Genomic DNA, 53665 nt, shown 5'->3' with positions numbered 1-53665 from the left:
TCGAGGAATTCGGCGTCGAATGCTTCGACAACATGGAGGAGGGTCTGCGCGACGTCGACGTCGTGATGATGCTCCGACTGCAGAAGGAGCGCATGGACGGCGGATTCATCCCCTCCGAGCGGGAGTATTTCCACCGCTACGGGCTCGACGCGGCCAAGCTCGCCCATGCCAGGCCCGACGCCATCGTCATGCACCCCGGCCCGATGAACCGCGGGGTGGAGATCGACGGCACCCTGGCCGACGACATCAACCGCTCGGTGATCCAGGAACAGGTCGAGATGGGCGTCGCCGTGCGCATGGCCGTGATGGACCTGCTGGCCCGCAACCTGCGCGGCACCCGCGCCCCGCGCGAGGTCATGGCATGACGACAATGGACGTCCCCGAGACCGAGCGCGGCCACGCCCGGATCTTTGCCGTGGAGCTCGCGGGCGAAGAGGCCGCCGCCTTCGACGACCCCGAGATCATCGCCCGCGCCCTCGGCATCGAAGATTTGCCCCACGGGCAATACGAATACTTCCCGGTCAGCAATCTCGACGGGCTTGGCCTTGCCGGCTACCTCACGGAGGGGCTTGGCATTGCCACCGAGAGCGTTCGCGCCGACAGGGCCCGGCTCAATGCGGTCAGGGGCCACGTCCTGATCGTGCTGTCCGCCGGGGTGCGCGGGCGGACCCTGCGCCCGGTCTCGCCGCTACGCTGGATCGGCACCTATGCAGAGCCGGTCACCATCGCACCGATGGAAAAGCTCCGCTCCGAAAGCGCCGAGGGCCTGATCGGCGACCCAAAGCCAAGGCCGTCGGATGCCGCCATGTCGGGCAGGATCGCGATGCTTGCACTGCTCGTGCTGTTGCTGCTGGTGATCCTCATGGTGGTGATCGCGTGAGCGAGTATGCCCTCACCCCCGAAACCTCGCTGGAGACCGGAGAGACGGTCAGCGAGAGCTTTCACCCCGACCGCCAGACCTATTACCGCGACCATGCCTGGATCGCGGCGCTGGCGATGGCCGGGGGCATGGCGATTCTCTGGCTCATGGGCTCTCCCTTCGTGTGGACCGGCGCCGTCGGCGGGTTGGCGGCCATCGCGGTCCGCGCTTTCTACCTCGCCTCCGACGAGCTGGCCGTGCGCTGGGACCTGACCGACCGGCGCCTGCTGGGACCGGGGCCGCGTCAGGTCAGGCTGGAGCGGATCGACAAGCTGCGCACCATCGCCAGCGCGGTGCAGATCGTGACCATCGGGGGCGAAAAGCACCTCATGCGGTACCAGGCCGACCCCGCCGCCACCCGCCGCCGGATCGAGGCACAGCGCGGCGCCCAACGACAGACCGGAGACGCCAGCCGATGACCGCCACCACGACGCCTCCCGGCTGGGAGGACATTCTCGACGAGGGCGAGACGATCCTGTGGCAGGGCCAACCGCGCCCCGGCATTGTCACCCGGGGCTGGAGCTTCGCGGACACGGCCATGGGCATCTTCTTCATGGTGTTCTCGACCGTCTGGATCGGGATGGCCCTGAACATCACCTCCGGCTTTCGCAACCCGCCGTTCTTCATCGGCATCTTCCCCCTCTTCGGCGGCATCTTCTTCTGCATCGGGTTCTGGAACGCCATCGGCCACCGGTTCTGGAAAAGTTACATGCTGACACGCACCTACTACACGGTGACCAGCAAACGCGCCTTCATCGCGACCAACCCTCCGTTCGGCGGGCGGTCGCTGAAGGACTACCCCATCGGCAAGGACTCCGAGCTGGAGCTGATCGACGGCGACCCGGGCTCGGTGCAATTCGCGCTGCAGACCCGCACCGCCAGTTTCCGCCGCTCCAAAGCCTCCTTCGGGGGCGCGCGCCGGACCTACACCAGCAAGGTCCCGGTGCTGTTTCACCGGATCGACGATGCCCGCAAGGTCTACCGCCACCTGCGCGACGTCCAGCAGGACGCGCGGCGCCGATGACGGGCTGGCCGCTGGAAGACGGCGAGACATTGCTCTGGGAGGGTCGGCCGGAGACGGGCCTCTCCTTGCGACCGATCCGCCACATCACCGACCAGATCGCCATTGTCTGGGGCGTGATCGGCGTTGCCGCGACCATCGGCATGGCCGCGCTGGGAAGTCCGGGGGCGGGCGTGATGCTGCCGGGGACGCTGGCGATCATCGCCGTTCAGCTTGGTCTCATAGCGTGGGTCGACGCGTCGCGGCGGCGGCGCACGACCTATGCCGTCACGGACCGCCGGGCGCTGATCCGCCAGGGCAGGCGAGACATCTGCATCTGGCCGCTCGACGCGACCGCCGTCCGGCTGGAGCCCGGCCCGCCCGATTGCGTTGTCCTCGGCCGCGCCCCCCTGCGCTTTCGTCTGCCCCACGGCGGCTGGCAGACCACCTGGCGCGAGCATCGCCTCGACCTGATCGAGGACGGCGCGGCCGTGGCGGACCTCGTCCGTGCCGCCGCCCGGGCCAATGCTGACAAGCGCCCCGAAGGCTGGGACTGGAGCACCGTCGCCGAGCCTGCTGACAACCCCCGATCCGACGGCTAGACAGCGGCAGCCCGCAAAACGTACCGGAGAGACCATGACAATCCTCGCCAATGCCCGGTTGATCGACCCCGAAAGCCACGAGGTCCGCGCGGGCGGCCTGCGCCTCGAGGGCGGCCTGATCGCCGAGGTTCTGGAGGGCGCATCGGTGCCGGCCGGCGCAACCGACCTGGACGGCGCCTGCCTGGCGCCCGGGATCGTAGATCTGGGCGTCAAGGTCTCCGAACCGGGCGAGCGCCACAAGGAGAGCTTCCGCTCGGCCGGGCGGGCGGCCGCGGCGGGCGGCATCACAACCATGGTCACGCGTCCCGACACCCTGCCCACCATCGACACCCCCGAGGTTCTGGAATTCGTCGCCCGCCGCGCGGCGGAGGACGCGCCCGTGCGGGTGCTGTCCATGGCCGCGCTGACCAAGGGCCGCGAGGGGCGCGAGATGACCGAGATCGGGTTCCTGCTCGACGCGGGGGCTGTGGCCTTCACCGATTGCGACCGGGTGGTCACCGACACCAGGGTCTATGGTCGCGCCCTGACCTATGCCCGCAGCCTGGGGGCGCTGGTCGTCGTCCATGTCCAGGAACCGGGCCTGTCGGCGGGGGCGGCGGCGACCTCGGGCAAGTTCGCCTCGCTGCGCGGGCTGCCCGCCGTCTCGCCGATGGCCGAGCGCATGGGGCTGGACCGGGAAATCGGCATGGCCGAGATGACCGGCGCCCGGATGCACGTGGACCAGATCACCACAGCCCGCGCCCTGCCCCCGCTGGAACGCGCCAAGCGCAACGGGCTGGACATCACCGCGGGCGTCGGCATCCACCATCTGACGCTGAACGAATTCGACGTGGCCGACTACCGCACCTTCTTCAAGCTCAAGCCCCCCCTGCGCAGCGAGGACGACCGCAAGGCCGTGGTCGAGGCCGTCGCCTCGGGGCTGATCGACGTGATCTCGTCGATGCACACCCCGCAGGACGAGGAAAGCAAGCGCCTGCCCTTCGAGGAGGCCGCGAGCGGCGCCGTCGCGCTCGAGACCTTCCTGCCCGCGCTGATGCGGCTTTATCATGGCGGCGATCTGGACCTGTGCCAGATCTTCCGCGCCGTCTCGCTGAACCCTTCGCGCCGGCTGGGGCGCGACACCGGCCGGCTCGCCCTGGGGGCGCCTGCCGACCTGATGGTGTTCGACCCGGACGCGCCGCTGATCCTCGACCGGTTCGCGCTGCGCTCGAAATCGAAGAACACGCCGTTCGACGGCGCAAGGATGCAGGGCCGTGTGCTGTCCACCTGGGTCGCGGGCCAAAAGATCTGGAGCCGCGGAGATGCCTGAGATCGTCTCGAGCCTGCCCGTCATCGCCCTCTGGGCCGGGCTTGGATACCTCGCGGGATCGGTCCCCTTCGGGATCGTCATCGCCCGCGCCTTCGGGCTGGGCGACCTGCGCAAGATCGGATCGGGCAATATCGGCGCCACCAACGTCCTGCGCACCGGCAACAAGCTGGCCGCGCTGCTGACGCTGGTGATGGACAGCGGCAAGGGCGGGTTCATGACGCTGGCCGCGCTGTGGCTGGCCGCGCCCGATGCGGCCCAGGTAGCGGCCTTTGCGGCGTTCCTGGGGCACTGCTTTCCGATCTGGCTGCGGTTCGCGGGGGGCAAGGGGGTCGCGACCTTCCTCGGCATCCTGCTGGCGCTCGGCTGGCCGGTGGGGCTTGCGGCCTGCGGCACATGGCTCGTCGCGGCCCTTGCCACACGCTATTCCTCGGTCGGCGCATTGGTGGCCGCGGCGGCGGCCCCACTCTGGGCGCTGACGCTGGGACGCGGAGATCTGCTCATCCTGCTGGTTGCTCTTGCGGCGCTGGTCTTCTGGCGGCATTCGGCGAACATCGCCCGCCTCCGCGCGGGCACCGAAACCCGAATTGGACAGAAGTGATGAGACGTGCCGCCCTGCCCCTGCTGATGATGCTTGCCCAGCCCGCGCTCGCGGACGGGGGCCGCGTTGACGAGATCCTGGCCGAGGCCGAGGCGGAATGCGCCCGGATCGACGCCGGCGGGATCCAGATTCAGGATGGCGCCGTGACGTCGGCCGACCTGGATGGCGACGGCCTGTCCGACGATGCGGTCGTCGATTTCTCGAATATCTTCTGCGATTACAACATGTCGCACTGGCACGGCAGCGGCGGGGCACCGCTGCATTTCGTGATCGACGACGCCCGGTCGCAAAGCTGGTGGGGCTTCAACTGGATCGCCGTCGATTTCGAGGACATGCGGGTTATCCTGCTGGCCCGGCATGGCAGCGTCTGCGACAATTACGGCGCCAGCCCCTGTGTGCAGGCGCTGGTGCCCACGGTCGACGGCTTCCAGGTCGTCCGGATGCCCGAATCGGAGGAAGAGGCCGGCTGAGCCGGCCCCTCAGATCACCCGGCGCACCATGGTGGTCGCTGTCTGAAACCCGAACAAAGGGCGCAGCAGGCGGTTTGACTGCTCAGCGATCGGGGTAAAGCCGCGCCGCTCATAGAGCGCACGGGCCCGAGGGTTGCTGTTGATCACGTCCAGCCGGACACGGGCGCAGCTGCGAGCCACCGCCTCGCGGGCAAGCGCCTCCAGCAGGGTGGTCCCGACTCCGCGGCCACGGTGGGTCTCGGCGACGAAGATCCCGTCGACCAGCAATTCGTCCTCGGCCAGGGGCCGTTCCAGCAGGCCCAGCGCAAGCCCGCGCCAGATCCCGCCGAAGGTGCCGTAGACATTGGCCAGCTCGGAGATTCCGCCGCCGACCAGCGCCCCCTGCCTGCTGTGAAAGCCCGCCACCCCGATCAGCCGCCCGCCATCATGGATGCACAGCGCATGATCCGGCGAGGCGACCTGCGCGATGAAGGTGCGGGCGCGGTCCTCGGGGCCCAGTACCCGGCCCAGCTTGTCGCCGAACGCCGCCCAGTAAAGCCGGGCGAGCGCCGGCCGGTCGGCGGGAGCGAACCCGTGGCGCACGATCATCCGGCCGCCCGGTTCAGCGCCGCCTCATGCCCGATCCCCATGATCCAGCCCTCGGCCAAGGCGGCCTCGGGCACCGCCAGCATCTCGGCCACCCGCTCTGGCGGCTGGGCTGCAAGCGCACCCGCCAACAGCCGCACCTGCGCGGCATCGCGGATCTCGGCGGGATCGGACGCGCGGCGGACGGCATCGGCAATAAGCGACGGCCAGACCTCGACCAGCGCGACCTCTGCCGCGTCCAGAGGCTCGAACGGCCAGACCGCGACCCGACCCGCGAACGACCGCCGCAGCCGGGCGAGCACCGGCAGGCCCATCAGCACCTGACTGCCCACGGCGCCCGCATAGGCCAGTTGCCAGACCTCGAACGCCCCCGGCGCCTGTCGCTCGGCCAGGCGCCGGGGCTCAGGCCAGAGAAACGTCCGTGCCCGACCGCCGCGCGGCAGGTCCGGGATATCGCGGCCCAGCGCATTGCCCCAGAACGGGCCGACGCCGGGGAAGAGGCGGTTCATCCCCGCCGCGACATCAAAGCGGTTGTTGCTCTTCGGCGCGTCCTCGATCCGCGCTTCCAGCCAATCCCAGATCGCCAGCGGATCGGGCGACCCGGTGACCGCGCGGGAAAACCCGGCCGGATAGCCAAATGCGAAGTCGAGGCAGATCGTCAGACGCCGCCCCTCGGTCAGCGCCGCCTCGATCCGGGCGGACAGGTGCTCTTCGGCAATGGTGCGGTTGCGGATGTAGAGCGGCGCCTCTGCCGCGCCGTCTCGGATCGACGCGAGCCAGATCGCATCCTTCTTGGGACGCGGCCCCCGGTCATTGCCGCCGGACCAATCCACGACGAGGATCTCGTCGACCCTCACAGCATCGCCTCCGCGAGGGCCAGATCCTCGGGCGTGTTGATGTTCAGGAACGCCTCGTCCTGGGGAAAATGCGCGAGGGCATAGCCCTGAGCCCCGGCCCAGTCGCGGAGCTTGCGTGCGCCCCCGGACAGGTCCCGCGCGAGGGCCGTGCGCAGAGTCACTGACCAAAGCCCGCAGGTCGGATGCAGTCCGCTCGCGGTCTCGGCCAGGGCAATGGGGGTGCCTGCGGTCTCGGCGGCCCAGAGGAGCTGCGGCACGAGGTCGGGGGGCAGGAACGGCGTGTCGGCAGGCGCGGTCACGATCCAGGCGGCGTCCTGGCCCGCCGCCCAGTCAAGCCCGGCGAGAACGCCCGCCAGCGGCCCGCCATCGGCCAGGCTGTCGCTCAGAACCGGCAGGCCAAGGTCCGCGAACCGGGCCGGGTCGCCATTGGCGTTCAGCGCGGTATCGGCAACCTGCGGAGACACCCTCTCGATCACCCGCGCGATCAGGGTTTGCCCGCCGAGAAGCAGCCGCCCCTTGTCGCCACCGCCCATCCGCCGCGCCGCGCCCCCCCCGAGAATCACCCCCAGCGGGGCTGCCACTGCTGCGTCGATTGCCATTCCCTCCGTCCGGGTCTATCCGGCCCCGACACAGAATAATCGACCGGCATGAGCATCTCCACAGCCATTTCCCTGTTTCTGCGCGGTGCGCGCGACTCCCTGCCCTTTGTCATCGTCATCGGGCCGTTCGGGATGCTGTTCGGCGTCGTGGCGACAGAGGCCGGCCTGCCGATCACCCAGACCATGGTGATGACGCTGCTGGTGGTCGCGGGCGCGTCGCAATTCACCGCGCTGCAGCTGATGACGGACGGCGCCGGCGTCTGGCTGGCCATGGGCGGTGCGCTGGCCGTGAACCTGCGCATGGCGATGTATTCGGCGGCCCTGGTGCCGCATCTGGGCAAGGCCCCGCTGTGGAAGCGGGCGATGGTCAGCTACCTGATTTTCGACCAATCCTATACGCTGTCCGTGGTGGAATACGAACGCGACCCGGCGATGTCGATGGATCGCCGGATCATCTATTTCATGGGCACGGCCCTGCCCGTCGCGATCGTCTGGACGGCGTTGACGCTCGTCGGCGCCTTGCTGGGCAATACCATCCCCGATGCGCTGGCACTGGATTTCGCGCTGCCGATCACGTTCATCTCTCTCGTGGCCCCGATGCTCCGGACCGTCGCCCACCTGGCCGCCGCCGCGACGTCGGTGATTGTGGCCCTGGCGCTGTCCGGTTTGCCTTCGGGCACCGGCCTGTTGATCGCGGGGGCGATCGCCATGGCCGTCGGCGCCCTCGTCGAAGCCCGCATGGAAGGGGAGGCGTCCCGATGACAAATGCTCAGGTCTGGCTGCTCATCGCGCTTCTGGGCGTGGGGACCTATCTGATCCGGTTTTCGTTCCTGGGTCTGATCGGCGACCGGCCCCTGCCCGCCTGGGTCCTGCGGATGCTGCGATATACGCCGGTCGCCATCATCCCGGGCATGGTGGCGCCGCTGGTCCTGTGGCCCGAGGCCACCGGAGGCGAGATGGACCCGGCGCGGCTTGCCGCCGCCGGAGCCGCCTTGCTGGTCGGCCTCCGGAGCCGCAACGTCCTGCTGGCAATCGGGGTCGGCGGGGCTGTGCTTTACGGGGCTCTGTGGCTTTCCGGCGGGTGACCGCCGCGATCAGCGCGTCAGCCCCGCCGCGGCAAGTTCTGCACCGAAGGCGTCGGCGGCCTCGCTCTTGTCGTCGCTGTCGTTCTCGCGATATTCGCGCGAGGTGACGCCAGGGTATCTGGCGAGCTGATCCACCAGCCGGTCGGGAAAGAGTACGGTCTTGATCCCCGAGAAGCCGGGCACGCCCGCCAGGATGCGCGAGGTGGCGATCGTGCACTGAGCCTTGGGAACCGCGCCGTAGGACATCACGCCCCGGAGGGCGGCCTCCGCCTGCTCGGCCGTGACCGGGACGTCCTGACGCAGCACGTAATAGGTCAGCCGGGCGTGGTAGCGGATGTAGAAATCCTCGATCTCGGGGGTGATCCCGAAGTGGACATCGTTGTTTTCGGGAACCAGATAGCCCCAGGGTTTGTCCGCGACATCGCCGCCAAAGGTGCCGGCCGGATCGAAGATGACCCGCTGGCTGGCATTCACCATCAACCCGGTGTGGGCACCGTTGCCGTTGGCGGTCGACTTCATCGTGAAGAGCGTGAGCCTGGGCTCGCCCGGATGCCGGTAAGCGGATGCCGAGAGGACCGCGACGGGCATCGACACCGGCTCGGCGGCGCCACATGCCGTAAGGGCAAGCGCCGGGGCGCCGATCAGGAAGGTCCTGCGCCGCATTGGCTCTCTCAGCCGTTGATCAGGGACAGAAGGATCAGCGCGACGACGATGACGATGGCCGTGCGGGATACCATCCGGATGAAGCCGTTGAAGGTCTTTTCCTGAACCGTGATGTCCATTTCGCCATGCTTGTGCTCTGCCATGATATGCGTCCCTGTCTGTGTCTTGGGGCCGCGCCGGATCCCGCGGGCCACCCTGTCGCAAAACGCCATAAACGATCGGGAGGGGCCTGTCACGCCCACGAAGCGGTGACCTTGTCGCAGGTCGTAAGGCCGCGCGACGGGGCCTGGTGCGCTGGCCGTGTCCCAGGCGCACCTGGGCACGGGCCGCCGCGCGGACCCTTGCACATTCGCGGGCATGGGTTGGCGTGGATGGCCGACGCCGGGGGGCTCTGCCCCCCTGACCCCCCCCGGGATATTTCCAACCAGAAGAAGGGGCTGTGGTAGGACCGCCTTCGGACCTGTGGCCTTTGGGCGACGGCAAGTGTTCCGGGCCGTATCGCGCCAATTTCCGAAAGCCGGGGCTTACGTTTCGTCGGTGCCATCGGTGTCGAGGTCGCGGGCCAGCCGGAACCCGATTCGATGGGCAACGGGCTGATCGATCTGCTTGGGCAATGCGCGAAGCAGAACGTTGAGCTGGGTAACGTGCTGAATGACCTGGGTCTTGGCGCCGCCCAGATCCGAGCCGTAGAAGGTGACGATATCAGGGTCGAAATACCCCATGCCCTCGATCCGGATCACGCCGGCATCGCCGCCGGTGAAGCCCATGGCGACCTCGTGTTCAGCATCGAGCTGGCTTTCGAAGTTCTGGATGTAGACGATCAGACGCTCGTAGGCCCAGCGCGCAGGACTTTTCCGCCCGGTCCCTTCAGCGAGCCGGGGCGGCACGGACACCCGGCCCTTCTCGGGATCGGAATGCACCTCATGGATCCGCGGCATCACGTCGTTTTCATGCGCTTCGGCGGTCGTGCTGATCTGGTCGTTCATCGGTGATCTCCCCTCGGTTCCGAGACCACCACGGCTGTTACCTGTTCACAACGCCCAAGGGACGGTGGGTGGGGCGATGCGCGGAACGCGCGAGCGTCAGCCGCCGGCGCCGACCGCGTGAAAGACCCAGGCCTCTCCGCGCCGCTCGCGCGACACCCGGCCCAGGTGCCACAGGTGGAGGCAATGGGCATAGGCTTCCACCAGCGCGAGGCCGTACTCCCCGGCCCCGATCTCCCGCTTGAACAGCGGCGCGAAACACTCCCCGGCAGTCTTCGGGTCGACAAGATGCCCGACTAGCCGTTCGAGCGCGCCGTGGTGGTTGTCTTCCAGATGGCTCAGCCGCGCCGGCAGCCCCCGGAACGGCATCTTGTGCCCGGGCAGGACAAGCTGATCCTCCGTGGCAAATGCCGCCAGCCGCCGGCAGGCGGCGATCCAGTCGGCCACGGGATCGGCCTCGGGCTCGGTCGGGTAGACCCCAAGGTTGGGCGAGATCGAGGCCAGCAACTGGTCCCCCCCCAGCACGAGCGGCGCGTCCCGCGCCCAGAGCGTCACGTGTTCCGGTGCATGTCCCGCCCCCATGCGCACGTCCCACGACCGTCCGCCAATCTCGACGACCAGGCCCTCGATCATACGCCGAAAGCCCAGCGGCAAGGGCCAGACCACGTCGGAAAAGTTGAACGGCCGCTCGGCCAACCGCCGCGCGACCATGTCCTCCGCCATCCCTGCGCCGCGATAGAATGCCCGGGTTTCCTCCGGCCAGACCTCCTGCGTATCCAGCACCAGCATCCGCGCCATAAGATAGGCCGTCCGGCTCGCCCAGATCTCGGCGCCCTTTTCGCGGAACCATCCGGCAAGGCCAACGTGGTCGGGGTGATGGTGCGTCACGATCACCCGGCTGACGGGCTTGCCGCCCAGCGGCCCTGCCAGGATACGCTCCCAAAGGGCCCGCGCCCTGCGGGACGACACGCCGGTGTCGACGATGGTCCAGCTGTCGCCCTCGTCCAGCGCGTAGACATTCACGTGATCCAGCTTCATCGGCAACGGCAGGCGCATCCAGAGGATGCCCTCCGCGACCTCGATCGCGGTTCCTTCCTCGGGCGGATCTGCGAAGGGGTAGCGGATCGCGCCAGGCTCGCTCACGCGGCCAGATCCCCGGCGGTAACCGACAAGGCCGATTCGCCCGCGCCGACCGCCGCGAGCAGGGCCGAATGTTCAGGCAACAGCGTCCCGACATAGAACGCGGCCAGCCGCGCACGCCCAGCGTCCCCCTGCATGGCCGCCGCCAGGTGCGCATGGCCGCCAAGCACCCGCGCGAACCCGCGCAGATAGGGCACCGCCCCGGCGAACCGATCCGCCACGGGGGCGGCGACCAGAGCCTCGGTCACTTCGCGCAATGTCTCGGCCGCGTCATAGACCGCATCCGCGAGGGCCGGATGCTGCGCCTTGGCCGCCTCGGCCCCCTCGCAGATCTCGTCGATCAGGGCAAAGGCCGCCTCGCCGCCGTCCTTCATCTTGCGCCCCACGAGGTCCATCGCCTGGATGCCGTTTGTCCCCTCGTAGATCGTCGTCACCCGCACGTCGCGCAGGAATTGCGCGGCCCCGGTCTCCTCGACATAGCCCATGCCGCCGTGCACCTGGATCCCGACCGACGCCATCTCCACCCCGGTATCGGTTCCGAACGCCTTGGCGATGGGCGTCAACAGCGCGGCGCGTGCCCCGGCGCCAAGGTCGATGGCCACGGCACACATCAAAGCGATGGCGCGGGCGGCATAGGTCTCGGCCTTCATCGTGGCCAGCATCCGCTTCACATCCGCATGTTCGACGATGGCGCCGGTTCCGCCGGCCTTGCCCTGCTTGCGGTCCACGGCATAGCCGAGCGCGTGCTGAAAGGCCGCCTCCGCCACGCCGATGCCCTGGGTCGCGACCCCCAGCCGAGCGTTGTTCATCATGGTGAACATCGCGGCCATCCCGCCATGCGGTTCGCCCACAAGCCAGCCCTTGGCCCGCTCGTACTCCATCACCGCCGTCGGCGATCCGTGAAGACCCAGCTTGTGCTCCAGGCTGACCACCCGGACGGCATTCCGCTCTCCCGCGTTGCCCTGCGCATCCGGAATGAACTTCGGCACCAGGAACAGGGAAATCCCCTTCGTCCCCGGCGCCCCGTCCGGAAGCCGGGCCAGAACCAGGTGGCAGATATTCTCGGCAAAGTCGTTGTCGCCCCAGGTGATGTAGATCTTCTGCCCGGACACGGCATAGGTCCCGTCGTCCAATGGCTCGGCGCGCGTGCGCAGCGCCCCGACGTCAGAGCCGGCTTGCGGTTCGGTCAGGTTCATGGTGCCGCACCATTCGCCGGAAATCAGCTTCGGCAGATAAAGCGCCTTCATCTCGTCGGAGGCATGGGCCTCGAGCGCCTCGATCTGCCCCTGCGACATCAGCGGATTGAGCTGCATCGCGAGGCAGGCGCCCGACATCATGTCGTTGACCGCGGTGGTCAGCGTCAGCGGCAGGCCCATGCCGCCCGCCTCGGTCGAGGCCGACATCCCGATCCAGCCGCCCTCTGCGATCGCCGCAAAAGCCTCGCCAAAGCCAGGCGGGGTCCGGACCACGCCGTTCTCCAGCCGCGCGGGCTGGGTGTCGCCGACCCGCTGCAGGGGGGCGATCACTTCGTCGCAAAGCCGTCCCGCTTCGGTCAAGATCGCATCGACCATGTCCGGCGTGGCGTCGGCGAACTGTTCGGTCGCCGCGACCCGGTCGAAGCCGACCACGTGATTCAGAAGAAAGCGGAACTCCGAAACTGGGGCGCGGTAGGGCATGACATGGTCTCCGTCGGGCAAGTGGCTTGGCAGCGGAGCGCAGCGTGGCTATGTCCGCGTGACAAGCATCAACGCTACGCGCCTGCCGTCGCCCCGCAACCGGAACGCCACGTCATGACCGAAACCCTCGCTCCGGACAACGCCGGGATCGCCCGCGCCGCGGCCCTGCTCGCGGCCGGCGAGACCGTCGCCTTTCCGACAGAGACGGTCTACGGGCTCGGGGCCGATGCGCGCGACGACCGCGCCGTCGCCCGCATTTTCGAAGCCAAGAACCGGCCCCGCTTCAACCCGCTGATCGTGCATCTTGCCGACGCCGCATCGGTCGCGGAATGGTGCGAGCTACCCCCGGACGCGGCCCGGCTCGCGGCCAGCTTCTGGCCCGGCGCACTCACCCTGGTGCTGCCACTGCGCCCCGGCAGCGGTCTCTCGCCACTGGTCACCGCCGGGCTTCCGACCCTGGCGGTCCGGGTGCCGGCGCATCGGCTGGCACGCGACCTTCTGCAGGCCTTCGGCGGCCCGGTCGCGGCACCCTCGGCGAACCCGTCGGGCCGGCTCAGCCCGACCACGGCCGATCATGTGCGCGCGGGACTGGCCGGGCGCATCGCCGCGGTGCTCGACGGCGGGCCCTGCGATGTGGGCGTCGAATCGACCATTGTCGCGCTCGCGCCAGAACCGAGCTTCCTGCGCGCCGGAGGCATCCCGGCCGAGGCCATCGCCAACTGCCTCGGACACCCCCTCGCCACCCCAGGGACCACGGAAACCCCGACCGCACCGGGGCAGCTCGCCTCGCATTACGCGCCCGCCGGAACCCTCCGCCTGAACGCCACGACCGCCCGCGACGGCGAAACGCTCCTGGGCTTCGGCAAGATCCGGGGGGATCTGTCGCTCTCCCCCTCCGGCGATCTGCTGGAGGCCGCGGCGAACCTCTTCGCCCTGCTGCACCGGCTGGACCGCGAGGGCGCGGAGCACATCGCCGTCGCGCCGATCCCGCACGAGGGCCTGGGCCGGGCGATAAACGACCGGCTGAGGCGCGCCGCCACCCCTCGCCCCTGAGAGCGAACAATCTTCATCTTGGCAAGAAAACTCCCGCCGGAGGCTCCGCCGGCATGTCCCTGGCGCGGCGCCCCGAACGACAGGACCCGCCGTCAGGCGCCCTGGTTCTGACGCTCGATCCAGCCGCGCAATTCCTCGGCCTCGTGCCGAGCATCGCGCAAGCCGTCCATCGCCGCGCGCAACTCCGCCTCGGTCTGGGTCAGCTGGTTGGTCAGGTCGGCCTCACGCTGCTGCAGGTATGTGATCGCCTGGTCGCGGGTCTCCTCGGCCTCGTGCAGCGCCTGCGCCATCCGGTCCAGCTCGCCGATCTCGGCCCGTGTCACGCGGGTGAACCGGTTCACCAGCCACGAGGCGAACCACCCAAGGCAGAAGGCCACGAACAGGATCGCAGCCGTGGCGACAATAAATTCGGTTCTATTCATCTGCCTCGTCGACTTCCCCGGCGTCCGGCGCCGTTTCCGCGGCGGCTTCCGCCTCGATCTGCTCCAGCCCGGTGGCCTCTTCCTCGGCGGCGGTGTCGATCAGGCGGAACTCGATCCGGCGGTTCGCCTCGCGCCCATCTTCGGTGGCATTATCCGCAATCGGATCGTCTTCGCCATAGCCGACCGCCCGGAACGAGCTCACCGGCACCCGGCGTTGGCTGAGCGCGGTCAGAACCGCCTGCGCACGGTCCTGCGACAGGCGCTCGTTCATTTCTTCCCGCCCCTGGCTGTCGGTATAGCCTGCAATCTCGACGCGCAGGTCGGCACAGCGGCGCAGGATCTCGGCGATGTCATCCACCACCGCCTGGGCCCCGCCCGCGATATCGGCCGAGCCGGGATCGAAGGTGATCTTGCGCGATTCGGTCACGACCATGATCTGCTGAATGCATTCTTCCGCCGTGGGCAGCGCCGCGATCGGGTCGAGGCTTTCCTCGTAGGTCACGTTGACCCGGAACTCCGCCCCCTGGCCCAGCTTATCCAGCAACAGCTGCGAGATATCGGCCGTGGCCCGCTGGTTGCCGGTCACCCCGCGCACCGTCATCAGGTCCGGCGTCAACACGACCGACCCGCTGGACAGTCGCGACAGCGCCTCGATCGCCGCCAGCATGCGCATCGACCATCCCGAGGGCAGCCCCTCCGTGACCCTGGTTCCCATGGTCAGGTCCGCGTCCCCGAACCGGGCGGCGGCGTAGTTGCGGGCGGTGGCGTTCATCAGGTCGTCCGCGACCCGGCCGCGCAGCTGCACCTGCCCCTCCGGGCTGAGCGTCGCGGTGAATTCCGGCACCTCGGCCTCGGCCGCCTCGGGCGGCTCCGGCAGGACCGCTTCCAGCGCGAAGAGGTCCGGCAAGGCATTCTCCAGCTCGCCCGCGACCTGCTCGAACAGGGCCGGGTCGGTCCCTTCGAGCGCGACCAGCGTCACGTCCGCATCCGACAGCGTCACCCGTCCGCCGCCCAGATCCGCCACCGCGCCGATCGACATGGCGACGGCTTCGGCCCAGGTGCCGGATGGCACGCCAAGACCGATCGGACAGTTGACCTTGCCTTCAAAGCCGGCCGCGGTGGCCGCCGTCGCAATCTCCGCCAGCGCGTCCTCGGAATCGGCCGAACAGGCCTCGAACCGCGCCCGCCCGTCGGCATCGAGCAGGAAGCGGACGATGAACGGCGTGATGACGGGGCGCGGCGCGATCACGTCGAGCGCCAGCCGCATCCCCTCCGGACGTTGGCGGGTCAGGTCGGTCTCAAGCCGCCATTTGGCCTCGCTGCTTTCGGCCATGGCCATGATCTCGACCAGCCCCGGGCTCACCGAGATCTGCGACCGGGGCAGGCTGTCGAGCGCCTCCACGGCATAGTCGAGCGCCGAGGTCCAGTTCTCTGGCGTCGGGTGCTCGGCCGTCTCCAGCAGGTCGGTGACCGGCAGGCCGGGGGCGCCGTCCTGAAGCCGCTCGACGATCGCGGCGCGGTCGGTATTGGCGGGCACGAGGCCGATCAGCGAGATCCCGCTGTCGTTGCGCAGGATCTCGATCGCAAAATCGGGCGGCGCGATTCCGGAATTGTCCGCCACCGACATGTTGTCGATGACACGGCTCGCATCGACCTGTGTTCCCGCGATGGTCATGGACCGGAACCGGACCGCCTCGGACGGGGCCTCGCCTTCGAGGATGATCTGCAACCCGTCGCCCAGGACCGAGACCCAGGCCTGTCCCTCGTCGACAAGCGCCGCCTGCACGGCATCGACCGATGTCTCTTCGACCACGCGCACGGCGGCCCTCGCGCCGACCAGCGACAGCACGGCGGCAAGGCCAAAGACGGCAACGGGCAGGAGGACACTGGACAGACGCATGTTCTCTACGAGGTCATTTCCGATGCCGCTTCCTTAGGCGTGGGGGGGCGGCGGCGCAATCAGAACAGCCCGGCGACGGCGAAAAACGGCAAAGGGATCAGGCCGGCGTTCCGGTTGGACCGGAACAGCCGCAGCAGGCCGGGCGTGTCCGAGGCGTCGAACCGCGCGAGCTGCCACAACAGGTGCCAGCCCATGGCCCAGGCGCCGCAGGTCGCGATCACCAGGCTGAGGACGCTGCGATCCAGTGTGGCAAGGATCACGGCGAGACCGAGCAGGGTCACGGTGCCGACCAGGAACCGGCGCAGCCAGGTGGGCGAGGCCTCGCCGAACAGGCGCGCGGTGGATTTCACCCCGATCAGCGCGTCGTCCTCCGCGTCCTGGTGGGCATAGACCGTGTCGTAGAACAGCGTCCACGAGATACCGCCGAAATAGGCCACCACCGCGGGCCAGCCCAGCGCCCCGGTCGAGGCGGTGAAGGCCAGAAGCGCGCCCCAGTTGAACGCGAGACCCAGGAAGATCTGCGGCCACCAGGTAAAGCGCTTGGCGAAGGGGTAGACCGCCACCGGCAACAGCGCGAGCACGCCCAGCCCGATCGCGGCCCAGTTGAAGGTCAGCAGGATCAGCAGGGCGACAAGGCACTGGGCCACCAGCCAGACCATCGCGCCGGTGACCGTCACAGCCCCCGAGGGAATCGGCCGCAGGGCCGTCCGCCGGACAGAGCCGTCGATGTCGCGGTCGGTGATGTCGTTCCAGGTGCACCCGGCGCCCCGCATCAGGATCGCGCCGATGCCGCAGCCCAGCCCAATCCACAGATCGAACGCGCCGAAGCTGCCCTTGGAAAGAGCCCCCAGCCCCAGCCCCCACCAGCACGGCAACAGCAGCAGCCAGGTTCCGATCGGCCGGTCCAACCGGGACAGGCGCAGGTAGGGCTTCCAGGCGTCGGGCGCGCGCGTGTCGACCCAATTGCCCGAGACGGCGTCGGCGATGGTCGCCGGCCGGGCCGGGCTTGCGTCCGGCGCGTTTGCCCCTGCGTCGGGGGTGCTCTGCTCTGGCGCCGCGTTGTCGTCGGTCATATGGTCTCGTCCGATGGCACAGGTTCGGCTCTTTGTAGATCACCCGCTGGGGGCGGGGCAAACCGTTCCCCTGGAGCGGGAGCAGGCGCATTATCTCTTTGGCGTGATGCGCCTGAAGGCGGGCGATTCCGTTCTGGTCTTCAACGGGGTGGCCGGCGAATGGCGGGCCGGGATCGTCGAGGCCGGCAAGCGCGGCGGCAGCCTCGAATGCCGGGAACGGACAGCGCCGCAGCGCGACCCGCCCGACCTGTGGCTGCTGTTCGCGCCGCTGAAGAAGGCCCGCACCGATTTCGTCGTCGAGAAGGCCGTCGAGATGGGCGCCGCCCGGATCTGCCCGGTGCAGACCGCCCATACCAATGCCGAGCGCATTCGCCGCGACCGCCTGCAGGCCCATGCGGTCGAGGCCGCCGAGCAATGCGGCGGAACCTTCGTGCCCGAGGTCGCCGATCTCGCGCGGCTGGACCGGGTGCTGGCCGACTGGCCCGCCGACCGCGAGATCCTGTTTTGCGACGAAACGCTCGCGGGCGGCGCACACGACCTGCCCAAAGGTCTCGGCGGCAAGCCCTGGGCCATCGTCATCGGCCCCGAGGGCGGCTTTTCCGAGGCAGAGCGGGACAGGCTGCGCGAGCGGGGCCATGCGATCGCCCTCGGCCCCCGGATCCTTCGGGCCGAGACGGCGGCGGTTGCGGCGCTGACCCTCTGGCAGGCGCGGCTGGGGGATTGGGGGTGATCCGGGTCGTGCCCCCGGATCTGCCCACGGTCGAGGCCTTCCTGCGGGCGCGGGCCCTGCGGGCGATGTTTCCGCTGGCCAACCTCGCCCGCTACGGGCTCGACGGCGGCCATGACAATGCGCCGGCGATTTGGGCGGCCTGGACCGGCGGCGCGGTCACAGATGTGCTGGCGGTCACACGGGGCGGCACCGTGCTTCCGGCGCTGCCATCGCGGAACTGGGCCGAGGCCGCCGCGGTCCTCTCCGGCGGCCGGATCGCCGCGGTGATCGGGCCGACCGACGAGGTGCGCCCCCTGATCGCGGCCGCCGGGCTTCGCGGCGCCACGACGCTGGACCGGGACGAGCCGCATTTCGCGCTGGACCTCGAGGCGCTGGACGTGCCCGACGGGCCCGGTGTGCTGATGCCCCTGCGCGAGGTGGACCTGGGCCAGGTGATCGAGTGGCGAAAGGCCTATGCCATCGAGACGCTGGGCACGCCCGCCGACCGCGCCGACCTGGACGCGCGGCGCGACGTCGATGCCTTTCTCGAAGCCGGGTCCCACCGGGTGCTGGTCGAGGACGGCCGCCTGCTGAGCATGACCGGCTTCAACGCCGATATCGGCAACGTCGTGCAGGTCGGCGGTGTCTATACCCCGCCCGAGCTGCGCGGGCGGCACCATGCCCGCCGCGCCGTGGCGCTGCACCTGGCCGAGGCCCGGGCCCGCGGTGCCCGCCGGGCCGCGCTCTTTGCCGCGAGCGCCGGCTCGGCGCATCTCTACGAGGCCATCGGCTTTGGTCGGATCGGTGACTTCACCCTCTGCCTCTATCAGGAGCCCGTGCATGTCTGACTTCCTGCGCCCCGAGGCCCGTGCCGCGCTCTACCGCTGGCGCGAGGTGCTGATCGCCGGCGGGCTGGCGGTGCTCGGCCTCTGGTGGGGGCTGACGGCGCTCGGCATCCTGCAATGGCTGGGCTGGGGCCTGGTGCTCTGCGCCGCGGCGCTGGCCTATGCGGGGCTGCAGCGGCTGCGCTTTGCCCAGGGCGGCGGCGGCGCCGGAGTGGTGACGATCGACGAGCGAAGGATCGTCTATTTCGGCCCGCTCAGCGGGGGTGTCGCCGACCTCGACCTGCTCTCCCGGCTGGAGCTGGAGCCGAAGGCCGCCCCGGCCCCCGCCTGGGTGCTGACGCTAGAGACCGGCGAGGCGCTGGAGATCCCCATCGACGCCGAGGGCGCGGACGGTCTGTTCGACCTGTTCGCGGCCCTGCCCGGGATCCGGACGGAGCAGGTGCTGTCGGTCCTGTCGCACCGGCCCGATGCCCGAGTCACCCTGTGGCAGGCCCCCGCGCGGCGGCTGCACTGACTTCTCTGCAGGATCGCACGGGCGGGGTGCATTGACACCACAGGCTCTTCGGGACACGAGAGGTCACCCTGAGCCGAGCGAGCGGAGCCCCTCTGATGTCCATACCACAGTCCGGCGGCGGCCCGATCGAGCACCGCGACCAACTGGCCGCCTATCTCGAGGCCGGCTGCAAGCCCAAGGAAGACTGGCGCATCGGGACCGAGCACGAGAAGTTCGGCTATTGCAAGGACACGTTGAAGCCGCTGCCCTATGATGGCGACCGATCGATCAAGGCGATGCTGGAGGGGCTGCAGGGCCGTTTCGGCTGGGCGCCAGTGATCGAGGGCGACAACATCATCGGCCTCGAGAAGGACGGCGCGAACGTCAGCCTGGAACCCGGCGGCCAGCTGGAGCTGTCCGGCGCACCGCTGGAGACGATCCACCAGACCTGCGACGAGGTGAACGTCCACCTGCGCGAAGTCCGCGAAATCGCCGACGAGATCGGCGTGGGCTTCATCGGGCTCGGCGCGGCGCCGATCTGGTCGCACGACGAGATGCCGCTGATGCCCAAGGGCCGCTACAAACTAATGGACGCCTACATGCAGAAGGTCGGCACCCACGGCACCCAGATGATGCGGCGGACCTGCACCGTGCAGGTGAACCTCGACTTCGGGTCAGAGCCCGACATGGTCCAGAAGATGCGCGTGGCGCTGGCCCTGCAGCCGGTGGCGACGGCGCTGTTCGCCAATTCGCCGTTCTTCGACGGCAAGCCCAACGGTCACAAATCGTGGCGCAGCCGGATCTGGCGCGACCTCGACGACGTGCGCACGGGCATGCTGCCCTTCGTTTTCGAGGACGGGTTCGGGTTCGAGGCCTGGGTGGACTACGTGCTCGATGTGCCGATGTATTTCGTCTACCGCGACGGGAAATACATCGACGCGCTGGGGCAGTCGTTCCGCGATTTCATGGCCGGGCGCCTGCCCGCGCTGCCGGGTGAAATTCCGACCCTGTCGGATTGGGCCGACCACCTGACCACCGTGTTCCCCGAGGCGCGGATGAAGAAGTTCATCGAGATGCGCGGCGCCGATGGCGGCCCCTGGCGGCGGCTTTGCGCCCTGCCCGCGCTTTGGGTCGGGCTGATGTACGATCAGGGGGCACTCGATGCGGCCTGGGACCTGGCCAAGGGCATGGATGCCGAAACGCGCGAGGCCTGGCGGGTCGCGGCCTCTGTCGACGGGCTCGATGCGGTGGTCGGCGGGCACAAGATGATCGACCTTGCCCGCGACGTGGTCGACATCGCGCGGGCCGGCCTCAAGGCGCGGGCCAAGCCGGGGCTGGGCGGGATGGTCGCGGACGAGCGGCATTTCCTGCACGCGCTCGAGGACAGCCTGGAAACCGGCATGACCCCGGCCGACGAATTGCTGGCGCAATACCGCGGCGACTGGAACGGCGACCTGAGCCGCATCTACGAAGAGTTCAGCTACTGAGCGGGCCCGGAACCCGCCCGGAGGGCTAGTCGAAGGTGCCCGTCACCCGGCCCAGAAGCATGAAGGCGCGCGACGTCCGGGTGTCGGACATCGCGACGATCTCTTCGTCCGTGGCCGTCTTCTCGAACGTCACCAGCATCTGGTCGTAGCGCCGCAGGAAGTGGTGCGCGGCATCGCGAAAGATCGTGTCCTCGCGCATCCGCCCGGCCGCGAGCGCCAGGCTGGAGCGGTCGCGCACCCCGCCCAGCGCCGCCACGCTGCGGCCCCGCACGCCCGACGCGAACTGCCGCCAGATTTCGGGCCGGGCCAGATCCGGGCGCAGATCGTCCATGTAGATCCCGTCCTGGCTGAGCAGGGTCAACACGTCCTGGCTCGCCTGGATCAGATGGCGGGCGCTGCGGTCCTTGAGGGCGCGGCGGAGCGCGGCAAAGCCGACCTCATCCTCTTCGGTGTCGGGAAAATTCAGCGCCCGGATCAGGTCGGTGGTCGAGACCTGCGGCGCCATGTCCTCTGCCGTGGTGCCGAAGGCGAGGCTCGGCTGATCCTCGTCCCGCTGCGGCTCGGGCCTCGGCCGCGCCGTGACCGGGGCGCGGTGGCCGGCGGCCGGGGTGCGGGCCGTCGTGAAGGTCGCCAGCGCGGATTCAGTCTTGCGGGCGGCCTGGGCGATCTCGTTCAGCTTGCGTTCGACCGAGGCCTCGATGCCGCCGGCCCCACGCGCCTGCCGCTCTTCGACGTAGGATTTGCGCATCGCGTCCAGCGCGGCCTGAAGCCGGGCACTTTCCTCGCGCATGATCCGGGCGGAGCGGGCGGCGGCGGCGGCGACCCAGATCATCGCGACCGGCATGAAGATCGCCATCAGCGTGAAGACGAAGCGCAGCGAATCGAGATTCTCGACCGGCTCGCCCCGCGGCTGCACGAAGAAGAACGCCCCGACTCCCGCGACCCAGACCAGGCTGAGGATGGCCGCGACCAGCTCGACTGCCGACAGCCCGCCCGTCTCCGGGCGGGACGAAGCTGCAAGCGGGCTCCGGTCCGATTTGGCGGCGTCGGACATGGTCACCTCCCGGATGACACACCGAGGTTCAGATGAAGGAGACCTTGATGATCTCGTAGGCGCGGTCGCCGCCGGGTGTGCGGACCTCCACGCTGTCCCCTTCTTCCTTGCCGATCAGGGCCCGTGCAAGGGGAGATTTGAGGTTGAGCTTGCCGCGCTCGATGTCGGCCTCGTATTCGCCGACGATCTGGTAGGTCTTTTCCTCGTCGGTGTCCTCGTCAACGATCTCCACCGTCGCGCCGAACTTGATCCCGCCCGAAAGCTTCTTGGGGTCGATCACGTCGGCCAGTGAGATCACGCCCTCGAGCTCCTTGATCCGGCCCTCGATGAAGGACTGCTTTTCCTTCGCCGAATGATACTCGGCGTTCTCGGACAGGTCGCCATGCTCGCGCGCCTCGGAGATGGCGCGGATGATCGCCGGACGCTCCACGCTCTTGAGCTGCTTCAGCTCGGCGTCGATCTTGTCGTACCCGGCGCGGGTAAGCGGTATCTTTTCCATAGGGTCGCCCGGTCTCGTCCAAAAGGGTCAGTCCTGGCACGGCTGTTCCGCCCAGGGGGTTCGAGCGAATATCAGGGGCAAGACAGCGGGAATCAACCGCAAAGCGGCCGTCGGCGTAAATCCCCTGTGTTGCCGCACTCAAGCCATATTGCCCGGCCAGATCTCGGGCCCATGTCCGATCCCGACACCGAGAGCCGGCGCGAAGAGCGCGTTTTGCTGACCGCCTCGGCGGCCTACCTTCTGTTGGCCGCGGTGCTGACGACGCTGTGGCGGGGCGGGACCACCGATCATCTTGTCGGGCCGGTGCAGAACCTGCTGTCGATCCTGTGGTTTTTCCGGTTGCCTCTGTGCATCGGCACGGCGCTGCTGGCCCTTGCCGCGGTGCGCGGGGCGGGGTCCGGCCCGGTGCGCCGGGCCTTCGTGGCGGCGGTAGCAACGGGGCTGTTCTTTGCCGCGTTCACCACCATCAAGGCGTCGATGCCGATGGCCATGCCGTTCTGGGCCGACCCGCCACTCGCCGCGCTGGACCGGATGCTGCACGGCGGAACCGATGCCTGGGCCATCGCCCACAGGCTCGCGCCCTGGATCGACGCGCAGACCGCCTCGGCGCTGTACCTGCTGGTCTGGCTGCCGCTGGCGCTGGGGTTTCCGATCCTGCTGATGCTGTCGGACGGCGACACCGTGCGGAGGCGGCGCTTTCTGGCGCTCTATGCCGTGGTCTGGATCGTCCTGGGCAATGTGCTGGCCTTGCTGTTCCTGTCCGGCGGGCCGGTCTACGCGGACCGGCTGACCGGCGGCAGCGACTTTGCCGGGCTGGGCGCGGCCTTCGCGGCCTCCGGCATCGCCGAGACCGCGACGGCCTCGATCCACGAGGGGCTGTGGCATGCCTTTGTCACCGGCGAGAACCGCGTGGGCTCCGGCATCTCGGCCTTTCCCAGCGTCCATGTGGGCATCGCGTCGGTGTTTGCGCTCTACGCGGTGGAGCGTTGGGGCAAGCCGGGGGTCATCGCCATCGCCTATGCCGGCGCGATCCTGTTCCTGTCGGTCTACCTCGGCTGGCACTATGCCGTGGACGGATACGCCTCGATCGCCGTGGTGCTGGCGGCGAACGCGATGATGAAGCGACGCGGGGCCCTTCCGCACCTGGCCCTGCACCGAGCCTGATCCCCGAGACCAAATTCCGGGCCTGCCCCCCCGTCCGCGCCACTGCGTCGCGGACGCGCGATCTGACGCCGTGTTCCGATTGCCCCTGTCCCAAGGCTTCGCTAGGTCTGTCACGATCTTTCCGCAGGGCCCCCTGCCCAAAGCTTGGAGAAAACGATGGCCGACGCGACGCGCGAAACGATGGAATACGATGTGGTCATCGTTGGCGCGGGGCCTGCCGGCCTGTCGGCGGCGATCCGGCTGAAACAGCTGGATCCCGACCGCGAGGTCGTCGTGCTCGAGAAAGGCTCCGAGGTCGGGGCGCATATCCTGTCGGGCGCGGTGCTCGACCCCTGTGCGCTCAACCAGCTGATCCCCGACTGGAAAGACAAGGGCGCCCCGATCACCGTTCCGGTCAGGCAGGACAATTTCTACGTCCTGGGCGAGGCGGGCAAGATGCGCCTTCCGAATTTCGCCATGCCGCCGCTGATGCATAACCACGGCAACTACATCGTCTCGATGGGCAATGTCTGCCGCTGGCTGGCCGAACAGGCCGAGGCGCTGGGGGTCGAGATCTTCCCCGGCATGTCCTGCTCCGAACTGGTCTTCGGCGAGGACGGCGCGGTCAAGGGCGTCGTCGCGGGCGAATTCGGCAAGCAGGCCGACGGCACTCCCGGCCCCGCCTACGAGCCGGGGATGGAGCTTCACGGCAAGTATGTCTTCCTGTCCGAGGGCGTGCGCGGGTCGCTGTCCAAGCAGGTCATCGCGAAATACGACCTCGCGCAGCGGGCCGAGCCGCAGAAATACGGCCTCGGCATGAAGGAGATCTGGGAGATCGACCCCGACAAGCACCGCGAGGGCACCGTGACCCACACGATGGGCTGGCCGCTTGGCAAGAACGCGGGCGGCGGGTCCTTCATCTATCACCTTGACAACAATCAGGTTTACGTGGGCTTCGTCGTCCACCTCAACTATGCCAACCCCTATCTCTTTCCCTACATGGAATTTCAGCGGTTCAAGCATCACCCGATGGTGGCAGAGCTTCTGAAGGGCGGCAAACGGGTGGCTTACGGTGCCCGCGCGATCACCGAAGGCGGCTGGCAATCGCTGCCGAAGACCGCGTTTCCGGGCGGTGCGCTGCTGGGCTGTTCGGCGGGCTTGGTGAACGTGCCCCGGATCAAGGGCAACCATAACGCGATGTATTCCGGCATGCATGCCGCCGAGGCCGCCCACGCGGCGATCGAGGCGGGCCGTGCCGGCGACACGCTGTCCGACTACGACCGCGCCCTGCGTAGCGGGCCGGTGGCCAAGGACCTCAAGCCCGTGCGCAACGTCAAGCCGCTCTGGTCGCGCCACGGGCTGATGGCCTCGCTGGGGCTGGGCGGGCTCGACATGTGGATGAACAACCTCTTTGGCTTCTCGCTACTGGGCACGCTCAGACACGGCAAATCCGACGCTGAGGCGACCGGCAAGGCGGCCACGTTCAAGCCCATAGACTATCCCAAGCCGGACGGAACCCTGTCCTTCGACCGGCTGACCAACGTCAGCTTCTCGATGACGAATCACGAGGAAAGCCAGCCGTCGCACCTGAAGCTGGCCGATCCGGACAAGGCGCTGTCGGTCGACTGGGAGCAATACGCCGGCCCCTCGGCCCGCTACTGCCCGGCCGGGGTCTACGAATTCGTGGGCGAGGGCGCGGAGCGCCGCTTCCAGATCAATTTCCAGAACTGCGTCCACTGCAAGACCTGCGACATCAAGGATCCGGCCCTGAACATCACCTGGACCACGCCCCAGGGCGGCGACGGTCCGAACTATCCCAACATGTGAGGCGGCGCGGCCCCACTGTCGCTTTGTTGCGCGGCAATCCGCTAAGACGGACAATTGTGATCGGCCACCGCATTGCCGCATTCGAATGCTATCCCTAGGGTGGCCTCGGACAGTCGGGAACGGGATATCGAAGTGAAGATGAGCAGTCTGAGTGGGTTGGCCCTCGCGGGCACCCTCGCCCTCGTCGTGCATGCACCAAAGGCCTATGCCGAGCAGAACGCGGGCGCCTATCTTGCCGGCAGATTTGCCGCCAACCACGGCGATTACCCCACCGCCGCCATGTATTTCGAGCAGGCGCTGATGCTCGATCCGACGAATGCCTTCCTGGCCGAGAACACGATCGCCGCCATGGTCTCGACCGGGCGGATCGTCGCCGCCACCCCGCTGGCCGAAAGCGCCCGCGCCCATGGCATCGACAGTCATGTCGCCACGATGGTCACCTTCGCCGACGCCGCCGAAGCCGGAAAATGGGACCGGATCTTTGCCGGGCTGGAAGGCGGCGCCTCGATCGGGCCGCTGCTGGACGGACTTGCCCAGGGCTGGGCCTTCGTCGGGCTCGGGGATCGCAGGCGGGCCGAATCCGCCTTCGACACCGTCGCGGAAGAATCGGGCCTCGCCACCTTCGGACTTTATCACAAGGCGCTGGCGCTGACCGTCCTGGGCGACGATGCCGCGGCGCTCGAGATCCTGTCGCTGCCGCCGCAGGCGGGCCTGCACCGCACCCGCCGCGGCGCGATCCTGAAGGCCGAGGTGCTGGGCCGGCTGGGCCGAGAAGCCGAGGCCATCGACTACCTCGACGCGACCTTCGCCGGCAGGCTCGACCCGGGGCTGCAACGGCTGCGCGACGCGCTGGCGGAAGGCGCCCCGGCCGGATCTGTCATCGCGACCTCCGCCGCCGAGGGCCTGGCCGAGGCCTATTTCAGCGTGGGCAGCGCGATCCAGGGGCAGGTCGATGACGGTTATGCCCTGCTTTATTTCCGGCTCGCGCGGCACCTCGCCCCGGCCCACGCCGAGGCGACCCTGCGCGTCGCCGGCCTGCTGGACGACATGGGCCGCCACGGGTTGGCCAGCGCCGCCTACAGCACCATCGGCCCGCGCGATCCGGCCTATCAATCGGCGGCCCTCGGGCGGGCCGAAGCGCTGCGCAAGGCCGGCGAGCGGGAGGCAGCCGCCGACCTGCTCGGGACGCTCTGCCAGACCTACGAGAGCCCGCGCAACCGCGCCCGGCTCGGCGACGTGCTGCGCCAGCTCGGACGCTTTGGCGAGGCGAACGAAGCCTACAGCCGTTCGCTCGCCCTGTCGGACGAGGACAACGCGGCGCGCTGGATGGTGCACTATGCCCGCGGCATCACGTTCGAGCAGATGGGCGACTGGGACCGGGCAGAGGCGGACTTTCGCGCGGCCCTCGCCCTGAACCCGGGGCAGCCTCAGGTCCTGAACTACCTCGGATACTCGCTGGCCGAAAAGAACATCAAGCTGGACGAGGCGCTGACGATGATCCGCGCCGCCGCCGAGGCGCGGCCCGAGGACGGACGGATCGCCGACAGCCTCGGCTGGGTCCTGTTCCGCATGGGCGCCTACGAAGAAGCGGTCGTCCAGCTGGAACGCGCCGCCGAGCTTGCGCCGACGCAGTCGGTGGTCGTCGATCACCTGGCCGACGCCTATTGGGCCGTCGGCCGCCGGACCGAGGCCCGGTTCCAATGGCGCCGCGCCCTGTCCTTCTCACCCGCCGAGGAAAGCGCCGCGCGTATCCGAACCAAGCTGGACCACGGTCTCGACCTTGCGCAAGGCGGTTCGGCCCCCGAAGCCGTTCAGGTGGCCCATGGCGATCGCCAATAGGCCCGGAGAGCCGCTGCGGATCACCGCGCCGGCCAAGGTCAACCTCACCCTGCATGTCACGGGCCAGCGGGCCGGCGGCTATCACGACCTCGACAGCCTCGTGGTCTTTGCCGGGATCGGCGACGTCCTGACCGCGCGCCCTTCGACCGACCTGAGCCTGACGGTCAGCGGGCCGTTCTCGGCGGGCGTGCCGAACGACGGGCGCAACCTGGTGCTTCAGGCCGCCGCCGCCCTGTCGGAACGCCACGGCGTGCCCTTCGGCGCGGCGATCACCCTGGACAAGGCCCTGCCCCATGCGGCGGGGCTCGGCAGCGGGTCATCGGACGCGGCGGCGGCGCTGCAGCTGCTGGCGAAGCTCTGGGATGTGCCCGCGCTCGAACACGGCGACCCGATCCTGGCCGCCCTCGGCGCCGATGTGCCGGTCTGCTACGCCGGGCCCGCCCCGTTGCGGATGTCGGGGATCGGCGACCGTCTGGCCTACACGCCCGACCTGCCGGATTTTGCCATGGTGCTGGTGAACCCCAAGGTCGAGGTGCCAACGAGCGCCGTCTTCGATGCCATGGCCAAGCGCAACAACGCCGAGATGGAGGACGTGCCCCACGACCTCGATTTCGACGGCCTCTGCGAATGGCTGGGCCGTCAGCGCAACGACATGACCGAGGCCTCGACCGCCATCGCTCCCGAAATCGGCCAGGCGCTGGAGAAGCTCCGCCGCCAGCCGCTGGTGCGCCACGCGACCATGTCGGGCTCTGGGGCGACCTGCATCGGCCTGGTCAAGGACATGGACCACGCCCGCCGCGCGGCCCGCGCGGTGCAGGTCTCGGAAATGGGATGGTGGGTGGCGCCCGCGCCGTTCCTGCGGCCCGGGATGCTCAGCTTCTAGCGGATGCGCAGGACGACGTAATCGGCCAGATCCACCAGCATGGTGCGGATCTCGTGCTCGGGCAACGCGTCGAGTGCGGCCTTGGCGCGGTCCGCCCATGCCACGGCCTCGGCCTTTGTCGCCGCGAGCGTGCCGTGCCTGCCGATCAGCGCAAGGGCGTGGTCCAGATCACCCTCCTCCTGGTTGCCCTTCTCGATCGTGCGCACCCAGAAGGCACGTTCCTCGGCATCGGCGACGGCCACCGCCTTGATCACCGGCAGGGTCAGCTTGCGCTCGCGGAAATCGTCGCCGACGTTCTTTCCCGTGGCGTCGGTCCCCGCGTAGTCGAGGTAATCGTCCACGATCTGGAACGCGACGCCAAGCGCCTCGCCATACTGGAAGAGCGCGTCGGACACGGCCTCCGGCTGGCCCGCGATCACGCCGCCGACCTCGGTCGCGGCCGAAAACAGGGCCGCCGTCTTGCCCAGGATCACCCGCAGATAGACATCCTCGTCCGTCGCCAGGTTCCGCGCGGCGGTCAGTTGCAGCACCTCGCCCTCGGCGATCGTCGCGGCCGCGTTGGACAGGATGTCGAGCACACGCAGGGACCCGGCCTCGACCATAAGCTGGAACGACCGCGCGAAGAGGTAATCGCCCACAAGCACCGAAGATTGGTTGTCCCACAGCAGGTTGGCGGTGGGCCGCCCGCGGCGCTGGCTGCTTTCATCGACCACGTCGTCATGCAGCAGGGTCGCGGTGTGGATGAACTCGACCGTGGCGGCAAGATGCACATGATAGGGCCCCTCGTAGCCGCACATCTTCGCTGTGGCGAGCGTCAGCATCGGGCGCAGGCGCTTGCCCCCGGCCTCGACCAGATGCGCCGTCACCTCGGGGATTCGCGGCGCATGTTCCGAGGCCATGCGCGTGCGGATCAGCGCGTTGACCTGGTCCATCTCGGAGGACAACGCCTCGGCCAGGCGTTCGTGCGGTTTCGTGGCGGCTGTATCGAGGCTCATGACGGTCCTGCAATTCAATGGTCAGGGCTGCATAGACAAGAACCGGCCGGACGCATAGGTCAGAAGGATGAGGGAGCTTCTGCGCAGCACCGATCCGACAATCATCGCCTTTGCCAAGGCCTTGTTAGACGGCGAGGGTATAGACTGCTTCGAGATGGACGTAAACATGAGCGTCCTCGAGGGATCCATCGGCATATTGCCGCGGCGCCTGATGGTTTTGCGGCGTGATCATTTTCAGGCGACGATCGTGATGCGCGACAATGACATCGACCTGGGATACTGAGCCGACGCGCGACGCCTTCCTGGGTGGCCGCGTCTCGCTTTTTCAGCCGCGCGACGGCTACCGCGCCGGGATGGATGCGGTGCTTTTGGCCGCGAGCGTGCAGGCGACACCGGGCCAGACCGTGCTGGAGCTCGGCTGTGGCGTGGGTGCCGCGGCGCTGTGCCTCGCGGCCAGGGTGCCGGGCGTCTCGCTCACCGGGGTGGAGATACAGCCCGCCTACGCCGCGCTCGCCCGCCGCAACGCCGAGGCCAACCGCGCGGCTTTCGACGTGGTGGAGGGCGACCTGGCCCGCCTGCCCGCCCATCTGCGGCAGGTCAGCTTCGATCACGTGATTATGAACCCGCCCTATTTCGACCCCGATCTCGGCACCGGATCGGCGGATCCCGGCCGAGACACCGCGCTTCGGGGCGCTACCCCGGCCAGCGCGTGGATCGACGCGGGCCTCCGGCGGCTGGCGCCCAAGGGGTGGCTGACGCTGATCCAGCGGGTCGACCGCCTGCCCGACATGCTGAGGGCGCTGGATGGCCGAATCGGCTCGGTCTGCGTCGCGCCGCTCGCCGCGCGGGCCGGGCGTCCGCCCCATCTCTTTGTGATGCAAGGGAAAAAGGGAGGCCGCGCCCGGTTTCGCATGACCGCCCCAGTGATCCTGCACACCGGCCCAAGCCACGAGCGGGACGCCGAGGACTACACCGCCCCCATCGCGGCCGCTCTCCGCGACGGGGCGGAATTGCGCATCTGGGATTAACGATGCGTCAACTTATTGCGCGTTTCCTGTCCAAAGGGCCCTTGCTGCCGTGCAGCGTGACAGGTCCGGCAATCTGTGATGCACTTGTCCTACGACAGATACATATTTGAGAGGAGACGCCTTATGAGCCTGAGTTCGCACCTGCAGGAACTGAGGAAGAAGCACCAAAACCTCTCGGACGCCGTTGAAGCGGCTCAGCGTAGCCCGGCGACCGACGATCTCGAAATCGCTCACCTGAAGAAGCAGAAGCTGCAACTCAAGGAAGAGATTTCCCGGCTCAGCGTCGGCTGACCCGGGACGACCCTCGCGCTTATTCCGGGAAGTGACGCCCGGTCGCGAGGTCCCTGATCGCCACGACCTCCCGCTCGACCCAGTCGATGAAGGAGGATACCTGTGGACGTCTCTCGTTGCCCACCGGGCACACGATCCGATAGGCCGCATTGGCCCAAAGCGTGAGGGGGAACGGCATGACAAGCCGCCCCTCGCGCAGATGCTTTTCCGTCATCGACACCCGGCCCAGCAACGCCCCCGCCCCGGCGAGCGCGGCGTTTACCGCGTGATCCGCCTGGCTGAAGTGGGTGCCCGCAGCCTCGGGCGCGTCGAGACCCGCGGCCTTCAGCCAGGTCGGCCAGTCCCGGCGCGGGGTCAGGAACGCCGTGTCATCCTGGTGCAGCAGCGGAAGCGACAGAAGATCCTCCGGGCTGGAGAGGCCCTCGGCCAGGTGGGGCGCGACCATGGGGGTCATCCATTCCTCGATGATCGTGCGCGAAAACAGCCCATCGTCGACGGATTGTCCGAACCGGATGGCCAGGTCGACCTCGTCCTGTTCGAAATCCATCACACGCAACGACGCGGAGAGACGCAGCTCGATATCCGGGTTCTCGGTCACGAACAGGAACAGCCGCGGGGCAAGCCATTTCGAGGTGAAGCCCGGCCCTGCCGTGACGACCAGGGTCCGGGTATCGGACAGCCGCCGCGCCGTGCGCCACGCCGTGCGCAGCGAGGCGAACCCGTCGCGGGCCCCGGGGGCGAGGGCGCGGCCGGCCTCCGTCAGTTCCACGGCACGGTTCAAGCGGCGAAAGACCGGGCGGCCAAGGTGCTGTTCCAGGCTCTTGATCTGGAACGACAGCGCGGCCGGGGTCACGTTCAGCTCTTCCGCTGCCTGTGCGAAGGACATGTGCCGGGCGGCAGCGTCAAAGGCGCGCAACGCTGTGAGAGGCGGCAGGGCGTCGGACATACCACTTAAGTATTACTTATGTGAACCCATGGAAAGTCTCGTTTGTCGGCAGGCACGGAAAATCCCATGTTCAGTGACAGACGTTGACTGATCTTGCCGATGGAGGCCCCGACATGATGTTTGAAACCCGCCCCGACGCCAGCACAAGCCGCGCCATGGATCACGCTCACGCAGCCCGGGGGCAGGCGCTGCGCACCGGGCTGCGCTGGCTGTTCGGGCGCCGCTGACCCGTGGCCGGCTGGGCCCATAGGCACCAACCGACCAGCCCAAAAACAGGAAAAGGGCCGGCGCAAGGCCGGCCCCCCGTTCAGCGCCGCCAGTCGTTCAGGCGAAGAATTGTGCCCCGTTGGCCGAGATCGTGGAGCCGTTGATGAAGCTGGCGTCATCTGAGGCGAGGAATGTCACGATCCGCGCGATCTCTTCCGGCTCGCCGAGACGGCCCGCCGGGATCATGCCCACGATCTTCTCGCGCACGGCCTCTGGCACGGCCATCACCATCTCGGTCGCGATGTAGCCCGGGCAAATCGCGTTGGCGGTGATGCCGGCGCGCGCACCTTCCTGGGCCAACGACTTGACGATGCCCAGGTCCCCCGCCTTGGTCGCGGCGTAGTTGACCTGGCCGAACTGGCCCTTCTGCCCGTTGATCGAAGAGATGACGATCACCCGGCCGAACTTGCGCTCTCTCATGCCGGGCCAGATCGGGTGGACGGTGTTGAAGACGCCGGTCAGGTTGGTGTCGATCACCTCTTTCCACTGCTCGGGCGACATCTTGTGAAACGGCGCGTCGCGGGTGATGCCCGCGTTCGCCACGACGATGTCGACGGGGCCGAGGTCGGCCTCCACCTGAGCGATTCCCGCTTTCGATTCGTCGTAATCAGCGACGTTCCACTTGTATGTCTTGATCCCGGTTTCATCGGTAAAGGCGGCGGCCTTCTCCGTGTTGCCGGCATATGTGGCGGCGACCTCGTAGCCTTCGGCCTTGAGCGCCTTCGAAATGGCTGCGCCGATGCCACGGCTTCCGCCGGTGACCAGTGCGACTCGTCCCATGTGTTTTCTCCTCCTGGATAGTCCTTGCTGGTGGAGGCGCGTCGACCGCGCCCCCTGCCCTTGTCCCTCGGCTCAGCGCTCGACGCAGAGCGCCACGCCCATGCCGCCGCCGATGCAGAGCGTGGCCAGGCCCTTCTTGGCGCCGCGGCGCTTCATCTCGAACAGCAGGGTGTTGAGCACGCGTGCTCCGGAGGCGCCGATCGGGTGGCCGATCGCGATTGCGCCGCCGTTGACGTTCACGATCGCCGGGTCCCAGCCCATGTCCTTGTTGACAGCGCAGGCCTGGGCCGCAAAGGCCTCGTTCGCCTCGACCAGATCAAGATCCTCGACCTTCCAGCCGGCCTTTTCCAGCGCCTTACGGGATGCATGGATCGGCCCGACCCCCATGATCGACGGGTCGAGCCCGGCGGTCGCGTAGGACGCGATCCGGCCCAGCGGCTCGATCCCGCGCTTTTCGGCCTCGTCGGCGGACATCAGCAGCGTCGCCGCTGCGCCATCGTTGATCCCCGAGGCGTTGGCCGCGGTCACGGTGCCGTCACGGGTGAAGGCGGGGCGCAGCTTCTGCATGCCCTCCATCGTCGCGCCGTAGCGAATGTATTCGTCCTTGTCGACGACGATGTCCCCCTTGCGGGTCTTGATCGTGAAGGCGATCACCTCGTCGTCGAACTTGCCGGCCTTCTGCGCCGCTTCGGCCTTGTTCTGCGAGGCCATCGCGAATTCGTCCTGCTGGTCCCGGCTGATCTGCCATTGCTCTGCGACATTCTCGGCGGTCTGGCCCATGTGGTAGCCGTTGAAGGCATCCCAAAGACCGTCCTTGATCATGGTGTCGATGAAGTTCATGTCGCCCATCTTCTGGCCGGCCCGCAGGTTCGCGGCATGGGCCGACAGCGACATGTTCTCCTGCCCGCCAGCGGCGACGATCGAGGCGTCGCCAAGCATGATGTGCTGTGCGCCCAGCGCGACGGCCCGCAGGCCCGAGCCGCAAACCTGGTTGATGCCCCAGGCCGCGCTTTCCTTCGGCAGGCCCGCATTGATATGCGCCTGGCGCGCCGGGTTCTGGCCCTGGGCCGCGGTCAGCACCTGGCCCAGGATCGTTTCGGAGATTTCGCTCTTGTCCACGCCGGCGCGGGCCACGACGGCCTCCAGCACGGCGGCACCAAGGTCATGGGCGGGCGTGGTGGCAAAGCCTCCCCCAAACGAGCCCACGGCAGTTCGGGCGGCGGATGCGATGACGACGTTGGTCATTAATGACTCCTTCTCGGGTCCAGTCAGTTCTGACGGGTGGGGGGCCTGAGTGTTGGCGCCTGCCCGCCAATTGACACCGTGGTAGTCGCTGCGCCCCCATGACGCAACGCCCATAGGCGGCGAACCGGGCCAATGGACCGGCGCAAATGGCGGCTATCTCAACAGGGAAAACCTCGGAACGCCTGTGTGGAAGCCTTGAAGGCAATCCACGCCGGCGGCTGCCAGCCATTCCGCATCGACACGGCGTTCGACCCCGGTGGCGACGGCGAACATGTCGAATTGATGCGCGATGGACAGCAAGGCGCCCACCATCACCTGGTTGTCGGGGTCGTCGGCCACCCCCGAGACGAAGAACCGGTCGATCTTGACCAGGTCGAAGTAGAACGACCGCAGGTTCCGGAATGACGTGAGACCGGCCCCGAAATCGTCGAGCGCGAAGGCGACCCCGAGCGGCTGCAGTTCCTTCATGAACCGCGCGACCACTTCGGGCAGCATCATCGCGGAGCCGGCCCCGATCTCGAGGATCAGCCGCTCTTCCAGGAAAGTGTTGCGGTCGATGTTCTCGTTCAGCACGGCCCGCCAGGCACTGTCACCCAGCGACCGGGCCGAGACGTTGATCGACAGTCGCAGGCCCGGATTGTTGCGCAGCATCTCGAATCCGAGCGACAGGGACGCGGTGTCGAGGTCGCGGCCAAGCTCGGTATCCTCCACGTCGGACACGAAGGTCCGTGCGGGCAGGATGCGCCCGGCCTCGTCCTTGATCCGGATCAGCCCTTCGTAGAAGGCAATCCCCCCATCCCGGCGCGCCACCGGCTGGAACGCAAGGAGGCACCGTCCGGCGGACAAGGCCTCCCGGACAAGCCGGGGGGCATCGTGGTCGCGGGACGCCACCGCGTATTCCAGCGGGTCCTGCACCTCTCGGGCTTTTGGCGTATTGTCGAATGCTACCATGCTGTCGGTCCCAGGCGTTGCTGGCACCTTGCACCGATCGCGCCTAATCTTCAGTAAACAGGTCAAATGATAACGACATCCCCCGTGCGGCCCCACAACGACGGAGCCGCGCGGCCGGGCCTGCCGCCGTCATCACGAAGCAAAGGACATAGACCCCATGACCCGCTGCGCCTGGGCCGGTAGCGATCCGATCTACATCGCCTATCACGACACCGAATGGGGCGTCCCGGAACGGGACGGCCGCGCCCTGTGGGAAAAGCTGATCCTCGACGGCTTCCAGGCCGGTCTGAGCTGGATTACGATCCTGAAGAAACGCGAGAATTTCCGTACGGCCTTCAACGGGTTCCGGCCCGAAGCCATCGCGGACTGGGGCGAGGCCGAGGTGCTGCGCTGTCTCGCCGATCCGGGCATCATCCGCCACCGCGGCAAGATCGAGGCGACCATCGGCAACGCCCGCGCCTACCTCGCACTCGGCGGGGCGCAGCCCTTCGCCGACCTCTGCTGGAGCTACGTCGGCGGCCAGCCGGTGCAGAACGCGCCGGCCTCGATGCAGGAGGTTCCGGCGGCGACCGAGGTGTCCACGCGTTTCTCGAAGGACCTCAAGAAGGCCGGGTTCAAATTCTGCGGGCCGACCATCGTCTATGCCTGGATGCAGGCCTGCGGGCTGGTGAACGACCACCTGGCCAACTGTCCGCGCTGCGCCGAAGTGGCCAGGATGGGCTGATTGCAGGGCTGAAACCGGCGGCAGTCTTCCGCTTCCCCGGGACGTGTGGAGTTCTGACGGAGATCAGGCCACGGCAAGCCCCTACCAGCGATCGAGCGCCTGTTCGTCGGCCTCGGTCGCGGCGACCCAGCTCTCACCCGCCTCCGTGACCTCCTTCTTCCAGAAGGGCGCGCGCGATTTCAGGTAGTCCATGAGGTATTCGGCCCCGGCAAAGGCATCGGCGCGATGCGGGGCGGCGGTCAGGACCATCATGATCGGGGCGCCCGGGGCGAGCCGGCCGTAGCGGTGGATGATCCACGCCGCGGTCAGATCGAATCGAGCGATGGCGTCCACCCGGATGTCACCCAGCGCCCGCTCGGTCATGCCGGGGTAATGCTCGATCTCCATGTGGCACAACCGGCCGGCGATATTCCGCGTGACGCCGGTGAAGCTGACGACAGCGCCCGCCCCCTCGGCCTCTGCGGTGAATGCCGACAGCTCCTCGCCCGGATCGAAGGCGTCCTCCTGCACCCGGACCCGCATCAGCCCCCCGTCATCGGCGGAAAGAACGCGACCTCGCGGGCATCGGCCAAGGGCGCGTCGAAATCGGTCAGCTGCTGGTTCAGGGCGACGCGCAGGGCGCTCACATCGGCAAAGGCCATGGCATAGCGCTCTTCGCGGGCCTTCAGCTCCTCCACCAGTTCGGCCACCGTCCGCGCCTCGGTCTCCAGCCGTTCCCTGGGCAGGCCGATGCGCTCGCGCACCCAGGCGAAATAGACGACATCGATCATTTCGGCTCCTTCAGATACGGCAGCGCCTTGCGCAGGTAATCCCACCCGGTCACCAGCGTCAGCACGGCCGCGATCCACAACAGCCCGACGCCGACGCGCCCCGACCACAGATGCGCCGCCTCAAGCCCGCGCAGACCGACCTCGTCTGGCACGGTCCCGGACAGGACGCCGATCACCAGCTCATCGGACATGCCCACGGTCCGGTCGATCAGGTGATGCAGGAAGATGCCTTGCGAAAACAGCACGGCAATGGCGACCATCTGAACGGTTGTCTTCCACTTGGCGAGGGAAGTGACCTTCAGGGTCGCCTTGCCCGGACCGATGAATTCCCGCAGCCCCGACACGAAGACCTCGCGGAAGATGATCAGGGTGGCCGGCAAGACGATCCAGGGCGACATGTTGGAATAGCCAAGGATAACCGCCAACGCGATCAGCACCATCGCCTTGTCCGCGATCGGATCCATCGCCGCGCCGAACCGCGTCTCCAGCCCCCAGGCCCGCGCCAGCCGGCCGTCGATCCAGTCCGTCGCCGCGGCGCTGCCGAACAGGATCAGGGCGAACCAATCCGCCCCCGGCCGGTTGAAATAAAGAAACATGACGGCCACGCCCGGCGCCGCGAGCAGCCGGAGAATGGTCAGGATATTCGGCAGGGTCCAACGCATGGGTCAGATCTAGTCCATTCCCCCTCCCGCTGAAAGGGATACTCACCCGCTTCCTTGGGCCCGCCCCTTCATCTTGGCAAAAAAACTCCGGCCGGAGGCATCCGCCCTCCCCAGCTCGCGCCAACGCCCGCCGAAAGGCTCAGCCCGCCTCGTGAAAGAACGCGTAGATCTTTTCCGCCAGACCTTCCGAGATCCCGTCGACCGCCTTCAGATCCGCCAGATTCGCCCGCGACACCGCCTTGGCAGAGCCGAAATGCGCCAGAAGCGCCCGCTTCCGCCCGGCCCCGACCCCGGGCACGTCGTCCAGCGGCGTGGCGCTGACCGATTTGGCCCGTTTCGCCCTGTGGGTGCCGATGGCAAAACGGTGCGCCTCGTCCCGCAGACGCTGGATGAAATACAGCACCGGGTCGTTGCGCTGCAGGGCCATGGGGCGCGCGCCGGTCCGGTGGAACTCTTCCTTGCCAAGGTCCCGGTCGATGCCCTTGGCCACCCCGATCATCGGAATGTCCTCGACCCCGAGCTCGGCCATGATCTCGTGCACCGCCGACACCTGTCCGGCGCCGCCGTCGATCAGCAGAAGGTCCGGCCAGGTCCCCGATTGCCGGTCGGGGTCCTCTTTCAGCAGCCGCTTGAAGCGTCGCGTCAAGACCTCCTTCATCATCCCGAAATCGTCGCCGGGGGTCAGCTCGTCGCCCTTGATGTTGAACTTGCGATACTGGTTCTTCTCCAGCCCCTCGGGGCCGGCCACCACCATCGCGCCCACGGCGAACGCGCCCTGGATATGGGAGTTGTCGTAGATCTCGATCCGCTCCGGCGGCGCGTCGAGGTCGAACGCCTCCGCCAGCCCCCGCAACAGGCGGCCCTGGGTCGCGGTCTCGGCCATCTTCCGGCCGAGGCTCTCGCGGGCGTTGCGCATGGCAGAGCTGACAAGCTCCGCCTTCTCACCGCGCTGGGGCACGGTGAGCTCCACCTTGCCGCCGCGCTTCTCGGCCAGCGCCGCGGCCATCAGATCGGTATTGTCGAGCCCGTGCGACAGCAACAGCTGCCGCGGCGGCTCGCGGTTCGAATAGAACTGGCCGACGAAGGCCTCCATGATCTCGGCGGCATCCTCGTCGCCGCTGATCCGGGGGTAGTAATCGTGGTTGCCCCAGTTCTGGTTCGACCGGATGAAGAACACCTGAACGCAGGCCTGTCCTCCGTCCACATGCAGCGCGACAACGTCCGCCTCGGCGGTGGATTGCGGGTTGATCCCCTGCGCCGACTGCACCTGCGTCAGCGCCCGGATCCGGTCGCGCAGCGCCGCTGCCCGCTCGAACTCCATTGAATCCGAGGCCTGCTGCATCTCGGTGGCCAGCTGCTCCTGAACCTTCGTCGTGCGGCCAGACAGGAAACGTTCCGCATCCCGCACCAGCCCGCCGTACTCGGCATCCGAGATGTAGCCCACGCAGGGCGCGCTGCACCGCTTGATCTGGTAGAGAAGACAGGGCCGCGTCCGGCTCTCGAAGGTGGAATCGGTGCAGTTGCGCAGCAGAAAGACCCGCTGCAACTGGTTCAGCGTCCGGTTGACCGCGCCGGCGCTGGCGAAGGGGCCGTAATAGTCGCCCTTTTCCTTCTTTGCGCCCCGGTGCTTCTTGATCTGCGGAAAGGCGTGATCCTTGGCCACGAGGATGTTCGGAAAGGACTTGTCGTCGCGCAGCAGCACGTTGTAGCGCGGCTTCAGCTGCTTGATGAGGTTCTGCTCCAGCAGCAGCGCCTCGGTCTCGGTCCGCGTGGTCAGGAACATCATCGACGCCGTCTCGCGGATCATCCGCGAGATCCGGGGCGAATGGCCCGCGGGCCGCGCATAGTTCGAGACCCGCGCCCGGAGGTTGCGGGCCTTGCCGACGTAGAGCACCCGGCTCTCGGCATCCAGCATCCGGTAGACGCCCGGAGACCCGTCCAGCGTCCGCAGATAGGACTGGATGCAGGCGTGCCCCGTGAGGCTTTCGGTCGTGTCGTCGGTCATGCGCAACGTTTCATGATTCTCGGTGTCCGCTGCAATGATAGAGCGACGGTCACAAGTGTTAAGCTATCCACTGAATCTGGGGATAAGTCTGGGGGAGAACTTCTTTGGCGCGGAATTTCTCGTTGTATTCTCGCGGTTTCGTGACATCGCACAGAATTTCGGCAATTTTTCAAGCCATTGTTTTTTATGTTTATTTTTCAGGAAACGGACAAGCATCTGAATCTGCACAACAATTGATGAATGTTTTGTGACGCAGCTTTTCCGCCGTGCACAAGTTCCGCCGCGTCAGTCGCCTGCGCCCATTTCGTCGGGGGTTTGCCAGATCAGATGCTGCCCGCCGTCGACGCAGAGAATCTGCCCGGTCACCGCCGGCGCGTCGAGGAAATAGCCCAGCGCGGCGCAGATGTCGGACGGGTTGGAGCCGCGCTCGAGGATCGTGGCGGCGCGCTGGCCGGCGAAGTTTGCGTCAGGCTGGCGGGCCCCCTGAAGCGTCGGCCCCGGGCCGATGGCGTTGACCCGGCATTTCGGGCCAAGGGCCTGCGCCGCGGTGCGGGTAAAGGCCCAGAGCCCCATCTTGGCGATGGTATAGCTCATGTGTTCGGGGGTGAGCTTGCGCACTTTCTGGTCGATCATGTTGAGCACCAGCCCCGGAGCGCGCGGCTCTCCGGTCTCGTCGTCGATCGGGTCGGGCAGCTGCGCGGCCATGGACTGGGTCAGCACGACCGGGGCGCGCAGGTTGCTTTCGATGTGCTTGTCCCAGCTGTCGCGGGTGCCGTTGCGGATCGTGTCATGCTCGAAGATCGAGGCATTGTTGACCAGGCATGTGATCGGCCCGCCGAGCGCCTCGATCGCCGCCGGGACAAGGCCCTGCATCTCGTCCTCGACCGTCAGATCCGCCTGCAGGGTGGCCGCGTTGCGCCCCATGTCGCGGATCAGGGCGGCCACCTCCTCGGCAGCGTCTTTTGAGCCGGCGTAGTGGACGGCCACGTCGAACCCGCGCTCGCCCAGGTAGAGCGCCATCGCGCGTCCCAGCCGCTTGCCGGCCCCGGTGACCAACGCCCGCCTCATCCGAGCACCACGACCATGTAGCCAAGATAGAGCATGGTGAAGATCACGCCGACCATCCGGCCGATATCGACCCGCATGAACACGAAGGGGATCAAAAGCAGCGATGCGGCCAGCATGATCCAGAGATCCGAGCTGAGGAACCGCGCCTCGACCGGGATCGGGCCGACCAGCGCCGCCACACCGATGATCCCCAGCAGGTTGAACATGTTGGAGCCGATGACATTGCCAAGCGCCACGTCCGCCTGCCGGCGCAGCGCGGCCATGACCGTTGTCGCCAGTTCCGGCAGCGACGTGCCGATGGCGATCAGCGTCAGGCCGATGACGGTCTCGGACACGCCGAAATCGCGGGCGATATTGATCGAGCCGTCCACCAGCAGGTTCGCGCCCAGCGGCAGGCCGACGAGGCCCAGGGCCAGGAACAGCGCGATGCGCGGCCAGCCCATGTCCGGGTCCACGCCTTCGAGCGCCGACTCGTCGACCACGACGCCCTCGCGATGGCGTTTCGCGGACAGTGCAGCATGGATCAGCATCGCCAACAGCGCCCCCAGCAGGATCAGCCCGTCGACCCAGGTGATCGGGCCCAGGTAGCACAGCGCGACGAACAGCACCGACGCCGCCAGCATCTGGACATAGCTCACCCGCGTGTCGCATTCCGAGGTGTGCATGGTTGCCAGCAGCGCCGGAATCCCCAGCACCAGCAGGATGTTCGCGGTGTTGGATCCGACCACGTTGCCGAGTGCTATCCTCGGCACGCCGTCGATGATCGCCTGCACCGAGATCAGCAATTCGGGCGCCGAGGTGCCGAAGGCCACGATGGTCAGCGACACGATCAGCGCCGGGATGCCCAGCCGCAGCGCGAGGTTCACCGCGCCCTTCACCAGGCTGTCCCCGGCCAGAAGCAGCAAGATCAGCCCCAGCCCGACATAAAGCCAGTCCATGATCATGCGCGATCCTTCCCGCAGGGGCAGGGCTCCGTGCCGATCCGTGGCCGACCGCAGGCGCGGCATTTCCCGGACGACAGACGCCGGGGCAAGCCCGGAAGACGCAGCTTGCCGAACATGCCGAGAACACCCATGCCCACGAGGAAAAGTATGACGGCCTTCAGGATCACGTCAGAGACCGAACCTTCCGAACGCGGCTCGATCTTCCAGTTCGGCGATGGCGCCCCCGGCCACCGTGGCCCCCACACGCTGGAACAGCGACTTGCGCGGACCATACTTGCGGAACGTGACCTTGGCGCCGAACCGCGCCTTCATCATCGGAACGAGATGGCCCACGCCATCGGCAAGACCCACTTCGACGGCCTTGTGCCCGACCCAGATCTCGCCGGTAAAAAGCTCCGCACTCTCGTCCAGCCGTCCGCTGCGGCGCTCTTTCACATGGCCGATGAACGCCTCGTGGATCTGCTCCAGCAGCCCTTCGAGACGCGAGATGTCCTCGGGTTTTTCGGGGCGGAACGGGTCCATGAAGCTCTTGGATTTGCCGGCGGTGTGCACCCGCCGTTCGATCCCGTATCTCTCCAAGAGCTCCTGCAACCCGAAGCCGGCCGAAATCACGCCGATCGAGCCGACAATGGACGACGGATCGACGAAGATCTCGTCGGCCGCGGCCGCCAGCCAATAGCCGCCCGAGGCCGCCACATCCTCCACAAAGGCGATGACCGGGACGGATTTCTCTTCGGACAGGCGGCGGATCCGTGCCCCGATCAGGGAACTCTGGACAGGCGATCCGCCCGGAGAGCTGATCTGGAGCGCGACCGCCTTGGGTTTGCCGCGAAAGGCCTTTTCCAGCACCGGGGCGACGCTTGCATCGTCAAGGCCGCGGCCCCCGACACCGATGGCGCCCGAGAGGCGCACGACAGACACCCTGGGGGGCGAGGGAACGAAAGGATTGAGCCTGTTCATGATCAGTCACATAGGCTGCGCAGGGGGGGGCAACAAGGGCGGGACACCGCTGCTTGCTCTGCGTTGCCCCTGCGTCACTCGCGCAGCCGCCAACCGGTGCGGAATATCCACCAGATCGCCGCCATGCAAAGCCCGGTGAAGGCCGCGATCGCCAGCAGGCTGAGGCCCACGGGCACATCGGCCATCCCGAAGAACGACCACCGGAACCCCGAGATCAGGTAGACCACCGGGTTGAACAGCGCGATCGTCTGCCAGGCCGGCGGCAGCATGGAGACCGAGTAGAACGACCCCCCAAGGAACACGAGCGGCGTGATGATCAGCAGCGGGATCATCTGAAGCTGCTCGAAGTTGCGCGCCCATATGCCGACGATGAAGCCCAGCAGCGAAAAACTTACACAGGTCAACACCATGAAGGAGGCCATTGCGAACCAGTTCTGGATCTGGATATCGACGAACAGCGCCGCCGTGCCCAGGATCACCACGCCGATGAACAGCGCCTTGGTCGCCGCCGCCCCGACGTAGCCCAGGGTGATTTCCAGGAAACTGGCAGGCGCCGAGAGGTGTTCGTAGATCGTCCCGATGAACTTCGGGAAATAGATGCCGAAGCTCGCGTTCGTCGTCGCCTGGGTCATGATCGACAGCATGATCAGGCCGGGCACGATGAAGGCGCCGTAGCTGACCCCCTCGACCTCGTTGATCCGGCTGCCGATGGCCGCGCCGAACACCACGAAGTAAAGCGATGTGGAGATCACCGGTGATACGAAGCTTTGCAGCAGCGAGCGATAGAAACGCGCCATCTCGAAGACGTAGATCGCGCGGGTGGCATGGAGGTTCATGACGGTTCCTTCACGAGGTCGACGAAGATTTCCTCGAGCGAGGATTGCCGGGTCTGAAGATCGGACATCTGCAGCCCGGCCTTTTGCACCTCGTTCAGCAGCGAGGTGATCCCGGTCCGTTCGGCCCGTGTATCGTAGGTGAAGATCAGCGCACGGCCATCCGGCGCCCGTTCCAGCCCCCGGGCGGCGAGCGCCTCGGGCACGGTGTCGATCGGCGCGGACAGCTCGATGCGCAATTGCTTGCGGCCCATGCGGGCCATCAGCGCGGATTTCTCCTCGACCAGCAGGATTTCGCCCTTGTTGATCACGCCGATCCGGTCGGCGATCGCCTCGGCCTCTTCGATGTAATGCGTCGTCAGGATGATCGTCGTGCCGTTCTTCTTCAGATCGGCGATGATCTCCCACATGTCCTTGCGCAGCTCGACATCGACACCGGCGGTCGGCTCGTCGAGGAACAGGACCTTGGGCTGGTGCGACAGGGCCTTCGCGATCAGCACGCGCCGCTTCATCCCGCCGGACAGGGTGAGGATCTTCTGGTCGCGCTTGTCGCTCAGCGACAGCTGCCCGAGCAGCCGGTCGAGATAGGCGTCGTCCCGCCCCATCCCGAAGAGCCCGCGCGAGAAGCGGACCGTGTTGATGACCTTCTCGAACGGCTCCAGGTTCACTTCCTGCGGCACGAGGCCAATCATCTTGCGGGCCGCGCGATACTCCGCCAGCGTGTCGTGGCCGCCGACCGTCACGGAGCCCGAGGTCGGCACGATGATGCCGCAAATCGTTGAAATCAGGGTTGTCTTGCCCGCACCATTCGGCCCGAGCAGGGCGATGATCTCACCTTCCTCGATGTCGAGCGACACGTTCTTGAGGGCGGTGAAGCCCGAGTCGTAGCTCTTGACCAGGTTCTGGACGGAGACGATGGGTTTGGCGCACATGGCTGGGCAGGCCTCTTTCGTTTCGATCCGGACCTAGGTCGGCTGCGGGAGGTTGTCCACCCGCAGGCCCCCCGCCGTCAGCGCACCGTCCCGCGTGGGATCAGGCCGCCTTCTGCATCCAGTCGTCCAGATGCGCGATCTGCTCGGCGCTCAGCCGCAGGCCCATCTTGTTACGCCGCCAAACCACGTCCTCGGCCCGCCGGGCCCATTCCTCGGTCATCAGCCAGGTGATTTCCCGCGCCGTCAGGGTCGCGCCGAAATCCTCGCCGAGATCGGCAGCCTCCTTGGCGTCGTCGAGCACGGCCCAGGCCTCGGTCCCGTAGGCGCGGATCAGCCGCCGCGCCCAGAACGGCGTCAGGAAGGGGTAATCGTCCGACAAGCGCGCGATCAGGCTGTCGACCTCCTTCACGCCGAAATCGCCGCCGGGCAGCGCCACGCCGGCGGTCCAGGGCTCTCCGGTCTGGGGGAAGAACGGCGCGATCTTCTTCATCGCGCTCTCCGCCAGCCGGCGATAGGTGGTGATCTTGCCGCCGAAGATGTTGAGCACCGGCGCACCGCCGTCTTCCTCGACCTTGATCGTGTAATCCCGCGTGGCCGCCGTCGCGCTGGAGGCGCCGTCGTCATAGAGCGGGCGGACCCCGGAATAGCTCCAAACGATGTCGTCCAGGGTGATGTCCTGCTTGAAGTAATGGTTCACGAAGTCGATCATGTAGCTCTGCTCTTCGGGCGTGCAGACGGGCCGCTTGTCGGGATCGTGGTGTTCGGCATCGGTGGTGCCGATCAGGGTGAAATCGGTCTCGTAGGGGATCGCGAACATGATCCGCCCGTCCTCGCCCTGAAAGAAATAGCACTTGTCGTGATCGTAGAGCCGCTTGGTGACGATGTGACTGCCCCGCACGAGGCGGACGCCCTCCTTGCTGTTGCTGCGCACCTTGGTCTGGATGATGTCGCCGACCCAGGGACCGCCCGCATTGACCAGCATCCTCGCCTTGTGGGTGGCATTGCCCTCGGGCCCCTCGGTCTCGATCACCCAGACGTCGGCCTGGCGGGTCGCGCTCAGCACCTTGGTGCGGGTCATGACCTGGGCGCCGCGCCGGGCGGCGTCGCGGGCGTTCAGCACCACCAGCCGGGCATCCTCGACCCAGCAGTCGGAATATTCGAACGCCTTCTGGAAACGGTCCTTCAGCGGGGCGCCCTCGGGGCGGTTCTTCAGCATCAGGGTGCGGGTCGGCGGCAGGATCTTGCGCCCGCCGAGGTTGTCATAAAGCAGCAGGCCAAAGCGGATCAGCCAGGCCGGGCGGCGGCCCTTCATCCAGGGCATCACGGTGTTGAGGATGCGCGACGTGGGGGTCGTGCCCTCGAACCGCATGTCCTTGTGATAGGGCAGCACGAAGCGCATCGGCCACGAGATATGCGGCATCGCCCGCAGAAGCGTCTCGCGCTCGATCAGGGATTCCCGAACCAGCCGGACCTCGAAATATTCCAGATACCGCAGCCCGCCATGGAACAGCTTGGTCGAGGCCGACGAGGTCGCCGACGCGAGGTCGTTCATTTCCGCCAGCGCAACGGTCAGCCCACGTCCGGTCGCGTCCCGCGCAATGCCGCAGCCGTTGATGCCGCCGCCGATGATGAAAAGATCGTGGATCGTCTCGTCGTCCGCTGGCATGGTGCCTCCAACCGTCTGTGAAGCACCTTTGATGCCACAGACCTCCGAAGCATGAAAGGCACCCGGATCACTCCCCCGCGAGGATGCAGGCCGCCCGGTGGCCGGTTCCGACCTCCCGCAGCTCGATTGCCGAGGGCTTAGCGAACCGGACCATCAGCGCACCATCCCGCACGTCGAGCGTTTCGATCGCGTCGCGCATGGTCTCGGGCACGCTGTCGGAGCGGATCGCCTCCCAGACCGCATGGGCCGCGGCGCTGTCGGAAAAGGTCAGCGTCGCTTCGAGGTCGCTCTTGCGGTCGACCCCCACCAGCTTGTCGAAAAGATCCTCGCGGGTCTCCAGCTCACGCACGATATCGTCGATTTCCCAGCCGCAGGTCGAGGTCGCCACCGGGCAGCGGGTGTGAAAACGGCAGCCGCTCGGTGGGCGGGCCGGATCGGGGATGGAGCCCGCAAGCGTCTGGATCGGCACGTCTGGATCGTCGTCGAGGTCCGGCTTCGCCGCCAGCAGGACCTTGGTATAGGGGTGCTCGGGCGTCTCGAACAGGTCCTGGGTCGGCCCCTCCTCGACGACCTTGCCCAGATACATGGTGATCGTCCGGTCGGCCATGTGCCGCACCACCGACAGGTCGTGGGTGATGAACAGGTAGGCAAGGTGCCGCTCTGCCTGCAAATCATTGAGAAGGTTCAGGATTTGCGCCTGGACCGAGACGTCGAGCGCACTGGTCGGCTCGTCCAGCACGATCAGCTCGGGGTCGAGCGCCAGGGCCCGCGCGATCGAGATGCGCTGCCGCTGCCCGCCCGAGAACTGGTGCGGGTAGCGATAGAGATGCTGGCGGCCGAGGCCCACCTGCTCCAGCAGCTCCACCACCTTTTCCTGAAGCGCGGTGCCCGAGGCGATGCCATGGACCCGCAGCGGCCGGCCGACGATATCGACCACCAGCTGGCGCGGGTTGAGCGAGGCGAAATTGTCCTGGAAAACCATCTGGACGTTGCGCCGGTACTTGGCGAAGGTCGCGCGATCCATCCGGTCGATCCGGTCGCCCTCGTCCAGCGGGCCATGGGCCGAGCCGCGGCCGCGCGTGTTGAAATGCACGCTGCCCCCGGTCGGGTCGGTCAGCCCGCTGACACAGCCCGACAGGGTGCTCTTGCCGCAGCCGCTTTCGCCGACGAGGCCCACGGTCTCGCCGCGCCGGATGTCGAAGCTGACCCCGTCGACGGCCTTCACGTGGCCGACGACGTTCTGCAGAACGCCATCCTTGATCGGGAAATACTTCCGCAGGTTCCGGACGCTGAGAAGCACATCGCCCGCGTCGTCCTGGTGGGCGACAGTCCCGTCGGTGTCGACTTTCACGTTCATGTCTCTTGCAGCTCCGGTTCCTTGTGCGCCGCCCCGGGCGCGGGGGGATGGGCGAGAAAGCAGCTGACGGATTGATCCGGCGTCAGCGGTTGCAGCGTCGGATTGACCCGGGTGCATTCCGGCATCACATGGACGCAACGGTCTGCGAAGCGACAGCCGGGCGGGGGCGAGACCAGCTCCGGCACCGTGCCGGGGATCGAGGCGAGCACGCCCCGCGTCTCGCCGCTGCGCGGGATCGCGTCGAGCAGGCCCCGGGTGTAGGGGTGGCGCGGCGCGGCAAAGACCTCGCGCACGCCGCCCACTTCGGCCACCCGGCCGGCATACATCACCACCACCCGGTCGCAGGTGCGGCGCACCAGCGACAGGTCGTGGCTGATGTAGAGCACGCTGGTCTTGCGCTTTTCCTGGAGCATCTTGATCAGCTCCATGATCTTGGCCTGGATCGTCACGTCGAGCGCGGTCGTCGGCTCATCGGCGATGATCAGGTCCGGATCGCAGGCCAGCGCCTGGGCGATCATCACCCGCTGGCGCATCCCGCCCGACAGCTCGTGCGGGTAGCTGCGGATCACCCGGCGGGGGTTCGAAATCTGGGTCTCGGCCAGCGCCGCCGCGATGCGGTCCTCGAGCGCGGCCCGAAGCCGGCGCAGGTGGCCCCTGACCGGCGGCACCCGGCTGAGGATGCCGTCAAGGCGCCCGCTTTCCTGCCGCGCGGCCCGGCCCACGGCGCCGGCGGCAAGCCCGCCCATGTCGCCGGTGCCGCCGATATCGGCCAGCAGGTCGGCGCTGGCGTGCTGCAGGAAGACCTCTGCCAGCTGGTCGCCGATGGTCAGGATCGGATTGAGCGCCTTGCCCGGATCCTGGAAGATCATCGCGATCCGGCGGCCCCTGATGGCCCGCATCGTGCGCGGCTTGACCGCCAGCAGGTCGAGCGTGTCGTAGCCGCTGCCGTTGCAGGTGGCACAGACGATGTCGGCGCCCTTGCAGGTCGGGCAGGGCCGGAACTCCGGCGTATCCTCGGAGGTGTCCTCGCGGCGCCGGGGCCGGAACAGAATCCTGCCGCCCGCGATCCGCGCGGGGGGCTGCGGGATCAGGCCGAGGAAGGCGCGGCCGGTGACGGACTTGCCGCAGCCGGTCTCGCCCACCAGGCCCAGCATCTCGCCGTCGGCGATGTCGAAATCGACGCCGTCCACCGCGTGGACCGGGCCCTTCTTGGACGCAAAATGCACCTTGAGCCCCTGCACGCGGGCGATGGCGGGACGGGTCGGGTTCTCGGTCGGGGTCTCGATACTGGTCATCAGCGGCCCTCCGTTCTGGGGTCGAGGGCGTCGCGCAACCCGTCACCGACGAGGTTGAAGGCGAGCGCCCAGAGAAAGATCATCAGCCCCGGAAAGGTCGAGGCCCACCAGCGGCCCGAGGCGATGCCCGCCTGCCCTTCGGACACCAGCACGCCCCATTCGGCGATGCCGGATTCGGACAGGCCGATGAACGACAGCGTCGCCCCCACCAGCACGATATTGCCCATGTCGAGCGTCGCCTGCACGGCGATCGGCGTCACCGCGTTCGGCAGGATGTCGCGGCGGAAGATGTTGAACTTGCTGTCGCCGATGACCGTCGCGGCCTTCACGTAGTCGGCCTGACGGACCAGGATGATCTGCGCCCGCATGATCCGGGCGTATTTCACCCAGAACACGATGCACAGCGACAGGATGATGTTGCTGAAGGACGGGCCCAGGATCGCGGCCACCGCCAACGCGAAGATCAGCTCGGGGATCGACAGGAAGACGTCGACGATCCGCATCAGCGCCTCGTCGACCCAGCCCCCCACGAGGCCGGCGATGCTGCCGATGGCGATGCCGATGCAGACGGTGACCGACACCACCACGATCGACAATTGCAGCGAGGTGCGGCTGCCCCAGACGACGCCGTAGAAAACGTCGCCGCCCTGGTTGGTGGTGCCGAGGACATGCCCCGGCGTGCCCGGCGGCATCCGCACGGCGCCCCAGTCGCGGGGCATCTGGTAGGGATCGGGCGTGTTCGGCGAGGCCAGCCAGGGCGCAAAGACCGCCATGGCCAGCAGGGCGACGATGATTACAAGGCCGATCACCGTCGTCGGGTTCGACAGGATCGTCGCCGACAGCTCGCGCCAGCGGCGCGTCCGGACGGAGAAGGCGGTTTCGCGCATCGGCGCGGCGTTGGGGTCAGTCACGCTCATGGCTCAGTCCCCCAACCGGACGCGCGGGTCCAGCTTGGCATAGATGATATCCACGATGAGGTTGGTCAGCAGGAACAGCACGCTGGTGAACAGGACATAGGTCATGATTGTCGCCTGATCGCCGCGCACGACGGCCGAGGCCATCCAGCGGCCGAGGCCCGGCCAGCGAAAGATGATCTCGGCGGCGATCGCGCCCTGCATCAGGAAGGCGAGCGTCAGGCCGATCACGGTCACCGTGGGCACCAGCGCGTTGCGCCTTGCGTGGCGCCTCAGGACCAGCCGCTCGGGCAGGCCCTTGGCGCGGGCGGCGTCGACGTAATCCTGCTGAAGCTCCTCGACCAGCGCCGAGCGCATCATCCGGGTGATGATCGCCACCGCGCCGAAGCCAAGGGTCAGCGCGGGCAGGATCAGGTGCCAGATCGCGTCCCAAAGCGCGGTCAGGCTTCCGGCGAGGATCGCGTCGATGATATAGAAGCCCGTCGGATGGTTGATGCTGGCCCAGATGTCGGCGTCGCTGCGGCCCACGGGGAACCAGCCCAGGTTCGCCCAGAACACGATCAACAGCAGGATGCCGAACCAGAACAGCGGCAGGCTCGCCCCGCTGACGGCGACCACGCGGGTCACATGGTCTTGCCACTGGTTGCGGCGCGAGCCGGCGAATGTCCCCAGCCAGAGGCCCAGAACCACCGCCACGAAGGCGGAGAACAGCGATAGCTCCATCGTCGCGGCCAGCTTGGCCGGGAACACGTCGGCCACGGCCGCCGAAGCCACCCCGGACCAGCCGAAATCACCCTGGAACACGCCCTTGACCCAGTAGAAATACTGCGTCCAGAGCGGGTCGTTCAGGTGAAAGCGTTCTTCAAGCTGCGCCACCTCGGCGGCCGACATCTCGTGCGAGAGGTAGACCCCGATGGGCGACCCCGCGATCCGGGTCAGGGAAAAGACGATGATCGAGACGCCGATGATCAGGAACGGCAGAAGGATCAGGCGTCGGATAACGTAGTCGCGCAGTTGCATGCTGTCTCCGGCGGATGGCGGATTGAGAAAACGGTCGGGCCGGGGACAGTCGCGCCCCGGCCCGGATTTCAAGTGTCGACAGGATCAGTTCGTCTTGTCGAGGATCGCGAAGTTGATGCTGGGCCGCGGCCACAGCGGCTGGATCACCATCCCCTCGATCCGGTCGCGATAGGCGGTGACGACACCTTCCTGCGCCCCGATCAGCCACATCGGATCCTCGTAGAGCAGCGTCTGAAGCTCGCTGATCATCCCGGCCCGGGCGGTGCGGTCCAACTCCACCGCAGCCGCGTCGATCAGGTCCGCGATCGCGTCCGGGTCGCCGTAGCCGCTGCGGAAGCCGTGGACCTCGCCCCATTCGCCATCGGGATGGGAATAGGTCTGCAGGTAGTCGATGGGATCGGCCGCGGGGTCGCCGTTCTTGGCCCACATGGCGTAGTTGAGCGGGCTTTGGGCCAGCGCCTCGTCAAAGACGGCCTCGGCGACGCCCAGCACGTTGATCCGCAGGTCCGGGTTCAGCCCCTCGATCGAATCCTTGAGGATCAGCGCCTGGATTTCGAACAGGGACCCCGATTCGACGATCACCGTGGCGGTGAAACCGCTGTCCCAATAGCCCGTCTCGCGGAACAGTTCCTCGGCCTTGGCCAGGTCCTGGGTGTCGTAGCGGGGCGCCTCGGGGTCATAGCCGAAAACACCGATCGGCACGTAGTGCGGGTTCACCTCGCCGAAGCCGGCCAGCGCACCGTTGATGAACGCGTCATAGTTGAAGGCGTAGTTGAAGGCCTGACGGATCCGGACATCGGCAAAGAAATCCTCGGGGATCGTGTCGCCCTCGGGCAGCGCGCCTTCGGGCACGTTCATGTTGAAGCCGATGTGCAGGGGCTCCAGCAGCAGGCCCTCGCTGTAGATCTCGACGCCGTCCATGCCCTCGAAATCGGCGATGTAGGAGGGGTCGGTCTCGATCGTGTCGAACTCTCCGGCGCGCAGGCCAAGCACGCGCACGTCCGGGTCGACGCCCATCTCGAGGCGCACGTTGTCGTTTGCGGGCGTCCCCCAATAGCCCTCGTTGACCTCAAGCGTCAGGTTCTCGGTACGGTTCCAGCTGACGAAGGTATAGGGGCCGGTGCCGACCATGTTGCCGGCCATGAACTCGTTCGGCTCGCCGTCGGCATCGCCGCCATTGGCCTCCACGGCCTCTTGGCTGACGATCGAGGCCGTCGTCGGCAGGACCGCGGAGTAAAGGAAGCTCGCGTCGGGCTCGGCGATCTCGACCTCGAAGGTGTAGTCGTCGATCACCCGGGTCTCGACCACGCGGTCGGACAGGATCTCGGCACCGGACCCCGGCAGGCTGAGCGAAATCACCCGGTCCCACGAGAATTTCACGTCATCCGCAGTGAAGGGCGACCCGTCGTGGAAGGTCACACCTTCGCGCAGCGGAAAGCGGAATGTCAGGCCGTCCTCCGAGATCAGGCCGTTCTCGATGGTCGGCACGGTGGTCGCCAGCGCGGGCAGCAATTCGGGCGAATCGGGTCCGACGGACAGCAGCCGCTCGTAGACTTGAAAGATTATGGCCTCGCCGCCTTCGCCGGGCTCTACCTCGGCCGGGTCCAGCGTCGCCGGCTCTTCATCGGCGCCATGCACGATGGTTTGACGGTCCTGCGCCCAGGCCGGGGCTGCCATCATCAGGCCAATGGCCGTCAGGGCCGCCGTTCCTGTCAGGCCTACAGTCTGAATTCCATTTTCTGTCTTCACAGTGATCCTCCCGGGACATCGTCGGTTTTTCTGCATCCACGCAACACACCTCTCGGCGTTCCTCTCGCCGCGTGGCAACGCGTTTTCCAAATCCTCTTCCGCAAGCGCGAGAACTATTGTTATTCAGAAAACGTTTGCATAACTAACAATTGCAACCTTTCGTCAGACTGTCAATACGGCTGTCGAGACATGTCGAAACCCGGCCAAAAGCCGGATGCAGAAGCGAGATCCGTGAGACCATGACCGCACCAACCCGAGACATCATCGCCGTGGAAGAACATTTCATGGAGCACAGCCTGGCCCAGCATCTTGGCAAGGCCGCAGCGCCACAGGCCGCCGTGTCCGACAAGCTCTACGACTTCTTCGAAGGACGCATCGCGCAGATGGATGCCGCCGGGATCGCCAAGCAGGTCCTGTCGCACCAATCGCCGGGCAGCCAGCGCCTGCCCGACGATGTCGCCGTCGAGGCCTGCCGCAACGTGAACGACGCGCTGGCCGCGGTGATCGCACGGGAGCCGGCCCGCTTCGACGGCTTCGCCATGCTGCCGACGAACCTGCCCGAGGCCGCCGCCGACGAATTGCAGCGCGCGGTGCAAGAGCGGGGCCTGAAGGGCGCGATGATCCACGGGCTGAACCATGGAGAGTTCCTCGACCTGCCCCGGTATCGCCCGATCTTCGCGGCCGCGGAGCGACTGGGCGTTCCGATCTACATCCACCCCAGCCTGCCCGACAAGATCGTGACCGAGCGCTATTACGCCCCCTACGACGAAAGCCACCACATGATGACCCGCGCGGGCTGGGGCTTTGGCGTCGAGGCGGGCACGCAGGCCGTTCGGCTGATCCTCAGCGGGCTTTTCGACGAGATGCCGGACCTCAAGATCCTGCTGGGTCACCTGGGCGAAGGCATTCCGTTCCAGCTTGTCCGCATGGACGAATCGTTCTCGCGCAAGGGCAACCTGCCGACCCGGTTCGGCGAGACCTTCCGCAACAATTTCTGGATCACCACCAGCGGCGCGTTCTCCGACAGCGCCCTGCGCTGCAGCATCGAAGAGCTGGGCGTCGATCGGATCCTGTTCGCGGTCGACTATCCCTATATCGCCTCGGCGGACGGCGTCACCTGGTTCGACAATTTCCCCTTGCCCGACGAGGACAAGGCCAAGATCTACGCCGGCAACGCCCGCAGGCTGCTCGGGCTGGACTAGAGCGGATCTTGCCGGCCGGCCCGTGGCGGCGGCGCGATGCTGCCACGGATCACCACCTCGATCGGCTGCACCAGGTGCGGGGTTTCGGGGTCTTCCGGGTTGTCGATGCGGCTGATCAGCAAGGTGGCGCTCGCCTTGCCGATACCGGTCTTGTCGACGCCCACGGTGGTCAGACCCGGCGGGACGAGGGACAACACGTCGCTGTTGTTGAACCCGGTGACCGAGACATCCTCCGGGCAACCCAGCCCGCGATCCCGCAACAACTGAATCGCGCCGAGGGCCAGGCCATCGTTCGCCGCGAGGATGGCCGTCGGTGGATCCGCCAGCGCCATCAGCTTCGCCGCGCAGCGGTGGCCTTCCTCGAACAGGAACTTCTCGGACTCGACGATATAGGCATCCGGCACGGACACCCCGAAGGCCTTCGCCGCCTCGCGGAAGGCCGCGAGCCGCTCGACCCCGGTCGAGATCGTGGGCGGGCCCGCGATATGGGCGATCCGGCGATGCCCGGCCTCGTAGAGCAGGCGGAACATCTCGTGGATCCCCTCGGCATCGTCGTTGACCACCGAGGGCAGGCCGTCGACATCCAGCCGGCGGTTCACCGTCACGATCGGGACGTTGCGGTCCTGCAGATCGGTGTAATGCGAGGCGTCCCGTTCCATCGCGGCATGGACGACCCCGTCCACGCCGTGTTCCAGAAGCACCTGCATCTGCGAGCGCTCGCGGTCCTGCCGGCCGTCCGTGTTCACGATGATCGAGACATAGCCCAAGGGTTCCAGAATGCTCTCGACACCCCGGACGATGGGCGGGAACAACGGGTTGGTTATGTCCGGGATGATCAGGCCGACCGTCCGCGTCCGCTTGGTCCGGAGCCCCGCCGCAAGCCGGTTGGGCCGATATCCCAGCCGCTGGGCGGTCTCGTTGACCTTCTTGACCACCTCGACGGTCAGGCTGTCCCGCGCACGCGGGTCGAGCGCGCGGGAAACGGTGGAAACATGGACCCCGGTTTCCCGCGCAATATCCTTCAAGGTGACGGCCCGAGGCATCCCAAATTCCTCTGCAAGATCAATCGCGCGACAAAATAATCTCCAAGCGAGTAGCGGGTCGGCCCCGGGCAGACAAGGCGGGCGGACACATTGCCCCGGGCGAAGCGGCAAAACTGACGCAGCCCGGCCCTGTCGGGCGGACCGGCTCGCCTCCGTCGCGCCCGAATTGCCAGCTGCCCTCAGACCATTATTCTTTCAGGTTTTTGTATGAGTTGTGTGAGTTTTTTTGTGAACTTTGCGGCGTCTGCGCCGTTGAGGGCCCTGTGGTCGTAGGAGAGGTCGAGGGGTGTCATCGGGACGGGTTC

At 67.4% G+C, this 53665-nt stretch carries 59 protein-coding genes (1 of these 59 cut by a window edge); 24 read left to right on the top strand and 35 right to left on the bottom strand.

Features of this window, described 5'->3' with window-relative positions:
- The 8 genes in view from ROA7023_RS02885 to ROA7023_RS02850 are tightly spaced (at most 34 nt apart) and all read left to right on the top strand, a layout consistent with a single transcriptional unit that may run on beyond the window.
- On the top strand, positions 1–365 hold the 3' end of the coding sequence (locus ROA7023_RS02885; protein ID WP_085877507.1) for an aspartate carbamoyltransferase catalytic subunit. The gene continues 592 nt to the left of window position 1, outside the view; only the last 365 of its 957 coding nucleotides appear in the window; its start codon lies beyond the left edge, outside the window; it ends in the stop codon at positions 363–365.
- Entirely contained in the window at positions 362–880 is a 519-nt protein-coding gene (locus ROA7023_RS02880) for a hypothetical protein (protein ID WP_143535424.1), read from the top strand. The genes ROA7023_RS02885 and ROA7023_RS02880 overlap by 4 nt, the downstream gene beginning before the upstream one ends.
- The gene (locus ROA7023_RS02875) at positions 877–1338 is read left to right on the top strand and encodes a hypothetical protein (protein ID WP_085877505.1); all 462 of its coding nucleotides are present in this window, start codon (positions 877–879) and stop codon (positions 1336–1338) included. The genes ROA7023_RS02880 and ROA7023_RS02875 overlap by 4 nt, the downstream gene beginning before the upstream one ends.
- The gene (locus tag ROA7023_RS02870; RefSeq protein ID WP_085877504.1) at positions 1335–1943 is read left to right on the top strand and encodes a hypothetical protein; all 609 of its coding nucleotides are present in this window, start codon (positions 1335–1337) and stop codon (positions 1941–1943) included. Before ROA7023_RS02875 ends, ROA7023_RS02870 begins: the two co-directional genes overlap by 4 nt.
- A complete protein-coding gene (locus ROA7023_RS02865; protein WP_085877503.1) occupies positions 1940–2521 on the top strand; it encodes a hypothetical protein in 582 nt (193 codons plus the stop codon). The genes ROA7023_RS02870 and ROA7023_RS02865 overlap by 4 nt, the downstream gene beginning before the upstream one ends.
- A gap of 34 nt (positions 2522–2555) precedes the next feature.
- Positions 2556–3830: a dihydroorotase gene (gene pyrC / locus ROA7023_RS02860; RefSeq protein ID WP_085877502.1), complete on the top strand. Its 1275-nt coding sequence runs from the start codon at positions 2556–2558 to the stop codon at positions 3828–3830.
- Positions 3823–4428 carry a glycerol-3-phosphate 1-O-acyltransferase PlsY gene (plsY, locus tag ROA7023_RS02855; RefSeq protein ID WP_085877501.1) on the top strand — a complete coding sequence of 202 codons (606 nt, stop codon included), beginning with the start codon at positions 3823–3825 and terminating at the stop codon, positions 4426–4428. The genes pyrC and plsY overlap by 8 nt, the downstream gene beginning before the upstream one ends.
- Positions 4428–4898, top strand: a complete 471-nt coding sequence (locus ROA7023_RS02850; RefSeq protein WP_085877500.1) for a hypothetical protein — start codon at positions 4428–4430, stop codon at positions 4896–4898. The genes plsY and ROA7023_RS02850 overlap by 1 nt, the downstream gene beginning before the upstream one ends.
- A gap of 9 nt (positions 4899–4907) precedes the next feature.
- Here the strand turns inward: ROA7023_RS02850 and ROA7023_RS02845 are convergent, their stop codons facing one another.
- Genes ROA7023_RS02845 through mobA form a run of 3 tightly spaced genes read right to left on the bottom strand, consistent with a single transcriptional unit; the run spans position 4908 to position 6939 of the window.
- The gene (locus ROA7023_RS02845) at positions 4908–5486 is read right to left on the bottom strand and encodes a GNAT family N-acetyltransferase (RefSeq protein WP_085877499.1); all 579 of its coding nucleotides are present in this window, start codon (positions 5484–5486) and stop codon (positions 4908–4910) included.
- Positions 5483–6340, bottom strand: a complete 858-nt coding sequence (locus ROA7023_RS02840) for a molybdopterin guanine dinucleotide synthesis (RefSeq protein WP_085877498.1) — start codon at positions 6338–6340, stop codon at positions 5483–5485. The genes ROA7023_RS02845 and ROA7023_RS02840 overlap by 4 nt, the downstream gene beginning before the upstream one ends.
- Positions 6337–6939: a molybdenum cofactor guanylyltransferase MobA gene (gene mobA, locus ROA7023_RS02835; RefSeq protein ID WP_085877497.1), complete on the bottom strand. Its 603-nt coding sequence runs from the start codon at positions 6937–6939 to the stop codon at positions 6337–6339. The genes ROA7023_RS02840 and mobA overlap by 4 nt, the downstream gene beginning before the upstream one ends.
- 48 nt (positions 6940–6987) lie before the next feature.
- Here mobA and ROA7023_RS02830 point away from each other — a divergent pair, with 48 nt between their 5' ends.
- Together ROA7023_RS02830 and ROA7023_RS02825 are read left to right on the top strand one after the other, a co-directional pair.
- Complete coding sequence (locus ROA7023_RS02830) at positions 6988–7701, top strand: AzlC family ABC transporter permease (RefSeq protein ID WP_085877496.1); 714 nt, start codon at positions 6988–6990, stop codon at positions 7699–7701.
- The gene (locus ROA7023_RS02825; RefSeq protein WP_085877495.1) at positions 7698–8024 is read left to right on the top strand and encodes an AzlD domain-containing protein; all 327 of its coding nucleotides are present in this window, start codon (positions 7698–7700) and stop codon (positions 8022–8024) included. Before ROA7023_RS02830 ends, ROA7023_RS02825 begins: the two co-directional genes overlap by 4 nt.
- 9 nt (positions 8025–8033) lie before the next feature.
- Here ROA7023_RS02825 and ROA7023_RS02820 read toward each other — a convergent pair whose 3' ends face one another.
- From ROA7023_RS02820 to ROA7023_RS02800, 5 genes are all read right to left on the bottom strand, one after another.
- Positions 8034–8687: a hypothetical protein gene (locus ROA7023_RS02820; protein ID WP_085877494.1), complete on the bottom strand. Its 654-nt coding sequence runs from the start codon at positions 8685–8687 to the stop codon at positions 8034–8036.
- Positions 8688–8695: 8 nt separating this feature from the next.
- Positions 8696–8830 (bottom strand): aa3-type cytochrome c oxidase subunit IV, encoded by a 135-nt coding sequence (locus ROA7023_RS02815; RefSeq protein ID WP_085877683.1) that lies wholly within the window; start codon positions 8828–8830, stop codon positions 8696–8698.
- 381 nt (positions 8831–9211) lie between these two features.
- Positions 9212–9673 (bottom strand): DUF6173 family protein, encoded by a 462-nt coding sequence (locus ROA7023_RS02810; protein WP_085877493.1) that lies wholly within the window; start codon positions 9671–9673, stop codon positions 9212–9214.
- A gap of 96 nt (positions 9674–9769) precedes the next feature.
- On the bottom strand, positions 9770–10813 hold the full coding sequence (locus ROA7023_RS02805) for an MBL fold metallo-hydrolase (RefSeq protein WP_234991991.1): 1044 nt from the start codon (positions 10811–10813) through the stop codon (positions 9770–9772).
- On the bottom strand, positions 10810–12486 hold the full coding sequence (locus ROA7023_RS02800; RefSeq protein WP_085877492.1) for an acyl-CoA dehydrogenase: 1677 nt from the start codon (positions 12484–12486) through the stop codon (positions 10810–10812). Before ROA7023_RS02800 ends, ROA7023_RS02805 begins: the two co-directional genes overlap by 4 nt.
- Before the next feature lie 114 nt (positions 12487–12600).
- On the opposite strand from ROA7023_RS02800, the gene ROA7023_RS02795 reads away from it, so the two are divergent.
- Complete coding sequence (locus ROA7023_RS02795; protein WP_085877491.1) at positions 12601–13539, top strand: L-threonylcarbamoyladenylate synthase; 939 nt, start codon at positions 12601–12603, stop codon at positions 13537–13539.
- Positions 13540–13631: 92 nt separating this feature from the next.
- Here the strand turns inward: ROA7023_RS02795 and ROA7023_RS02790 are convergent, their stop codons facing one another.
- From ROA7023_RS02790 to ubiA, 3 genes are read right to left on the bottom strand one after another with little or no spacing between them, the layout of a single operon-like run.
- A complete protein-coding gene (locus ROA7023_RS02790) occupies positions 13632–13961 on the bottom strand; it encodes a hypothetical protein (RefSeq protein WP_085877490.1) in 330 nt (109 codons plus the stop codon).
- A complete protein-coding gene (locus tag ROA7023_RS02785) occupies positions 13954–15861 on the bottom strand; it encodes an OmpA family protein (RefSeq protein ID WP_085877489.1) in 1908 nt (635 codons plus the stop codon). Before ROA7023_RS02785 ends, ROA7023_RS02790 begins: the two co-directional genes overlap by 8 nt.
- Before the next feature lie 59 nt (positions 15862–15920).
- Entirely contained in the window at positions 15921–16934 is a 1014-nt protein-coding gene (gene ubiA / locus ROA7023_RS02780; RefSeq protein ID WP_085877488.1) for a 4-hydroxybenzoate octaprenyltransferase, read from the bottom strand.
- A 13-nt stretch (positions 16935–16947) separates the two neighbouring features.
- On the opposite strand from ubiA, the gene ROA7023_RS02775 reads away from it, so the two are divergent.
- From ROA7023_RS02775 to ROA7023_RS02760, 4 genes are all read left to right on the top strand, one after another.
- Positions 16948–17664, top strand: a complete 717-nt coding sequence (locus ROA7023_RS02775) for a 16S rRNA (uracil(1498)-N(3))-methyltransferase (RefSeq protein WP_085877487.1) — start codon at positions 16948–16950, stop codon at positions 17662–17664.
- The gene (locus ROA7023_RS02770) at positions 17661–18491 is read left to right on the top strand and encodes a GNAT family N-acetyltransferase (RefSeq protein WP_143535423.1); all 831 of its coding nucleotides are present in this window, start codon (positions 17661–17663) and stop codon (positions 18489–18491) included. Before ROA7023_RS02775 ends, ROA7023_RS02770 begins: the two co-directional genes overlap by 4 nt.
- Positions 18484–19002, top strand: coding sequence for a hypothetical protein (locus ROA7023_RS02765; protein WP_085877485.1), 519 nt, complete (start codon positions 18484–18486; stop codon positions 19000–19002). The genes ROA7023_RS02770 and ROA7023_RS02765 overlap by 8 nt, the downstream gene beginning before the upstream one ends.
- Before the next feature lie 95 nt (positions 19003–19097).
- Positions 19098–20468: a glutamate--cysteine ligase gene (locus ROA7023_RS02760; protein ID WP_085877484.1), complete on the top strand. Its 1371-nt coding sequence runs from the start codon at positions 19098–19100 to the stop codon at positions 20466–20468.
- 25 nt (positions 20469–20493) lie between these two features.
- Here ROA7023_RS02760 and ROA7023_RS02755 read toward each other — a convergent pair whose 3' ends face one another.
- Positions 20494–21522: a hypothetical protein gene (locus ROA7023_RS02755; protein WP_085877483.1), complete on the bottom strand. Its 1029-nt coding sequence runs from the start codon at positions 21520–21522 to the stop codon at positions 20494–20496.
- A gap of 28 nt (positions 21523–21550) precedes the next feature.
- Positions 21551–22021: a transcription elongation factor GreA gene (greA, locus tag ROA7023_RS02750; protein ID WP_085877482.1), complete on the bottom strand. Its 471-nt coding sequence runs from the start codon at positions 22019–22021 to the stop codon at positions 21551–21553.
- Positions 22022–22192: 171 nt separating this feature from the next.
- On the opposite strand from greA, the gene ROA7023_RS02745 reads away from it, so the two are divergent.
- From ROA7023_RS02745 to ROA7023_RS02730, 4 genes are all read left to right on the top strand, one after another.
- Complete coding sequence (locus ROA7023_RS02745; RefSeq protein WP_085877481.1) at positions 22193–23185, top strand: phosphatase PAP2 family protein; 993 nt, start codon at positions 22193–22195, stop codon at positions 23183–23185.
- A gap of 156 nt (positions 23186–23341) precedes the next feature.
- Positions 23342–24991, top strand: a complete 1650-nt coding sequence (locus tag ROA7023_RS02740; RefSeq protein ID WP_085877480.1) for an electron transfer flavoprotein-ubiquinone oxidoreductase — start codon at positions 23342–23344, stop codon at positions 24989–24991.
- 138 nt (positions 24992–25129) lie between these two features.
- Positions 25130–26830 carry a tetratricopeptide repeat protein gene (locus ROA7023_RS02735; protein ID WP_085877479.1) on the top strand — a complete coding sequence of 567 codons (1701 nt, stop codon included), beginning with the start codon at positions 25130–25132 and terminating at the stop codon, positions 26828–26830.
- The gene (locus ROA7023_RS02730) at positions 26814–27713 is read left to right on the top strand and encodes a 4-(cytidine 5'-diphospho)-2-C-methyl-D-erythritol kinase (RefSeq protein ID WP_085877478.1); all 900 of its coding nucleotides are present in this window, start codon (positions 26814–26816) and stop codon (positions 27711–27713) included. Before ROA7023_RS02735 ends, ROA7023_RS02730 begins: the two co-directional genes overlap by 17 nt.
- Here ROA7023_RS02730 and ROA7023_RS02725 read toward each other — a convergent pair.
- Positions 27710–28708: a polyprenyl synthetase family protein gene (locus ROA7023_RS02725; RefSeq protein ID WP_085877477.1), complete on the bottom strand. Its 999-nt coding sequence runs from the start codon at positions 28706–28708 to the stop codon at positions 27710–27712. The genes ROA7023_RS02730 and ROA7023_RS02725 overlap by 4 nt on opposite strands.
- A 67-nt stretch (positions 28709–28775) precedes the next feature.
- Here ROA7023_RS02725 and ROA7023_RS02720 point away from each other — a divergent pair, with 67 nt between their 5' ends.
- The 3 genes from ROA7023_RS02720 to ROA7023_RS02710 all read left to right on the top strand — a co-directional run bounded on the left by ROA7023_RS02720 (position 28776) and on the right by ROA7023_RS02710 (position 30027).
- On the top strand, positions 28776–28991 hold the full coding sequence (locus tag ROA7023_RS02720; protein ID WP_085877476.1) for a putative signal transducing protein: 216 nt from the start codon (positions 28776–28778) through the stop codon (positions 28989–28991).
- Positions 28969–29736, top strand: coding sequence for a tRNA1(Val) (adenine(37)-N6)-methyltransferase (locus ROA7023_RS02715; protein WP_085877475.1), 768 nt, complete (start codon positions 28969–28971; stop codon positions 29734–29736). The genes ROA7023_RS02720 and ROA7023_RS02715 overlap by 23 nt, the downstream gene beginning before the upstream one ends.
- A 123-nt stretch (positions 29737–29859) precedes the next feature.
- Positions 29860–30027: a YdcH family protein gene (locus tag ROA7023_RS02710; RefSeq protein ID WP_085877474.1), complete on the top strand. Its 168-nt coding sequence runs from the start codon at positions 29860–29862 to the stop codon at positions 30025–30027.
- Positions 30028–30046: 19 nt separating this feature from the next.
- Here ROA7023_RS02710 and gcvA read toward each other — a convergent pair whose 3' ends face one another.
- The 4 genes from gcvA to ROA7023_RS02690 form a co-directional block, all read right to left on the bottom strand.
- Positions 30047–30973, bottom strand: coding sequence for a transcriptional regulator GcvA (gene gcvA, locus ROA7023_RS02705; protein WP_085877473.1), 927 nt, complete (start codon positions 30971–30973; stop codon positions 30047–30049).
- A gap of 324 nt (positions 30974–31297) precedes the next feature.
- Positions 31298–32020 (bottom strand): acetoacetyl-CoA reductase, encoded by a 723-nt coding sequence (phbB, locus tag ROA7023_RS02700; RefSeq protein ID WP_085877472.1) that lies wholly within the window; start codon positions 32018–32020, stop codon positions 31298–31300.
- A 72-nt stretch (positions 32021–32092) separates the two neighbouring features.
- Positions 32093–33265, bottom strand: a complete 1173-nt coding sequence (locus ROA7023_RS02695) for an acetyl-CoA C-acetyltransferase (protein WP_085877471.1) — start codon at positions 33263–33265, stop codon at positions 32093–32095.
- 153 nt (positions 33266–33418) lie between these two features.
- Positions 33419–34216, bottom strand: coding sequence for an EAL domain-containing protein (locus ROA7023_RS02690; protein WP_085877470.1), 798 nt, complete (start codon positions 34214–34216; stop codon positions 33419–33421).
- Between the two features lie 157 nt (positions 34217–34373).
- Between ROA7023_RS02690 and ROA7023_RS02685 the strand changes: the two genes are divergently transcribed.
- On the top strand, positions 34374–34940 hold the full coding sequence (locus tag ROA7023_RS02685; protein ID WP_085877469.1) for a DNA-3-methyladenine glycosylase I: 567 nt from the start codon (positions 34374–34376) through the stop codon (positions 34938–34940).
- Between the two features lie 81 nt (positions 34941–35021).
- Here ROA7023_RS02685 and ROA7023_RS02680 read toward each other — a convergent pair whose 3' ends face one another.
- The 15 genes from ROA7023_RS02680 to ROA7023_RS02610 form a co-directional block, all read right to left on the bottom strand.
- Positions 35022–35462: a molybdenum cofactor biosynthesis protein MoaE gene (locus ROA7023_RS02680; RefSeq protein ID WP_085877468.1), complete on the bottom strand. Its 441-nt coding sequence runs from the start codon at positions 35460–35462 to the stop codon at positions 35022–35024.
- Positions 35462–35710, bottom strand: coding sequence for a molybdopterin converting factor subunit 1 (moaD, locus tag ROA7023_RS02675; protein WP_085877467.1), 249 nt, complete (start codon positions 35708–35710; stop codon positions 35462–35464). The genes ROA7023_RS02680 and moaD overlap by 1 nt, the downstream gene beginning before the upstream one ends.
- Complete coding sequence (gene pgsA, locus ROA7023_RS02670) at positions 35707–36372, bottom strand: CDP-diacylglycerol--glycerol-3-phosphate 3-phosphatidyltransferase (RefSeq protein WP_085877466.1); 666 nt, start codon at positions 36370–36372, stop codon at positions 35707–35709. Before pgsA ends, moaD begins: the two co-directional genes overlap by 4 nt.
- Before the next feature lie 139 nt (positions 36373–36511).
- Entirely contained in the window at positions 36512–38377 is a 1866-nt protein-coding gene (gene uvrC / locus ROA7023_RS02665) for an excinuclease ABC subunit UvrC (protein WP_085877465.1), read from the bottom strand.
- A 285-nt stretch (positions 38378–38662) separates the two neighbouring features.
- Positions 38663–39445, bottom strand: a complete 783-nt coding sequence (locus tag ROA7023_RS02660) for an SDR family oxidoreductase (protein WP_085877464.1) — start codon at positions 39443–39445, stop codon at positions 38663–38665.
- Positions 39442–40389: a calcium/sodium antiporter gene (locus tag ROA7023_RS02655; RefSeq protein ID WP_085877463.1), complete on the bottom strand. Its 948-nt coding sequence runs from the start codon at positions 40387–40389 to the stop codon at positions 39442–39444. Before ROA7023_RS02655 ends, ROA7023_RS02660 begins: the two co-directional genes overlap by 4 nt.
- Before the next feature lie 168 nt (positions 40390–40557).
- Positions 40558–41349, bottom strand: coding sequence for a S49 family peptidase (locus ROA7023_RS02650; RefSeq protein ID WP_085877462.1), 792 nt, complete (start codon positions 41347–41349; stop codon positions 40558–40560).
- Positions 41350–41423: 74 nt separating this feature from the next.
- Positions 41424–42185: an ABC transporter permease gene (locus ROA7023_RS02645; protein WP_085877461.1), complete on the bottom strand. Its 762-nt coding sequence runs from the start codon at positions 42183–42185 to the stop codon at positions 41424–41426.
- Positions 42182–43114 (bottom strand): ABC transporter ATP-binding protein, encoded by a 933-nt coding sequence (locus ROA7023_RS02640; protein ID WP_085877460.1) that lies wholly within the window; start codon positions 43112–43114, stop codon positions 42182–42184. Before ROA7023_RS02640 ends, ROA7023_RS02645 begins: the two co-directional genes overlap by 4 nt.
- Before the next feature lie 100 nt (positions 43115–43214).
- On the bottom strand, positions 43215–44780 hold the full coding sequence (glpD, locus tag ROA7023_RS02635) for a glycerol-3-phosphate dehydrogenase (protein WP_085877459.1): 1566 nt from the start codon (positions 44778–44780) through the stop codon (positions 43215–43217).
- 67 nt (positions 44781–44847) lie between these two features.
- Complete coding sequence (locus ROA7023_RS02630; protein WP_085877458.1) at positions 44848–46137, bottom strand: ABC transporter ATP-binding protein; 1290 nt, start codon at positions 46135–46137, stop codon at positions 44848–44850.
- Positions 46134–47432: an ABC transporter ATP-binding protein gene (locus ROA7023_RS02625; protein WP_085877457.1), complete on the bottom strand. Its 1299-nt coding sequence runs from the start codon at positions 47430–47432 to the stop codon at positions 46134–46136. Before ROA7023_RS02625 ends, ROA7023_RS02630 begins: the two co-directional genes overlap by 4 nt.
- Positions 47432–48349, bottom strand: coding sequence for an ABC transporter permease (locus ROA7023_RS02620; RefSeq protein ID WP_085877456.1), 918 nt, complete (start codon positions 48347–48349; stop codon positions 47432–47434). The genes ROA7023_RS02625 and ROA7023_RS02620 overlap by 1 nt, the downstream gene beginning before the upstream one ends.
- Before the next feature lie 3 nt (positions 48350–48352).
- Positions 48353–49366 carry an ABC transporter permease gene (locus tag ROA7023_RS02615; RefSeq protein ID WP_085877455.1) on the bottom strand — a complete coding sequence of 338 codons (1014 nt, stop codon included), beginning with the start codon at positions 49364–49366 and terminating at the stop codon, positions 48353–48355.
- An 84-nt stretch (positions 49367–49450) separates the two neighbouring features.
- On the bottom strand, positions 49451–51046 hold the full coding sequence (locus tag ROA7023_RS02610; RefSeq protein ID WP_159458426.1) for an ABC transporter substrate-binding protein: 1596 nt from the start codon (positions 51044–51046) through the stop codon (positions 49451–49453).
- Positions 51047–51354: 308 nt separating this feature from the next.
- On the opposite strand from ROA7023_RS02610, the gene ROA7023_RS02605 reads away from it, so the two are divergent.
- Positions 51355–52317, top strand: coding sequence for an amidohydrolase family protein (locus tag ROA7023_RS02605; RefSeq protein WP_085877453.1), 963 nt, complete (start codon positions 51355–51357; stop codon positions 52315–52317).
- On the opposite strand, the gene ROA7023_RS02600 is transcribed toward ROA7023_RS02605, so the two are convergent.
- Positions 52314–53360 (bottom strand): LacI family DNA-binding transcriptional regulator, encoded by a 1047-nt coding sequence (locus ROA7023_RS02600; protein ID WP_085877452.1) that lies wholly within the window; start codon positions 53358–53360, stop codon positions 52314–52316. The two genes, ROA7023_RS02605 and ROA7023_RS02600, sit on opposite strands and share 4 nt — an antisense overlap.
- A gap of 179 nt (positions 53361–53539) precedes the next feature.
- A complete protein-coding gene (locus tag ROA7023_RS02595; protein WP_234992007.1) occupies positions 53540–53653 on the bottom strand; it encodes a 2-oxo acid dehydrogenase subunit E2 in 114 nt (37 codons plus the stop codon).
- Positions 53654–53665 lie beyond the last annotated feature (12 nt).

This window comes from Roseisalinus antarcticus (assembly GCF_900172355.1).
GTDB lineage: Bacteria > Pseudomonadota > Alphaproteobacteria > Rhodobacterales > Rhodobacteraceae > Oceanicola > Oceanicola antarcticus_A.
Note: the sequence above shows the minus strand (reverse complement) of the source record. Positions and strands in the feature narration are given on the sequence as shown.

Excerpts from the sequence above, each read along its gene's own strand:
- ROA7023_RS02735 (WP_085877479.1), top strand. The coding sequence starts at position 25,130 with ATGAGCAGTCTGAGTGGGTTGGCCCTCGCGGGCACCCTCGCCCTCGTC.
- ubiA (WP_085877488.1), bottom strand. The coding sequence starts at position 16,934 with ATGACCGACGACAACGCGGCGCCAGAGCAGAGCACCCCCGACGCAGGG.
- ROA7023_RS02755 (WP_085877483.1), bottom strand. The coding sequence starts at position 21,522 with ATGTCCGACGCCGCCAAATCGGACCGGAGCCCGCTTGCAGCTTCGTCC.
- ROA7023_RS02620 (WP_085877456.1), bottom strand. The coding sequence starts at position 48,349 with ATGAGCGTGACTGACCCCAACGCCGCGCCGATGCGCGAAACCGCCTTC.
- ROA7023_RS02830 (WP_085877496.1), top strand. The coding sequence starts at position 6,988 with ATGAGCATCTCCACAGCCATTTCCCTGTTTCTGCGCGGTGCGCGCGAC.
- pyrC (WP_085877502.1), top strand. The coding sequence starts at position 2,556 with ATGACAATCCTCGCCAATGCCCGGTTGATCGACCCCGAAAGCCACGAG.
- ROA7023_RS02690 (WP_085877470.1), bottom strand. The coding sequence starts at position 34,216 with ATGGTAGCATTCGACAATACGCCAAAAGCCCGAGAGGTGCAGGACCCG.
- ROA7023_RS02625 (WP_085877457.1), bottom strand. The coding sequence starts at position 47,432 with ATGACCAGTATCGAGACCCCGACCGAGAACCCGACCCGTCCCGCCATC.
- ROA7023_RS02715 (WP_085877475.1), top strand. The coding sequence starts at position 28,969 with ATGACATCGACCTGGGATACTGAGCCGACGCGCGACGCCTTCCTGGGT.
- ROA7023_RS02725 (WP_085877477.1), bottom strand. The coding sequence starts at position 28,708 with ATGAGCCTCGATACAGCCGCCACGAAACCGCACGAACGCCTGGCCGAG.
- ROA7023_RS02880 (WP_143535424.1), top strand. The coding sequence starts at position 362 with ATGACGACAATGGACGTCCCCGAGACCGAGCGCGGCCACGCCCGGATC.
- ROA7023_RS02785 (WP_085877489.1), bottom strand. The coding sequence starts at position 15,861 with ATGCGTCTGTCCAGTGTCCTCCTGCCCGTTGCCGTCTTTGGCCTTGCC.
- ROA7023_RS02710 (WP_085877474.1), top strand. The coding sequence starts at position 29,860 with ATGAGCCTGAGTTCGCACCTGCAGGAACTGAGGAAGAAGCACCAAAAC.
- ROA7023_RS02595 (WP_234992007.1), bottom strand. The coding sequence starts at position 53,653 with ATGACACCCCTCGACCTCTCCTACGACCACAGGGCCCTCAACGGCGCA.
- ROA7023_RS02870 (WP_085877504.1), top strand. The coding sequence starts at position 1,335 with ATGACCGCCACCACGACGCCTCCCGGCTGGGAGGACATTCTCGACGAG.
- ROA7023_RS02815 (WP_085877683.1), bottom strand. The coding sequence starts at position 8,830 with ATGGCAGAGCACAAGCATGGCGAAATGGACATCACGGTTCAGGAAAAG.
- ROA7023_RS02820 (WP_085877494.1), bottom strand. The coding sequence starts at position 8,687 with ATGCGGCGCAGGACCTTCCTGATCGGCGCCCCGGCGCTTGCCCTTACG.
- ROA7023_RS02800 (WP_085877492.1), bottom strand. The coding sequence starts at position 12,486 with ATGCCCTACCGCGCCCCAGTTTCGGAGTTCCGCTTTCTTCTGAATCAC.
- ROA7023_RS02810 (WP_085877493.1), bottom strand. The coding sequence starts at position 9,673 with ATGAACGACCAGATCAGCACGACCGCCGAAGCGCATGAAAACGACGTG.
- ROA7023_RS02615 (WP_085877455.1), bottom strand. The coding sequence starts at position 49,366 with ATGCAACTGCGCGACTACGTTATCCGACGCCTGATCCTTCTGCCGTTC.
- ROA7023_RS02775 (WP_085877487.1), top strand. The coding sequence starts at position 16,948 with ATGGCACAGGTTCGGCTCTTTGTAGATCACCCGCTGGGGGCGGGGCAA.
- ROA7023_RS02745 (WP_085877481.1), top strand. The coding sequence starts at position 22,193 with ATGTCCGATCCCGACACCGAGAGCCGGCGCGAAGAGCGCGTTTTGCTG.
- ROA7023_RS02825 (WP_085877495.1), top strand. The coding sequence starts at position 7,698 with ATGACAAATGCTCAGGTCTGGCTGCTCATCGCGCTTCTGGGCGTGGGG.
- ROA7023_RS02730 (WP_085877478.1), top strand. The coding sequence starts at position 26,814 with ATGGCGATCGCCAATAGGCCCGGAGAGCCGCTGCGGATCACCGCGCCG.
- ROA7023_RS02795 (WP_085877491.1), top strand. The coding sequence starts at position 12,601 with ATGACCGAAACCCTCGCTCCGGACAACGCCGGGATCGCCCGCGCCGCG.
- pgsA (WP_085877466.1), bottom strand. The coding sequence starts at position 36,372 with ATGCGTTGGACCCTGCCGAATATCCTGACCATTCTCCGGCTGCTCGCG.
- ROA7023_RS02685 (WP_085877469.1), top strand. The coding sequence starts at position 34,374 with ATGACCCGCTGCGCCTGGGCCGGTAGCGATCCGATCTACATCGCCTAT.
- gcvA (WP_085877473.1), bottom strand. The coding sequence starts at position 30,973 with ATGTCCGACGCCCTGCCGCCTCTCACAGCGTTGCGCGCCTTTGACGCT.
- ROA7023_RS02720 (WP_085877476.1), top strand. The coding sequence starts at position 28,776 with ATGAGGGAGCTTCTGCGCAGCACCGATCCGACAATCATCGCCTTTGCC.
- ROA7023_RS02845 (WP_085877499.1), bottom strand. The coding sequence starts at position 5,486 with ATGATCGTGCGCCACGGGTTCGCTCCCGCCGACCGGCCGGCGCTCGCC.
- ROA7023_RS02695 (WP_085877471.1), bottom strand. The coding sequence starts at position 33,265 with ATGACCAACGTCGTCATCGCATCCGCCGCCCGAACTGCCGTGGGCTCG.
- ROA7023_RS02740 (WP_085877480.1), top strand. The coding sequence starts at position 23,342 with ATGGCCGACGCGACGCGCGAAACGATGGAATACGATGTGGTCATCGTT.
- moaD (WP_085877467.1), bottom strand. The coding sequence starts at position 35,710 with ATGATCGATGTCGTCTATTTCGCCTGGGTGCGCGAGCGCATCGGCCTG.
- ROA7023_RS02650 (WP_085877462.1), bottom strand. The coding sequence starts at position 41,349 with ATGAACAGGCTCAATCCTTTCGTTCCCTCGCCCCCCAGGGTGTCTGTC.
- mobA (WP_085877497.1), bottom strand. The coding sequence starts at position 6,939 with ATGGCAATCGACGCAGCAGTGGCAGCCCCGCTGGGGGTGATTCTCGGG.
- ROA7023_RS02610 (WP_159458426.1), bottom strand. The coding sequence starts at position 51,046 with ATGATGGCAGCCCCGGCCTGGGCGCAGGACCGTCAAACCATCGTGCAT.
- ROA7023_RS02630 (WP_085877458.1), bottom strand. The coding sequence starts at position 46,137 with ATGAACGTGAAAGTCGACACCGACGGGACTGTCGCCCACCAGGACGAC.
- ROA7023_RS02645 (WP_085877461.1), bottom strand. The coding sequence starts at position 42,185 with ATGAACCTCCATGCCACCCGCGCGATCTACGTCTTCGAGATGGCGCGT.
- glpD (WP_085877459.1), bottom strand. The coding sequence starts at position 44,780 with ATGCCAGCGGACGACGAGACGATCCACGATCTTTTCATCATCGGCGGC.
- ROA7023_RS02640 (WP_085877460.1), bottom strand. The coding sequence starts at position 43,114 with ATGTGCGCCAAACCCATCGTCTCCGTCCAGAACCTGGTCAAGAGCTAC.
- uvrC (WP_085877465.1), bottom strand. The coding sequence starts at position 38,377 with ATGACCGACGACACGACCGAAAGCCTCACGGGGCACGCCTGCATCCAG.
- ROA7023_RS02865 (WP_085877503.1), top strand. The coding sequence starts at position 1,940 with ATGACGGGCTGGCCGCTGGAAGACGGCGAGACATTGCTCTGGGAGGGT.
- ROA7023_RS02655 (WP_085877463.1), bottom strand. The coding sequence starts at position 40,389 with ATGATCATGGACTGGCTTTATGTCGGGCTGGGGCTGATCTTGCTGCTT.
- plsY (WP_085877501.1), top strand. The coding sequence starts at position 3,823 with ATGCCTGAGATCGTCTCGAGCCTGCCCGTCATCGCCCTCTGGGCCGGG.
- phbB (WP_085877472.1), bottom strand. The coding sequence starts at position 32,020 with ATGGGACGAGTCGCACTGGTCACCGGCGGAAGCCGTGGCATCGGCGCA.
- greA (WP_085877482.1), bottom strand. The coding sequence starts at position 22,021 with ATGGAAAAGATACCGCTTACCCGCGCCGGGTACGACAAGATCGACGCC.
- ROA7023_RS02605 (WP_085877453.1), top strand. The coding sequence starts at position 51,355 with ATGACCGCACCAACCCGAGACATCATCGCCGTGGAAGAACATTTCATG.
- ROA7023_RS02660 (WP_085877464.1), bottom strand. The coding sequence starts at position 39,445 with ATGAGGCGGGCGTTGGTCACCGGGGCCGGCAAGCGGCTGGGACGCGCG.
- ROA7023_RS02600 (WP_085877452.1), bottom strand. The coding sequence starts at position 53,360 with ATGCCTCGGGCCGTCACCTTGAAGGATATTGCGCGGGAAACCGGGGTC.
- ROA7023_RS02765 (WP_085877485.1), top strand. The coding sequence starts at position 18,484 with ATGTCTGACTTCCTGCGCCCCGAGGCCCGTGCCGCGCTCTACCGCTGG.
- ROA7023_RS02680 (WP_085877468.1), bottom strand. The coding sequence starts at position 35,462 with ATGCGGGTCCGGGTGCAGGAGGACGCCTTCGATCCGGGCGAGGAGCTG.
- ROA7023_RS02790 (WP_085877490.1), bottom strand. The coding sequence starts at position 13,961 with ATGAATAGAACCGAATTTATTGTCGCCACGGCTGCGATCCTGTTCGTG.
- ROA7023_RS02760 (WP_085877484.1), top strand. The coding sequence starts at position 19,098 with ATGTCCATACCACAGTCCGGCGGCGGCCCGATCGAGCACCGCGACCAA.
- ROA7023_RS02850 (WP_085877500.1), top strand. The coding sequence starts at position 4,428 with ATGAGACGTGCCGCCCTGCCCCTGCTGATGATGCTTGCCCAGCCCGCG.